This window comes from Acinetobacter chengduensis (assembly GCF_003664645.1).
Classification (GTDB): domain Bacteria; phylum Pseudomonadota; class Gammaproteobacteria; order Pseudomonadales; family Moraxellaceae; genus Acinetobacter; species Acinetobacter chengduensis.
This window is the reverse complement of record NZ_RCHC01000001.1, coordinates 172560-229179: the sequence shown is the minus strand read 5'-3', so window position 1 is coordinate 229179 and position 56620 is coordinate 172560. Positions and strand designations below refer to the sequence as shown.

Below are 56620 nucleotides of genomic sequence, written 5' to 3'. Positions count from 1 at the left end.
TTCGTTGGTGATATGGCAGCAAGCGATTGGCTAGTACGTGGTGAAATTAACGCAGAACAACGTGCTGAATCTTCTTTCGTATTGTTCGGTGTGACTGACGGTGTGATCGTTGGTGGTATTACAGTAAATGCTGCTAAAGAGATGCGTCATCTTAAAAAGCTGATTAGCAAAAATGCTGCTTTTGAAGCGGACAAATATTTAGATTTAAGTCAAGATTTACGTAAACTTGTAAAGTAAGCTGAAATTCTAAGCAGAGCAGACTTGCGGTAACGTGGGTCTGCTTTTTTATGGCTGTTGTTTAGTCATCAGGTATACCCGCAATTTGCATTGTGATTTTGATGAGATTGCGTTGGGATGTCTTACTTTTTAAAGTGTAAAGTAACCAAAATCTTCTTATAGTACCGAGGGTATATGCTTATACCCCAAACGATCTGGTGGCATCCATACCGATTCCAGTATCGTTGATTGTGGATTTGAACATAAATTTGGTTCGATTCTTTCTAATACATTTTTATTGAGCAGTTTATGAGTTCAAATTCATCATCTCCCATCATCGTCACGGCAAGTATTTATGCCGTGCTGGTCCTGATTTGGGCAGCGACGCCACTTGCAATTGTATGGAGCGTGGCAGAAGTACATCCCATGTGGGTGCTAATCATTCGTTATTTTGGCGCGTGTATTATTGCCTTAGCAATTTTGGCAGTTATGCGTAATCCACTGCCTTTTGACAAAGTGTCGATGCAGAGTTACGTGGCAGGCAGTCTAAATTTGATTGGCGCACAGCTCTTTATTTACCTCGCAGCCAATTATTTAACCTCGGGCCTTATGGCACTTATTTTTGGTTTTTCACCATTGGTGGCTGGCTTAATTGGGCATGTGATTTTAAAAACCCATAAACTGATTTGGCTACAGTGGCTGGGTATGGCAATCGCCATTGCGGGTTTAAGTTATGTATTTGTCGATTCCGCAGACAGTCAGGTCAACCCATGGGGTGTGGTACTCATGCTGATTTCGATGGTGTCTTATATAAGCTCAATTTTTTGGGTCAAGCAGATCAACGCACCGTTAAAACCAATGTCACAAGCAACGGGATCACTCATGGTATCTGCATTGGGTTCATTGTTGCTGATACCATTTATTTGGCAATATTTTCCAACGCAAATGCCAAGTACCAATGCCATCATTGGTTTCTTGTTTACCATGATTTTGTCTTCCATTGTGGCGATGCTGTGTTACTTCTGGCTCATCAAACGCTTAGCAGCATCTACAGTATCACTGAGTAATGTGATGACACCTGTGATTGCATTGGTTTTGGGTGCAACATTGAATCATGAACATATCAGTATGCATGCCATTTGGGGCATTGCTGTGGTGATGTGCGGCATCGTGTTGTATTTTTGGAAAGAATGGCACGAGCAATATTTTGCCAAGTAAGATGCAGTGCTCATTAAAAGGAGGCTCATGCTTCCTTTTTTATGCCACTTTTAATATTTGTATAAAAAATGTTCCATGTGGAACACCTCTCATTTGGGTTTAATTTCCAGCCTTGCTTAAACAACTTAAAAATTGATCATGTTGCAAACTCTAGACGCATAAATTCAACAGAATTTAAATAAAACTGTGGCACTCTTGATAGATGTGCAATGACAGTTTGTCGATTCAGCATAGACAAAGGTGCTGTAGGTGGTTGAAATTCGCTACTTTCAGTGTCACTGTAGGGTTAAACTCGACAGAGTTGGCATATTTAACATTGAAGAACTCGAAATATTCATGAAGCAAGATTTAGAACATAAAAATTTCCAGTTACCTGCAGCGCGCTGTTTGTCGCATACTTGGCAACAGCCTGTATTTGATTTTCTTGCATCGAATCATTTTAATGGCACGCATTTTTTAAATGCTCTGCGTCCGCCTGAAGCACATAAGCGCTCGAATTTTATTAAATGGATGCTAAAGCGACGTAGCTCAACATGGAAGGTTGATCGTAAGCGTGAATATGCCACATTTGAACAAGCTTCGCGCTCTTTACCGCAAAATCGTCCCAATGCACGTTTAGACGATTGGCAAGTATGGTTTGTTGGCCATGCCACAGTGCTGATTCAAATTGGCCCATATAACTTACTGACAGATCCCGTATGGGCTGAATATGCAGGTCCAAAGCAAGGTAGTGGGCCACGTCGTGTTTGTCCTGCGGGCATTGCTTTAGAAGAGCTTCCAGAAATTCATGCCGTGCTATTGAGTCATAATCATTATGACCACATGGATATTGCCAGCCTAGAGTGGTTGCATGAACGCTTTGCGATGCCAATTTATACTGGCTTGGGCAATGGCTATTACTTGCCTGCGCATTTTCAAGTATATGAATTGGATTGGTGGCAATCGGCGTTATTGGGGGATTTGAAATTGGTGTATACCCCAGCGCAACATGGTTCAGGGCGTGGTCTACGCGATCAGAATCGTGCGTTGTGGGGTGGCTTCTCTGTATTAAATGGTCAAGACCATTGTTTTTTTGCAGGTGACACGGGCTATTCACCACATTTTAAAGACATCTTTGTCAAATATGGCGCGCCACGTATTGCGCTATTGCCCATTGGTGCATACGAGCCACGTTTGCTGATGCGTTATTTACACATGAATCCAGACGAAGCTTTTCAAGCGCATAAAGACTTACATGCTAAATGTTCTTTGGCGATTCATTACCGTACTTTCCAGCTTACGGATGAAAGCCGAGAGCAACCTGAAGAGGATTTGCAAAAAGCACGTCAGAAATCATCTAAATTGATGAATCCATTTATTTGCATCCGTGAAGGAAAACGCTTAACGGTTTAAGTATGTATGTTTTGCATCTTGAATGAGTGCAATGGCAATCATCGAAAGTGTTGCCATTGCTAGCTAGGTTCATCACAAATGGATTGAAGGCCTGTAAAAAGTAAGTTGGGTCAAGCCATACAATTAATCCGCTGAGAAGAAACATCGCAAGCAAATTGAGTGCATGTAAGAATAGACTTTTTCTGAATATAAAGAACAATAGACCAAATACAATCTCAGCAGTGCCAGACATTTGCATGAATACGCGCGCATGATCTGCTGTCACCCCTTGGAGCGCCCAAATGCGTAGCTCATCCGAGGCTTGTACTAAAATTTTAGGCACTAAGCCTTGATAGATCCATAAAATACCCAGTACAGCATGAATGCCAAGCAAAATGTGTCGATCTGTTTTAGTCATGAAGGCAACGTTCTAAAAAATGCTGTTGGTTATCTGCCGATGGCAACATGCAATGGTCTGTTGTGCCAAACAGTTGATAGCGATTGAGCGCAACCCCACGATATAAAAAATCACGAATCGCTTGAGGCATAAGGTAGCCTGCACAAAGAAGTGAGAAAGGCATGCCCAAATGCTGCATAACTTTGAGCAATGCGGTGGATTCCAGATAGCGTTGCCCATCATAAATCACCACCATCGTGGTGTAGTTGTCAGTCGACATTTTATAATGTTTTAAAATGGCTTCCCCAAGAGGCGATTGTATAGAGGCTAATTTAAATTTTTTTTGCTGGTCATGTTGAATTAAAAATTTGGCCCAGCTATTACACAGTACGCAAATCGCATCAAATAACACAATATTATGTTGTTGGATAATCTCTTCAATATTGTATTGCATAGCTAAGCCTTGTCTTTTAATTCTTAGTTTGAGTATAGCGTTTGTTTAATGATCATTCATTCAAAAAATGAGGGGGATTACATAGGTTTGAATGCTGAATTTGTTAGAAAAAGCGTAGATATTCTATATAGCGTGATGCAAAAGACAAGCTGTGTAGTATGTTAAATAAAACCTAATCACATCAATATATGAAAAACAAAATGTCATTTATTTTTAATATTTTAAATTGAATAAATCGATTGTTTCCATTCGTAAAACTCACTTCATATTGTCACTTAAACAGGTTAAGTTAAAGGTCGATTTAAAGATTTATACGGTTCGAAACATTACTTCATAATTATTTGGAGCTTTAACATGACGCAAAATACGCAAGCATCTGGTTGCCCATTTCATAATAAACAAGAGGGTGGACAAACCAGTTTAGCCAGCACTAATAATGCAGACTGGTGGCCGAATGCGCTTAACCTCGACATTCTTTCGCAGCATGATACAAAAACCAATCCTCTTGATCCTGATTTTGATTATGCGGCGGCATTTAACTCATTAGATTTAGAAGCTGTAAAACAAGATTTACGTGATCTGATCAATAGTAGCCAAGAGTGGTGGCCATCGGATTATGGTAGTTATATTGGTATGTTTGTGCGTACTGCATGGCACTTGGCTGGTTCTTACCGTAAGCAAGATGGCCGCGGTGGTGCCAACACAGGTAACCAGCGTTTTGCACCGCTGAACAGCTGGCCAGATAACGTCAATACAGATAAAGGCCGTCGTTTACTTTGGCCAATTAAGAAAAAATACGGCAATAAATTGTCTTGGGGCGATTTGATCGTTTTGGCCGGTACGGTTGCATACGACGTTGCAGGCTTAAAAACCTTTGGTTATGGTGGCGGACGTTTAGACATTTGGGCACCAGAAAAAGATATTTACTGGGGTGAAGAGCGTGAATGGCTTGCACCAACCAAAGAACGTTATGCAAGTGATGCTGATCGTTCATCTTTAGAGAATCCATTGGCCGCTGTACAAATGGGTCTGATTTATGTGAACCCTGAAGGTGTAGATGGCGTTCAAGATCCACTTCGTACCGCACAAGACATGCGTGTAACCTTTGACCGTATGGGTATGGATGACGAAGAAACCGTAGCCTTAACTGTGGGTGGTCATACCGTAGGTAAAGCACATGGTAACGGTAAAGCAGAATTGCTTGGCAAAGACGTTGAGGGTGCAGATGTTGAATTCCAAGGTCTAGGTTGGCATAACCCAGAAGGTACAGGCAATGGTGCAAATACCATGGTCAGTGGTTTAGAAGGTGCTTGGACGACACATCCTGACAAATGGGATAACGAATTCCTTTATCTATTGTTTACATACGAGTGGGAAAAAACACTCAGCCCTGCAGGCGCGAAACAGTGGGAACCTGTGAACATTAAAGAGGAAGATAAACCTGTTGATGCACACAATCCAAATGTACGTCGTAATCCGATGATGACAGATGCCGATATGGCGCTGAAATTTGACCCAGCTTATCGTGCAATTGCAGAGCGTTTCTATCATAACCCAGCAGAATTAGACGATGCTTTTGCTCGTGCTTGGTTCAAGTTGACTCACCGTGACATGGGGCCAAAAACGCGTTACTTAGGTGCAGATGTACCGAGCGAAGATTTGATTTGGCAAGACCCAACACCTAAAGGCAATGTATTGTCTGATGCAGACGTTGCTGATTTAAAAGCGAAACTATTAAATAGCGGTTTAACGTCGGCTGAGTTAATTGCAACAGCATGGGACAGCGCACGCACTTACCGTGGTTCTGACTTCCGTGGTGGTGCAAATGGTGCACGTATTCGTTTAGCACCACAAAAAGATTGGGTGGGCAATGAGCCTGCACGCTTAGCTAAAGTATTAGCAAAATTGGAAGAAATTAAAGCCTCTTCTTCTGCTCAAGTGAGCATTGCAGACTTAATCGTGCTGGGTGGTACAGCTGCGGTAGAGCAAGCAGCCCATGCTGCGGGTGTGGATGTGAGTGTGCCATTCCTTTCAGGTCGTGGCGATGCATCGCAAGAACAAACAGATGTTTACTCATTTGAAGACTTTGAGCCAAAAGCAGATGGTTTCCGTAACTTTGTGAAACAAGACTTTGTGGTTCAACCAGAAGAAATTCTGCTCGATCGTGCGCAATTACTTGGTTTAACTGCACCTGAAATGACAGTGTTGGTGGGTGGTTTACGTGTATTGGGCGCGAACTATGCAGGGGATAAAGCTGGTGTATTTACTGAGAATGTAGGTACATTAAGTAATGACTTCTTTGTGACCTTGACTGATATGGCTTACAACTGGAAGCCAACGGGTAAAAACTCGTACAACATCGTAAGCCGTGCAACAGGTGAAACTAAATACACAGCAACTCGTGTAGACCTGGTATTTGGCTCTAACTCAATTCTGCGTTCGTATGCAGAAGTGTATGCGCAAGATGACAACAAAGCGAAGTTTGTAAAAGACTTTGTGGCTGCATGGACGAAAGTGATGAATGCAGACCGTTTTGATGTGAAGAAATAATTTGCATTGAGATGTAAAAAAACCGCCTTTAGAGGCGGTTTTTTAATGGGACAATGAGCTGTTTTTAATCCGTCAATTTTTATAGCAAAGCATTTATTCAGGACTATAACGCCAAACACTATGTAAAAAATTCTGTTTGGAATTCCACGGTGTAAGATGAATGGCATGCTCATGTTGCTGTAGCTGAAATGCTACACCTAAAGTATTTTGCAAGAGTTCAATGCTGTAACGCTGTACAGGCAAGCCACTGCACTTTTCAGGGCCATTTTCAGCGAAAGTAGACATGAGCAAGAGTGCATCATTCTTTAAACTGGCTTTTAATTGATGCAGATAACTCTGCTTTTGCAGGTCACTTTGCATAAAATGAAAGACAGCACGGTCATGCCAAACATCAAAATAGTTTTTAGGTAATGGTGCTTGGGCAATATCACCCACAATCCATTGAATATGGGAGCGATCCAGCTGTTTTTGCTCTAGACGGTTTTGAGTTTGTGCCAGTGCAGTCGCAGATAAATCTAAAACATGTAAATGTACATAACCCGCTTCAATCAGTTGATCGATTAATAGGGATGCACCGCTTCCGACATCAATAATTTGAGCATCTGCCACAATATTGTGAAATTTGAGATGCTCAATTGTTCTGTTATCTTGTGTTTGATACCAGCTGACTTGTTCTGAATCTTTATTTAGATATACATCTTCCCAATAATTGTTGCTCATTTACCGTTGTCCTATTTGACTGCATTCAAGCACAGCATGATGATTCTATATTATTTATTATGATTTTATAATATATTTATATATAAACTACTTTTTGTTTTTGATGTGTTGATTGTCACATCGTGATGTTATTTTTATGATGAACATCCTTATGAAATAGCCGTTGAAATTACATACACTAAAGGCAAAATATAAAGTAAGTAAAATGTATTTTTTTGATTGTATTAAAAGAAGAGTAGGTGGGTAGGATGAATAGAAAGAATCATGCTTTAAAAATAATGATGGCCACTTTTGCGCTCAGCGGTATTGCGCCCCTATCGCAAGCTGAAAACAATACAGCACCGTCCTCTTTGAGTGTTAAAGTCGCCAGTACCAAGCCTGGGACTATTTTATCAGTACAATCTCAAATGATTTCCTCTGATTTTCAGCATGCTGGACAGCGTTATTTGATGACTTACCGTAGCCGTGGTGTGAATGGCGAACCTATTGTGACATCTGGATTTATTTTATTGCCCAAAGGTCAAGCGCCAAAACAAGGCTGGCCAATATTGGCTTGGGCGCATGGTACAACAGGAGTGGCAGATACTTGTGCTCCATCAGCAGATTATCCCAATGGGCCTGTAAATGAAGCACAGCAAGTGGCTAATGTTGCATTAGATCATTGGTTAGAACAAGGTTATGCCATCGCAGCAACGGACTATCAAGGTTTAGGTACGCCCGGTATCCATCCGTATATGAATGTATCAAGCCAGTTGCATGCGGTTGTGGATGCTGTTCGGGCAACACATGCCATGTTCCCACGTCAGATGAGTAAAGAATGGATGGTGATGGGGCATAGTCAAGGCGGTGCAGCAACTTTAGCTGTGGCAGCGTATGGGCAAAAAGATGCGCCTGAATTTAAGTTGCGAGGAGCAATTGCCTTAGCGCCAGGTGGATATCAATATGAAGGTATTGCTGAATATGCCAAAGCCAACCCTCATCCAGATACCAGCGTTGCTGCATTTTTTCCAATCGTACTGCTTGGTGCACAAGCGGCAGATCAGACCTTGGTTCCAGACCAACTTGTTGGTGAGCAAATGAAGGATTTGCTGAATTTGGGACGTAAGCGTTGCCTGAGTGAATTACAGTCAGAACTGAAACAAGCGCCTGACTCGATCTTTAAGGCAGATGTAAATTTAGAGCCGTTATTAAGTTATTTAAAGCAACAGTCCATTGAGCGTATGACACCTTCAGTACCTTTGGCAATTGTACAGGGAACGGCTGATCATCTGGTCGATTACCGAGGTACCTATCAATATTATCAGCAGGTTTGCCAAGAAAATAAACCCGCTGTTTATTATACCATTCCAAACGGTGATCATCGGGATGCCGTCCGTCAAAGCGCAAAATTTTCAGCAGAGTTTATGGCGGTTTTAGATCAAGGGAAAATCCCAAGCTCTTGTTCAGCTCTGCAAAATGCAAATGCTAAATAAACTAGGGTGATAGACCTAAAAAATGCCGATGAAGATCGGCTTTTTTATATTGTGGAAAATGTTCAGTCTAAATACACATTGGATTGTGTATAAAGCATGAGAGCTGTCGCAATATCCGCTTCCAGCTTGTCCCATATTTGAAAATTTGGATGGATTAGAAGTGTTTGAGAAACAAAGCCATAACATATCCGTTGCATATTTAAAGCCATCTGCTTAAGCTGTTCATCTTCCGTTATACATGGCTGAAGAATGCTCTGCCACATCTGCACCATCATGGTATAACTCTTACGGTAACTTTCAATATCTGAAATCTGGCGTTCCAGTAAAAACACTTGTGACCATAAAAACTGCTGTGCTTGAATTTGCTCAATTTGGAAATGAATGACCTGCTGCAGATAATCAGGCAGACCTAAATTTGTGGATAACTGGATTAGGCTTTGTGCATAAGTTTTAAGGCTCTCAGCATTCTGCTTCACATGTAAATGAATGGTTAACGCAATCAAATCCTCCTTCTTAGAAAAATACTCATAAAATGTTCCCAAGCCCACACCAGCAAGATCAGTGATTTCCCGAATAGTAATTTGATTGGCAGGGCGCTCATGCAAAAGCCGAACAAAACTTTCTTGTAATGCTTCTTGAGTCAATTTGGCGCGTGATTGACGTGGTTTACGCCGTATTTGAATGGCTGGATTTTTCATATTTTTAAGCTTTAAAAGCCGAACGTGTACGCTTCAAATTTTCTCTATACTGAAATGAAAAGCCAACAAGAACAAGTGGAAAATTTAAACGATGAATACATTAGAACAAATATGGATGACCCATCAAATTACGAATCAATTTGATGAATTGGAAAACTACAATCTATTTTCCAGTGATGTAGTTTTACACGAAATATTAAAACGCTATGGTAGTCATGATCAGGCGACATTGTGCGAAATGGGCAAAGTTGCAGGTTCAAGTGAATATTATTTGCATGGTGCTTTAGCCAACAAACATACGCCTATATTGCATGCCTTTGATGCCCGTGGTCGCCGTACAGACTTTATCGAATTTCATCCCGCTTGGCATAAATGGATGGGCTTAAACCGCCAGTTTGATACCCATGCGCATCCTTTTAATCAGCCCAATTCAAACAGTAAATGGGTTGAATGGGCATCACGTTTTTATCTGGCGGGGCAGGTTGAGTGTGGCAACTTATGCCCAAACTCAATGACGCTCGGGAGTATTCCCCTCATTCAACGTGAACCAGAACTTTGGGTAAAAATAGGTGAGAAGCTTTTATCCACTGAATACGATGAGCGTGATGTGCCGATGACACAGAAAAAGTCGATTTGGTTGGGTATGGGCATGACCGAAAAACAGGGTGGATCGGATGTGCGTGCGAATGAAACCCTTGCTACACCGATTGCAGAAACAGGTCGAGGGCAAGCTTATTTACTCACGGGGCATAAATGGTTTTTTTCTGCACCGATGTGTGATGCACACTTGGTGGTGGCAAAAACTGAGCAAGATGGTTTAGCCTGCTTTTTTGTCCCCCGTTGGTTAGAAGATGGCACCAAGAACAATATTCAAGTGCAACGCTTAAAAGAAAAAGTGGGTAACCGCAGTAACTCAAGCTCAGAAGTCGAATTTAAAAATGCGTGGGGCATCATGATTGGCGAAGCAGGGCGTGGCATACCCACTATTATTGAAATGGCCAATTATACCCGTCTAACCTGTTCAGTCGGTTCGAGTGCCATGCTACGCCAAGCCTTAGTGCAGTGCATTGCATATACACGCCAGCGCAAAGCTTTTGGCAAGCATTTAGCCGAACAGCCTTTAATGCAGGCGGTGCTTGCAGACTTGGCTTTAGAAAGCGAAGCGGCCACCCAGCTCAGTTTCCATTTGGCGCAGTGTTATGAATCCGATGATGCTTTGTCTGTAGCATGGAAACGAATTATGACCCCAGCTGCCAAGTTCTGGATTTGTAAGCGTACAGTAGAGCTTACTGGTGAAATGATGGAAGTCTTTGGCGGTAATGGCTATGTAGATAACGGCATCATGGCACGGATTTTTAAAGAAGCACCCGTCAATACCATTTGGGAGGGTTCGGGTAATGTCATGTGCTTAGATGTACTGCGTGCCATTGGACGTGATCCTGAATCCATCGAAATGCTGTTTAAAGATTTAGCGAGTACAGCAGGAACAGATCAAATCCTGCAAACTGAATTACAGGACTTGTTTAGATTATTTCATCAATCGCCTGAAGATTTACAGTTTATGGGGCGCAGCTTGGTCAGTCGCTTAACGGTCTTGGCACAAGCGGTGCTATTAAAACGATATGCGCCTGATTTTGTGGCAGAGGGCTTTATTAAAAGCCGTTATAGCGCCAAACATGGTCAAGTGGTCGGCATGATCGAAGCGAAACACGTCGATGTTCCGCGCCTGTTAGAGCGGGCATTTCCGATTGCCAGCTAATTATATTGAGTTTGAATATGTATCCCAGGATGCATATTCTTACGCAAAGCCCACAGTATGAATTGAAATATCAGTGCTATAAGCATTTTTTATGATTTTGACTTGGATTAATTATGATGCATGTTGCACCTGCCAGACATTGGCAACATTCCTTGCAATTGCTAAGGGACGGCAATCAGCGTTTCCAGCAACAGAAGATGAATCATATTTTGCAGCATAATTTGCATGCGATGCTACAAGGCCAATCGCCACATGCAGCCATTGTGTCTTGTTCAGATTCTAGAGTATCCCCTGATATTATTTTTGACTGTAGTTTGGGAGATTTATTTATTATTCAAAATGCAGGTAATGTCTGCGATGCCTCTGTATTAGGTAGCATTCAGTATGCGGTGCAAAGCTTAGAAATTCCGTTGATTGTGGTGATGGGTCATACTGGATGTGGTGCAGTGAGCGCAGCCTATGAAGGTGCTACGCTGGAGGGGCCATTAAAGCAGTTGGTTGCTTGTATATCGCCACATTTATCTGAACATAGCCTGCAAGCGTCTATTGAGCAGCACGCATTACAAACTGCTGACACGATTGCGCAAGCACTTTTACCACATCAAGCGCAAATTATTCCTGAGCTCAAAATTGTTGCAGGGCTTTACCATCTAGACAGTGGTGCTGTGGAGTGGCTAGAACACACCTCAACAGAACAAGATCTTCAATCTTTTAATCGTACAGTATTGGACATTTAAGTGAGGCCACCCAGCCGTTTTAGTTTGACATAGGCTTTGTGTCGTACACATCGGCGCGGTCATTTGAGTTTTTTGTGCTGTCCAATGCTGTAGATATGGTGCAAAAAATGAAGGCTTTAGTCGAAAGTCAGCACACTTTTACCTCGAGTATGCCCATTCAAGATGTCATCATAAGCTTGAGTGGCCTGTTCAAAAGGATAACTACGGCTGACCTCCCATAAAAAGCTTCCATTTGCAACGCGGTCAACCACATACTGTAGATTGTGAAGATTACGCTTGACCCACACCGCATGAATAGATGCAGAAGACAATTTTCTGCCTGCAATTGTGCCCATAAAGCCTCCTTTTTTTACACTTGCTAAAGAGGCTTGTGTGGCATCTTCATTGCCTGACATATCAATTGAAGCATCAAAAGGGGTAGGGTGAATGGCTTTTAAACGCTCAGTTAATCCAGCGCCGTAGACCACAGGCGTTGCGCCGAGTTTGGCCAAATAGTTTTGGTTCTTTTCTGAGGCTGTTGCGACCACGTTAATGCCTCGTTCTTTGGCCAATTGCACCGTAATCGAACCTACACCACCCGAAGCACCATGAATGAGTAGCGATTGGGTAGGGCCAATTTCATCTAAAATGGTCATGGCGGTTTGTGCTGCACCCGCCAAGCTACCTGCTGTAAGCCAATCCAAGTTTTCGGGCTTATGTACAAGGTTGGCAATCGGAACATCAATTACTGTTGCGTGAGTAAAACCATACCCCGAACCTAAAACCGCATCACCAACTTTCCAATGTGGCTGAGTCGTATTGATCTCGACAATCACACCAGCATATTCAGTGCCAAAGCTTTGTGGTAAATCGGCATGTTTAAATTCACCTGTCATACGTCTTGCATCTATCGGGTTAATGCCTGCAGCTTTAACTTCAATACGTGCCATACCTTCTGCTAAAGCGGGCAGTGTACGCTCAATAAACTCAAGTACATGACTTTGCCCGTATTCGGATGCGACTAAAATTTTAGATTGCATGGTGGATGTCCTCATTTTAAATGATGGTTTTGTTTTGCTATGAATTGAATTGTAATTTGTACAAAAATATTGAGAAGCGCCATTTTTTGGCTTTATTATTCTAAAAATGATACAAATGAATAGAGCATCAGGATGATTGATTTAAATAGCCTACACGTGTTTTATGTGGTAGTCAGTGCGGGTGGGTACTCGGCAGCACATCGTAAAACTGGGCAATCACGTGCAACCCTTAGCCGACATATCATTGCATTAGAAGAGCATTTGGCAGTGCGCTTAATTGAGCGCAGTACCCGTAGTTTTCGCCTGACTGAACAGGGGCAGATTTTGTATGCGCATTGCCAAGAATTATTTGCGCAGCTGGATACCGCTTTAATGCAAGTGGAAACCTTGCAACATGAACCTCAAGGCTTGGTTCGTATTGCCATTCCACCTTCGCTGCTCAGCTTTCACCAGTTGGGACAAGAAATACTACGCTATATGGAGCGTTACCCACAGGTAAAGGTGCAAATCGAAGTATCGAATCGCGCGGTTGATGTACACCATGAAAATGTCGATTTTGTGATTCGCGCACGGACGTCTTTGGACTATCCATTGGATTATGTCCCTGTGCTGTTGGCACGCATGAATTTGGTGATGGTGGTACACCCCAAATGGCAAAACATGCTGAGCCCTTCAATCGACCAAACCATGACACAAGTCCCTTGTATTGCATGGCAGGCCAGTGGTGAATTTGCCTATTGGTCTTTGCGTCATCAGGACACAGGTGAAGTCGTACAGCACAAAATGCGCCCTCGTTTAATTGTGGACGATTTAGTGATGCTTAGAGAGGCCACTTTAAATGGGCTGGGCATGGTGATGATCCCGCATATTTATGTGCAAGATGACATTAGTTTGGGGCGCTTGGTTCAAGTTCAGTCCATAGAACAACCGATTGTGAGTATGGTACACGCCGTACATTTAGGGCATCGAGGTATGCGACCTGCTGTGCGACACCTTTTAGATTGGCTTAAAGAAATCACCATTAATTTACGCTAGATGCGCTATATACAATAAGTCGATGACAGCACTTATTTTTGGCTATGAATCGGATAACCCAAAAATGGTTTAATTTCTTTAAGCACGAAAATACTTTGCATTTCTTTAATCCCAGGCAAGCGCCGAATGGTCGACATTGAAAACTCAGCATAGGTGTCTAAATCAGGAGACACCACCTGAAGTAAAAAGTCAGCATCCCCGCCCACGCTATAGCAGGCCACCACATGCTCAAGCTCAGTCACGCGCTCTTCAAATTTTTTGGCTTCTTTTTCACTGTGACTATCAATAGATACGCGAATAAACACCATCACGCCTTGACCTATTTTTTTACGGTCCAGTAATACGCCATAGCCTTTAATGACTTGGGTGTCTTCAAGGTGTTTGACGCGACGCCAGCACGGCGAAGTCGACATACCAATTTGCTCTGCCAGTTCGGCATTGGTCATGCGTGAATCTTCTTGTAAATACTTTAAAATTTTGGCGTCAGTTTTATCTAAAAGGCTCATTGGTATAAATAACCCTAAAAATGAATATATCGGTTATTTATACCCTTTTATTGGGTTTTTATAAAATAAATAGATCAGTTTTACCTTTAAAATTATTCAAAAATAATGCCATTCATTGCTGATCATACCTTTGCAAAATGGAACATTTCACACAGCTTTCGACTTATATTTTTACTTTGTTTTTGGCGGCATTATTACCTGGGCCGGGCATGACAGGACTCATGTTTAAGACCTTATCACAAGGCTATCAGGCGGGTATTGTTATGCTCTTGGGCTTAATGACCGCAGATATGATTTATCTGTCTGCATCGATTTTTTTACTCAGTTATATCAGCCAACTCAGTCCAAATTTTTCATTTTATTTAATCGTATTTTCGAGCTGTTACTTATTGTATTTGGCTTATCAGTTTTGGACGTTTAAAGGCGACTTATTGGCCAGTAGTAATGAACTCAATTTAGGAAAAACGATTACTGCCTATAAAGAAGGCTTATTGATTACTTTAAGCAATCCGAAAACGATTTCTTTCTATCTAGCTTTGGTTCCTGCGATTTTTGGCTCAGTGTCTTTGCGTGAAAAAAGCCCCATGCTGATGGCAGTCACGTTGCTGACACTGGCGGTAATAGGTGGGCTTTATATTTTCTGCTCTATAAGTTTAAAGAAAGTGTTGAAGCCACTGCATATACAAAAAATGTTAGTGCGGAGTTTGGCCTGCATCATGGGCTTTTTGGCGCTAAGTTTGTTGTATAAAGAGCTGAATGTGATGGCGCCAGTCTATGCGAGTTTGTTTTAATCAGGCTGAAAAATGACTTGAAATTTGCCAAAAAATGCCCAATATATGCATTACACCGCAGGGGTGTTGCATGGGCATAAAAGGTGAATGCAAATGGCAAAGAAACAAGCCGTGCCAGAAGTTGAAACTCGCAACTTTGTGGCAAAACACATGAACGATTTTAACAAAAGCCAAACTTTTGTAGATCGTAAGAAAAATGCAAAACGTGGCTACAGCAAGCACAAAAAAGGGGGATATTCGAAAGATTATCTCCCTTTTTATTTTGGTCTATTTTCTAAACTTTTAGTCTGCTGAGCTATTCTGTTTAAATAAATTCTGAATCATATTCCATACGTTTCGCTGTTTGCTTCGCAATGTCTACGCCATGCAATTTGGCTACAATATAAAGTGATGCATTAATCCCCGAAGAAATTCCCGCAGCGGTAATAATCTGCCCTTCATCTATATACTTCACATCACTTAGCACTTCAATTTGAGGATACTCTTGCTTAAGTCGTGGAATGTCCATCCAATGCGTAGTGGCTTTTAAACCATTCAGCAAACCGGCTTCTGCCAAAATAAACGCACCTGTACAAATCGAAAATGTCAGTTGAGCTTGTGCATGACGTTGTAGCAGCCATTGCCTTAATGGTTCGTTATACATTTCGACTGTTTCAGCACCCAAACCACCAGGAATCACTAAAAGATCAATCTGTGGTGCTGTATCTAAGTGGTAATGGCTATGAACCATCAGGCCATTTCGAGCACAAATTTCAGTCTGTTCGCTTATGGTAAATACATTAAATAATTTCTGCTGATCTGCGTTGCTACAAATTGAAAAGACCTCAAAAGGCCCTGCAAAATCTAAAACTTCTACTTCGTTAAAGAGCAAAATACCGACATTCATAGTGTCACTTTATTGGTGTTTAAATAATTGAATCATATTGATTTTATAGCAGTTTATATGTTTGTTATGCAAGAGCTAAAGATACTTATCCTTGAGTCTCTTGCATTGCATACATTCAATTTAGCGTGGGCGTTGTTCAGAAAATAAATCATCAAACATTTTATGAAGCTGTTTGCTTAAGGTGGACGCAGTTGGGGCGGTCGAATGGCCACGCGATGGGGTGGTTTTAGTCGTTTGTTGTAGCTGTTGTTTAAGTTGCTCAAACAAAGAAGGTGTGTGACCTGAATCGCTCGAGTACTGTTTATTTAACTGCGCTGCAATGACCGAGGGATCATTTTTACCTAAGCGTCGGCACTGCGCAGCTGATATTTCGATGCCGTGCAATGGAGGCATGCGTGGTCGCACAGTCCCCTGCGTAGGAACAATGCTGTCGCGCGGTGGCAACGCAGGTTTGACAGATTGAGGTTGTAACACCTGCTGTGGTGCACGTTCGACCTCAACTTCAGTTGTTGTCTGTGCATTTTGGCGGGGCTTAATGTGGTTAAAATAAAACACCACACCCGCAAAAATTAAAAACAGAATAAAATCCATAGACACCTGCCATGAAAAATATGCTGAGCCCCTTAGGTTAAGGGCTCACAATACGTGTAGACGCTTTGACCATATCGCCAAGGCCATGCGTTCTAAAATAATATTCCATCCAACTTTTAACCATCAGTGGATTATTCATTTTTAACACATGCTCAAGTAAAGCTTGTGCATCGGTCATTGGCACATGGCAAATGGCTTTACGCACACGCAAAATGTTACTTGAACTCATCGACAGTGTATTAAAGCCCATTGCCATCAATAACACGGCAGAAATTGGATCACCTGCCATTTCACCGCAAATACTCACAGGCTTGTCGTATTTATGACACTCTTGAACCAAGCGGGTCAGTGCTTTTAATACAGCAGGGTGTAGGTGTGAGTAGACATTAGCCACACGCGGGTTATTTCGATCGACAGCCAGTAAATATTGGGTTAAGTCATTTGAGCCGACCGAGAAAAAGTCGACCAAAGGTGCGAATTCTTCAATTTGTAGAAGCACACTAGGTACTTCCACCATAATGCCAATTTTAGGCTTGGTAATTTTAACTTGTTCTTCTTCTTGAACAGCGTGCCAGTCACGGTCAAGTAAGTACAGTGCTTCTTCCACTTCACTGACACTGGTTACCATAGGCAACAAAATGTGTAAGTTATTGAGCCCAATACTCGCTTTGAGCATGGCGCGAATTTGTGAAGAGAAAATTTCAGGATGATCAAGAGTAAAGCGAATGCCACGCCAGCCGAGTGCTGAATTTTCTTCTTCAATTGAAAAGTAAGGTAAGTCTTTGTCTGCACCAATATCGAGGGTACGCATGACCACAGGTTTATTGGCAAAGTGACTCAATTGTTGACGGTAAATGGTGCGCTGTTCTTCTTCGCCAGGGAAACGGTCACGGAGCATAAACGGAATTTCAGAACGATACAGTCCCACACCTTTAGCACCACGTTGTACACCGCGTACCACATCAATCATCAGACCTGTATTAACAAATAAACGTACCGCGATGCCATCAGGGGTGATTGCATCTTTGGTTTCGTATTGTTTTAGATCTTTGGCGATCTGTTCTTCTTCTTTCTGAATTTCTTTATAACGTGTACGTAGGCGACGTGGTGGATTGATAAAGACACGGCCTTGATGCGCATCGACAATCATTTCCACATCATCAAGCGTATTGATGGGTAATTCAGTCACGCCAACCACGGTTGGAATACCTAGGGCACGTGCCACAATCACCATGTGCGAGTTCATTGCGCCTTCGGTGGTCACAATGGCTGCAATTTTATCCACGGGTAACTCGACCAGAGCTGCGGTCGAAATCTCGTCACCAATTAAAATACTTTCATCGGTAATTTCACGGTGGCTGGCATCTGCTTCTTGTAAAAAAGCTAAAATGCGTCGGCCCAAATCTTTTAAATCAGAGACTCGTTCACGTAGGTAGTCATCTTCCATTTGGGCAAACAGCGCAATGTGCTTATCAATGACATTACGCACGGCACCTTGTGCCCAATTACCGTCACGGATTTCATCTTTAATTTCGGCGGGCAGGGCATTTTCATCCAGCATGCGTAAAAACACACTGAACAGTGCGCGTTCTTCGGCCATGAGAGCATCTTGCATTTTGTCATCGAGTGACTGAATTTCTTGACGTACCGAATCAATGGCATGATCGAGTAGTTCAAGTTCTTCACTAATGTCATCAGCTTCGCGGTCAGGCACAGCAGCTAGGTCGGCTGGAGGATATAGAATCACTGCACGACCTAAAGCAATCCCTCCTGAACCTGAAACACCTTGGAAAGTTTTATAGGCTGGTAAGTTACTTGGCTTACGAAAAACATCAATATTGCCCACAGCATGTGCATGCGCGATCACTCCAGAAAGCTGTGCACATAAAGTCACGAGAAAGGATTCAGCCGCTTCTGAAAAGTCTTGTGATTCTTTATTTTGAACAACCAATACACCCATCACTTTACGGCGGTACATGACGGGTACGCCTAAAAATGAGTTGTAAATTTCTTCGCCAGTTTCTGGAAGATATAAAAAGCGCTCATGTTTGGGTGCATTGTCTAAGTTGACAATTTCTTCACGCTGTCCCACCAGTCCGACTAAACCCTCATTGGTGTCGAGCGATACATGGCCAACCGAGTCAGGATTGAGTCCCTTAGAGGCCATGAGTAGGTAACGATGATTACGTTCATCAAGTAAATAAATAGAGCAGACATCCACATGCATGGCCTCAGCCACTTGTTTAACCATAATGTCTAAAGATTCATGCAAACTGGTTGACGCATTAATCTCTTGGACGATGCGTCTGAGGGTATCCAGTTGCATATTCGACATCGGGCCTGCTCCTTTGTTATGACTTAATTGATATCAATAGTTCTCTGAAAAATCTGCAATTCATTTGCGATTTTTATATTTTTTGGGGTAACTGGTTGCATAGTTCCACCATCGCTTTGCGGTATACATCGCGCTTAAAATTGACCACTTGTCCCAATGGATACCAATAACTTACCCATTGCCATTGATCAAATTCCGGTGGATCAGACAAATCCAGTTGAATATTTTTGACAGAAGCCGTCAGCTTCAGCAAAAACCATTTCTGTTTTTGACCAATACATACTGGATCTGAGTCCATACGTATATAACGATTTGGCAAACGGTAGCGCAGCCACCCTTTAGTCTGCGCAATAATTTCGACGTGTTCGGGCAATAAGCCTACTTCTTCGCGGAGTTCACGAAAGAGTGCCTCTTCAGGGGTTTCACCATGCTGAATACCTCCTTGCGGAAATTGCCAAGCATTGTGACCAATGCGCTTTGCCCATAAAACCTGTCCAAACTCGTTTGCCAAAATGATCCCGACATTCGGTCGGAAACCTTCTGAGTCGATCATTTGGCTACCTAAATATTGTGTAATTTATTTCTTTGCCCTCGGGGATCGTGAATTTTTAATCCAGCTCGAAAAAAGCAAAGTGTAAAAATGTTAAAATTGCTATGATCTTAACGAATTTCTATCGACTAGCGGAGATAGATTTACAATTTTTTTCTTAAATTTCAGCTTTTACGAGTATTTTCATGAAATTGGCGCTCTTTGATCTAGATCACACCTTATTAAATACCGATTCCGACCATTCTTGGGGCGAATTTTTGGTGAATGAAGGCTTGGTAGATCCAATTCATCATCGTGCGATGAATGACAAATTTTATGAGGATTATAAAAAAGGTCAGCTTGATCCAATTGCCTATAATGAATTTGTTTTTGAGTTCTTAACGCAACATGACAATGACTATTTAACAGAATTACATCAGTTATTTATGCAAAAAGTGATTCGTCCTCAAATGCGTCCCGAAGGCTTTAAAGCTATTCAAAAGCATCAAGAAATGGGTCATCAACTGGTGGGCATTACGGCCACTTCAGATTTTATTACGGCGCCTATTTTTCATGAATTTGGTATTCAAGAGGTCATTGCGACCAATGCTGAAGTGAAAGATGGAAAATATACCGGCAAAGTGACCAATATCCCGTGTTATCAACAAGGTAAATTGGCACGATTAGATCAATGGCTAGCAGGGCGTAATGTCACTGAGTCTTGGGCTTATTCAGACTCCATTAACGACCGTTTCTTATTAGAATATGCGGATCATGCCGTAGCGGTAAATCCAGATGATCGCCTTGAAGCTTTGGCTAAAGAGCAAGCTTGGGAAATTCAAGATTGGTCAATTTAACTACGTATTCATTTCTTTAACGAGGTTGAGTAAATAAAGCATTAGGCGATACAAAGCTTATCATTCAGTCAAACTGGTATTTTATACATACGGTTTTGACTGAATTTTTGCCCATTTTGGCACATTATCACATGATCAAGAGTGACTTTTAAATTGACGCATCCGTCTGAATCCCATACATCGAGTGCAAGCTCTGTTTCTACAGCAACATTGTTTGAAATGTTTGTTGGACCTCGTGCAACTCACTATGCACAAGCATTGCAACATTCCACAGGTTTTAGTTGGGCAGGGCTGTTGTTCGGAGGCTATTGGCTACTTTATCGTAAAATGTATGCACAATTTTTTTTGTTGCTGGCTGTATTATTTTTTCTAGGCATGATTGGCGCCATTATTGGTTTGCCATGGCCAGTTTTGTTGTTGGTTTCTTTGCTACCGCATGTGGTGTATGGCTGTGTGGGTTCACATTTGTATACGCGTTTTGTACAAGATAAAGTCAGTGCGTATCAACGCTCTCCAAAGTATAGCCCGCAAGTATTTGCAGAATCAGGCGGTACATCATGGAGCCAGCCCATCTTATGGTTATTTATACAATTGATTACGGTATGGATGCTGACCACACCTTTTTTACGATATTAATTCTAGCACTTAGCCGAATATACAGTCAGTTGCAAATAAAGTATGTCAAGAGTGAGAAACAATCACGAGGCTTTGAATTGAGTGGTGGCGCATTCCGTGTTATATCCTTAATGACATCATAAAGAGCATTTTAACTGCGTATTAAACAAGGAGAACAAGATGAGTGTACGACCAAGAATGACCCACTTATTTGAACAGTTGGGCTTAGACGCGAGTGAAGAAGCCATTGCATTGTTTATTGCAACTCATCAGCTAAATGCGCACACGACAATTATTCAAGCTGATTATTGGAATGAGGGACAACGCCAGTTTTTGGCTGAGAAAATTGCGTCAGATGGTGAGTGGGCGATCATTGTTGATCAGTTAAATGAATCTTTACATGAGGATTCAGTTTAAGCACGAATATTATAAAATCTAAGACCTTAAAATTTGTATTTGCCTCTGTCGGGTTTTGCTTGTACAGAGGCTTTTTCTTTTTAATACTTTTGAGGTCGAACTGCACATGTAGCGTTTGCTCTAGTCGCTAGAACGATATAACAAAATATAAAAATAAGGAAAATGAGATGAACGAAGAAGCCAGTGTTTTACCTCCTCCCTTAAGCCAAGTCTCTGCATTGAGCCGAGATGATGATCAACTCACACAATACTTTGTAGGCACAGAAAAATATCAAAACTATTACCGAAAGGTATTTACTCAATTAACCCCAACCAAACATATCGCTGGGATGAATTGGGGTGCTTTGGTGTTTGGTGTAATTTGGCTTTTTTATCGCAAAATGTATGGCTATGGGGCGTTGGTCGTTGCGCTATTGCTAATATTGACTGTACTGGAAAATATCTTTCAGTTTGAGGCTAAAGGTGTTGGAATTGGCGTGTCCGTGAGTTTAGGTTTATTTGGAAATAGTCTGTATAAGAAATTTGTGCACGAAAAAATTACGCAACTACGCAGTCAGGTGCAAAGCAGTGATTTAAATCAGGCACTGGAACAAGCAGGCGGGACAAATTTAGGCCTTGCTTGGGCGCTATTGGCTTTTATTTTTGTTGCTATTTTTATTGGACATTTCGCTTAAGAAAATGATGAATTTAAGCTGAAATTATAGAGAGCTGAACTCAACTTGGGTTCCGATGTTCTCATCGTCATAAAAAACGGCCTAGGCCGTTTTTTATATGTAAAAATCTGCTTGCCTTGCCATATAGCTGAGGCTAGCGAATGATTTATGCCAAATGCTGCTTCATCAGAGATACCAACGCTGCAGCTGCCTTGGACTGTGTACGACCAGGGTGCCAGACCATGCCTAATTGGCGGTGCATGACTAAATCAATGTCTAATTGTTTTAAGTCTTGGTTAATCATGGTTTTTGGAAGTACAGACCAGCCTAAACCAATGGATGCCAACATGCGAATGGATTCTAGCGGATTGTTGCTCATGGTAATTTTAGGTTTGATCCCTTGCTTTTCAAACTCAGCCAATGTGATTTGAGTGGTATAGGTTTGAGCAGCAGGGAGTAAGCTTGGGTATTGGATTAAATCTTCAAGCGTTAAATTGCTTTGCTGTGCAAGCGGATGAAATGGTGCTGCCACAAAAACCAAAGGGTCTTGCCAAATGTTGACATATTTTAGACGCTCATCCCCTTGTGGCGGTAAGGTTAAAAAGGCCAGTTCTAAATCACCTGCCAGTACTTTTTCATGTGCCTGTTCTGAATCGACAAAATGCACATCTAAAGTAACGTCTGGGTAGGCTTGTACGTAGTTACGCAAATGATTGGGTAAATGATGTAAGCCTATATGATGACTGGTGCCAATTTTAAGCTTGCCCTGAATTTGGCCTTGTTCATGGCTAAGTGTGTGGTGAATATCACCCAATTCATTGAGCCAATTTTTAACTTTAGGTAATAGTGAATGTGCTGCATGCGTTGCCTGTACACCTCGACCAGCTGACTCAAATAGCTTCACGCCAAAGTATTCTTCTAAGCTATGAATTCGCTTGGTCACCGCAGGTTGGGTGATAAAAAGCTGATCCGCCGCCAAAGAAATTGATCCCGTTTCCATGACTTTCACGAAGGCTTCGAAGGCTGCAAGATTCATCTGAAATAACCTATAAATATTTTTTATGGTAATTTTATTATTTAGAATTTTTAAGAATTAATCAAAGAAAAAGTTGTATCTTTTGATGTAAAATTATCCATTCATTCAAAAGATAAGTGAAAAATGTCAAAAGCTTTGATGCAAATCGAGGGGAAAATACATCAGATACAGCCGCAGGCACAAGGAAAAATCCACTGGTACAATAACCGCATGAAACGTATCCGTTCGATTCCTGTCACGGATTATTCTGCCCAGCTAGGTGATTACCCTGTCAGTTTTGTATTGACTGCATGCTTCATTCCATCTGATTCAGAGGTAAAAGCCGTAGCATTTTCAGAAGCTGAAGATGGTAGCTTCGTAGTTTCAGCTATTCAGCATAATGAGTTGCTATATTTGAATCCTTTTCTGCATGACCGCGCGATTGATCTGCCGAGCGCGTTTCCGCTGTATTGGTGGCATTGGGTGGCAGGTGCAGGATGGGGATTGGTCCATCTGCTAGATATGGGGAGCACATTGTTGGGGACCTTATTGGGCAGTTTTGTGATTATTGGAGTCCTGTGTATTTGTTCGGGCTATATTGAGCTGAAAGCTGCCTTTGATGAACGCAAAATGTGGCGCAGGCACATTTTGAATATTTACGACTTACCTGAGTACTTGGAAGACCGGATTTTTCAACGTAAATGGCGCCATCAAGGGATGGTGGGGGGTGTAGATTTACTTAAGCTTAAGGAAAATCTGAATCAGAGCTCTTCATGGAAAGATCGGATAGGTCTTAAGCGAAAATAAAAATATATGCTGGATTGTGTATTGATCAGAAGGCTACGAGATTTATCTTCATTACGAATAAATAAAAATTTATGCTTTTGTTTTTTATTTATCAATCTTAGGAATAGATAAACGGAAATGTTGAATTGTTTGTTGTAAACTTCACTAATTAAAAAAGTTTAATGAAATCAAAATGAAAGGTAAAACAAAAAAACTCATTGTACTCGAAGGGACAGTTACTCAAGTTCGATTGCTCAAGGAAGTTGTTGTGGCATATCCTCTTGGAAATAGAAGATATATAAAATTAAAGGTACAAAATTATCAAATTGATATTGCTGGACACATGCTTGAGGCAACACTAAACATGCCACAAGTACAGGTTGGGGATAAACTGTCAGTATTCATGGCAGATAAAAAAGATCATTTGAACCATGTTGTGCTGGCCATAAAAAAAGATCAACTGTTGTATCTCAATCCCAATTTGCACTACAAAAGCAAAAGTATACTAGGGATGGCAAATCTCAAAACATGGCATTGGCTAACAGGATTTATATTCGGGGGCATTATTGCTATGGCGATGAATATATTATTTGGGTTGATTATCGCGTTTTGTTGGATTGCAATCACGGCAGCTTTGCCTGCTCTTAAAGCATATTTAAAATTTGTATATGCTGTAGAGGAATATTTAGATCACATCATCTTGGCTTTAGCCTTACCTAAAAATGTGAATCTGTTTCACCAAGGATATCGTCATAAAGATCAGTTTGCAGTAGTTAATCTTAAGCATCTTCAATAAAAAAACCACCCGAAGGCGGTTAGAGAAACAGCAGAAAACTTAAACTGACATTTTTTTACTCTCTGGTATGTTATTGCGTTCCCAGAATTTTTCGTGGAAGAAGAAAGCAAATGCTTGAACAGTGGGTTCGAGTAGACTCAAAGCAATTGCCATAGTTAAACTACCAGTAACAAAATAGCCAACAAGCATAGCCACCGTAATGTGCATAATGTAGTAACTCAAGGTTTTTTTGAACATGCGTCGATTACTAGCGACGAAGTTTTGAATGTGTGCCATGGTGCTGTTCCTCTAAAAATAAATCGGTTTAGGTCTCTATTTGTAAATAATAACTATTATCATTTGAAAAGTCTAAGCGAATTTATGAATAATAACCATTGAATAAATCTTAAGCTGTCAATTAAGACTCAAATAGCAGTTATTGATCGAAGGCAGTGGATAACTGGCGATATGAAAACGTTCAGACTATGACGGCGTCATATATTCGTTGCTCCCGAGAATTTATTTCAGCGCGATCTAATCCTTCCTTTTTTCGGGAATTTTTTTATGCTGTAAAGGCGGGAATCATGGCTTCGGAATATTCTTATTTTTAGTCAATACTGGATGGTGAGTGACTGATATTCGCACTAAAGTTCGGTTTCATTTGACCTATAATCCAGTGTGTGAAAATAAGCGTGATATGCACAGTATTGGTATCTATGAAAATTAAATAGAAATAGTGATTAATTCACCATTTTAAGATTGGATCAGAAAGAAACAATGCTAGTGAAAACTCTTGCTAGGCTTGAATCTACGTCTCAATTTGCTGAAAAAATCGACTAGATTTGATGAGAGATTAGACAAGGTATTTCAGAGTTGAAATAGTTATAAATTAATTCCGAAAAGTTTTTAAACTAATAAAAATGATAAATTAGATTTATGTGATTACGTGGTTATAATCGAAGTTAATGAAAGAATTTACCCAGTCCAGTGGAGCACATCGACATGGCAGGCGAAACCCAAAAAGCAGAAACCCAAACAAAAAAAACTTTGTATGACAAATTATGGGATGACCATTTAGTAAAACAACGTGATGATGGCTCTTCATTACTGTATATCGATCGTCATTTATTGCACGAAGTAACATCTCCACAAGCTTTTGAAGGTTTACAACTTGCGGGTCGTAGTCCTTGGCGTTTAAGTGCAAATATTGCAACACCGGACCATAACGTTCCAACATCAAGTAAAGAACGTTCTGAAGGTATTGCAGGTATTGAAGATGATACTTCACGTATTCAAGTACAAACTTTAGATGACAATTGTAAAACCTTTAATGTTGCGCAATTCGACATTAATGACGTGCGTCAAGGGATTGCCCATGTGGTCGGGCCTGAGCAAGGTTTAACTTTGCCTGGTATGACGGTGGTGTGTGGTGACTCACATACAGCAACGCATGGTGCTTTTGGTTGTTTAGCACATGGTATTGGTACGTCTGAAGTTGAACATGTATTGGCAACCCAGTGCTTAGTTCAAAAGAAAATGAAAAACATGTTGGTGCGCGTTGATGGAAAATTAGGTCAAGGCGTAACACCTAAAGATGTCGTTTTAGCGATTATTGGTAAAATTGGTACTGCTGGCGGTACGGGTCACGCGATTGAATTCGGTGGTCAAGTATTCCGTGATATGTCGATTGAAGGCCGTATGACAGTATGTAATATGGCGATTGAAGGCGGTGCTCGTGTGGGTATGGTCGCTGTCGATGACAAAACTATTGCATACGTCAAAGATCGTCCATACGCACCAAAAGGCGAGCAGTGGGATGTAGCTGTTGAGTATTGGAATACCTTAGTTTCTGATGAAGGCGCACATTTCGATACAGTGGTTGTATTACAAGGTGAAGAGATTGAGCCACAAGTATCTTGGGGAACTTCTCCTGAGATGGTGATTCCAGTCTCTCAAGCGGTACCAACCTTAGAACAAGCCAAAGATGACGTTCAGCGTAACGACTGGACACGTGCTTATAGCTACATGGGGTTAAATGCAGGTCAAGCATTGTCTGATATTCAATTAGACCGCGTATTCATTGGCTCTTGCACTAACTCACGTATTGAAGATATTCGTGCAGCAGCTGAAGTGGCTAAAGGTAAAAAAGTTGCTTCAAGTATTAAGCAAGCGATGGTTGTTCCGGGTTCTGGTTTAGTGAAAGCACAAGCAGAGGCCGAAGGTTTAGACAAAATCTTAATCGAGGCGGGCTTTGAATGGCGTGAGCCGGGTTGTTCAATGTGCTTAGCTATGAATGCTGATAAGTTACAACCTGGCGAGCATTGTGCTTCAACGTCGAACCGTAACTTTGAAGGCCGTCAAGGTAATGGCGGTCGTACACATTTGGTGAGTCCAGCAATGGCGGCGGCTGCTGCAATTGCAGGTCATTTTGTTGACGTACGTTCGTTCTAAGTTTAAGCCCTCATCCCGATCTTCTCCCTGATGGAGAAGGAGTTCCCTCTCATTTTAGGAGAGGGTTAGGGAGAGGTTACGGATTCAGTGAGAAAGAAACATGAAAAAATATACCGTTGAACAAGGTATCGTTGCACCCTTAGACCGTGCCAATGTTGATACAGACTTAATCATTCCAAAACAGTTTTTAAAATCGATTAAGCGTACTGGCTTTGGTGCAAACTTATTTGATGAATTGCGCTATTTGGATGAAGGTTATTTGGGTCAAGACATTTCAAAGCGTCCACTTAACCCTGATTTTGAATTGAACAAACCACGTTATCAAGGTGCTTCAATCTTAATCTCACGTGCGAACTTTGGTTGTGGTTCGAGCCGTGAGCATGCACCTTGGGCATTAGAAGAATATGGTTTTCGTACTGTAATTGCACCAAGCTATGCAGACATCTTCTTTAACAACAGCTTTAAAAATGGCATGTTGCCAGTGATCTTATCTGAAGAGATTGTTGATCAATTATTTAAAGAATGTGCCGCTTCTGAAGGTTATCAGTTAACCATTGATTTAGAAGCACAAGAAGTACGTACACCATCAGGTGAAGCATTTGCATTTGAGGTAGATCCATTCCGCAAACACTGTTTATTGAATGGTTTGGATGACATTGGTTTAACTTTACAAGTGTCGGATGATATCAAAGCTTATGAAGCGAAAACTCAAGCATCGCGCCCATGGGTATTTGCAGAAGTAAAAGCTTAAAATTGATGTGATTAAGACATAGTCACTCTGCTGAACTCTTGCTAATATCTAGGCATAACAATATGACAATGCCAGATTAGACCGAGTTCAGACATGGGAAAATTGCTTAAAAAAATGGCAGTAGGGCTCACGATGATTGGATCGTTGAGCGCTTGCCAAAGCGTTAAGGTCATACAGATTCAAAATATAAAAGAATCTGAAAGTACGCAAAAAAATGCACATATTTATTGTGCAGGTACAGAAAGCTGTCAGTTTGAGCGTTTAGATCAGACCTTCATTATGAAAGAACATAATGAACTCGAACGTGAGGCGCTAAAGGCGGGGATTGTGCGTATACAAGGGAAGTCATTGAAAGAGCCAAATGCGCTGTATCTTTCGGTGACTCCTGTACAGCATGAGGTGGTTGTTCGGTTTTATCCGATCTCGCCTGATAAAGCTGAACGTTTACACGTGATTCATACGTTTAAACCCAAAACAGCTTATACCTTAACGATGTTCCGTGATCGAACCAAACACAAAGTGAGTTTGTTAGATGCCTCTGCACCAGATCCTTTGTGTGTAGATTTAAAAATGGAACAAAAAACTATTCGACGTTTTTGCAAACCCTACAACGTTTTAACGGGCCTAGGCGAGTTTGTAGAAAAAAAATTGTAATCACTTGCCAAGTTTAATTGGCACATAAAATGGAAAAACTCATGTCAAAACATATCTTGATTTTACCGGGTGACGGCATTGGTCCTGAAATTGTAAAAGCTGCAGAACAAGTGCTTACACGAGTGAATGAAAAATTCAATTTAGGTTTGACTTGGGAAGAAGGTCTATTAGGTGGTGCAGCAATTGATGCGCATGGTTCACCTTATCCAGATGTAACCTCAGAACAAGCGAAAAAAGCAGATGCTTTACTTCTTGGTGCGGTGGGTGGTCCTAAATGGGATACGATTGAGCGTTCAATCCGTCCTGAGCGTGGTTTATTAAAACTACGTAGCGAACTGAACTTATTTGCAAACTTGCGCCCAGCGATCTTGTATCCGCAATTGGCAGATGCTTCTAGCCTTAAGCCTGAAATTGTTGCCGGTTTAGATATTCTAATTGTTCGTGAATTAACAGGTGGTATTTATTTCGGTCAACCACGTGGTATTCGTGAGCTTGAAAATGGCGAAAAACAAGGTTTTAACACCGACGTTTATGCTGAATCTGAAATTAAGCGTATTGCGAAAGTTGCGTTTGAATTGGCGGGCTTACGTGGTGGTAAAGTATGTTCAGTAGATAAAGCAAACGTACTTGAAGTGACTGAACTTTGGAAACAAACAGTTACAGCATTAAAAGAAGAGCAATACCCAGAAATCAACTTGTCACACATGTATGTAGACAATGCAGCAATGCAATTGGTACGTGCGCCGAAGCAGTTTGACGTGATTGTAACGTCTAACTTATTTGGTGACATTTTGTCTGACGAAGCGGCAATGTTAACGGGTTCTATTGGCATGTTACCATCTGCATCTTTAGATGAAAGCGGTAAAGGCATGTACGAACCTTGTCACGGTTCTGCACCAGACATCGCAGGTCAAAACATTGCAAACCCATTGGCAACCATTTTGTCTGTGGCAATGTTACTTCGTTATACATTCCGTGAAGAAGCTGCTGCAAAAGCAATTGAAAATGCAGTGGGTAACGTACTTGATCAAGGCCTACGTACAGCAGATATTATGTCTGAAGGTATGAATAAAGTGGGTACGGTAGAAATGGGTCAAGCTGTTGTTGCCGCATTGAACTAAGTTCAAATGATCTTCAAAAACCGAGTCTATGGACTCGGTTTTTTTATGGTTCTGATTTAGCGGTAAAGAGTATTAAATGCCAATTAGCAGGTGCGTCCGCTAAGTTGTACAGCAGTTGCAATCTGGTTTTGCAGTTGAAAACGAATCTCACACTGTAGCGAGGCATCATAGCTTTGCGTTGGCAGAGGAACTGCTGTACCCGCACCTGCGCCTAAGGCTGGGTTCTGTGCCATCGGGATTGGAATACTAATAGGCCGAATCACGGTATAACTTAAAGTATTTTGCTGTACGACTGGGGCGGTGGCATTTTGATAGCCCAGTTTAGCTAAATCTAAATGGCTTTGAATATAGCTACTGCTTTGACCAACAAATTGCGCTAAGTATTTTTCTCGTTCCAAGGCATTCATGGTAGGGGTGCTGGCACAGCCAAATAACGTAGAGGCTAGCGCATATATGCCCAAGCTTGTTTTAAAGTTCATAAGCATATCTCATGCTGAGTGATTACAAACCAGTGTATGGATTTGCACACAATAACTATGTAGTGATTTGATAAACGGTTAACTTTTAATGAGCAAAGATGCTTGAAGTTGAATGAAGATACAATTTTTTGCTTACGCTGTATTGTGGGCTTGTTTTAAGATTAACAAGTGCCTCACAAGTGATTTTAAATGGTGTGTAGGTGAATTTTAATAAGATAAAAACAATGATTTTGGATGAATAAAATGAAAAAAATCTTATGGCTTGGTGTATTTCTTTTGAGTAGCTATGCCAATGCAGACAATTGTAACAGCGCGCGTAATACTTACGATGATATCTATTGCACCAATAAAGTCTATGCCAGTGCAGATGCTGACTTAAATAAGAACTATCAAGCTTTACGGGCGAAGCTATCAGAGAAGCAAAAAACTACGCTAAAGCATTCTCAACTGCAATGGATTCGTGAGCGTGATGCAAGCTGTACCACGGATACAGGCGTCAATGTGAATTGTCGCCTAGAAACGACACAGGAGCGCAATCACTGGCTACTGGAGCGCTTACGGGAGTGCAAGACAGTTGGCTGTAAAAGCAGTGCCTTAAATTAAGCCTGCTTTAGTCGTTGCTCTTCTGTCCCTTGTATAAAAAAAGCCACATGACAATGTGGCTTTTTCTGCTTCGCTAAAACTTAGCGTGCACGATAAGTGATACGACCCTTAGTCAAATCATAAGGTGTCATTTCTACTTTAACACTGTCGCCAGTCAAAATACGAATATAGTGTTTACGCATTTTACCAGAGATGTGAGCAATCACTTCATGACCGTTTTCTAAACGTACACGGAACATAGTATTAGGAAGCGTCTCGGTGACAACGCCTTCGAACTCGATGAGTTCCTCTTTATTGGCCATAGCCTACCTGAATGAATAAATTAGCAAGGCGCAAATTATAGTCAATTTTTTTGCATAAAACAAGATGAAACGGCCGTCAGAATAATCAGATGCAAGTAAAATAAGCGAACAGTGCGGTTAAACTTTTTCAACAAAAATGTTCGTAGAATAGTTGTCAGTTCGGTCAATCACAGTTAATCTAAATTTAAGCATTTGAGTATAAATGAAGTACATACAAGGAAGGTTCTTGAGTGGGTCAGCTAACTGATGCATCCGTAGTATTGCGGTTGGGCTACCAAGCGATTCGTCGTGCTGGTTTGCCGACGGAAGATATTTTAACCAAAGCCGGTGTTGCACTGAAGCAGGTTGAAGCCAATGATCGTACGCCATTAAATGCGCAGTACGCGTTTTGGGTGGCCGCTGAAGAGGTCAGCAAAGATCCAGATATTGGTCTACATTTGGGTGAACACCTCCCTTTATACCGTGGACAGGTGATTGAACACTTGTTTATTTCATCAGAAAACTTTGGTGAAGGTTTAAAGCGCGCATTGGCATATCAACGTTTAATTAGTGATGCTTTTCATGCTCAATTGGTGATTGAAGATGATCGTTGCTACTTAACCAATGGTCATCAGCCTTGGGCTGAAAATATTGTCAATCGACATTTTTCTGAATGTGCAATGTCGGGTGTATTACGCTTTTTTAAATTTATTACCGAAGGGCGTTTCCAGCCTATTTATATCGATTTTAATTTTAGTCAGGGCGCGCCAGATGATGAATATTTCCGTGTGTATGAATGTCCAGTAAGCCTTGGGCAAAAAGAAACACGCTTATATTTTGACCCTGCAATTTTAGATTATCAATTATGGCAAGCAGAACCTGAACTTTTACAGTTACATGAACAACTTGCGATAGAAAAACTACAAGAACTTGCACGCTATGATTTAGTGGGTGAGGTACGTCGCGCCATTGGTTCAACTTTAGAAAGTGGTGAAACTACCTTAGAAACCGTAGCGGCACAGCTAAATATTACACCGCGTCGTTTACGGACTCAGCTGAGCGAGGCCAATACCAGCTTTCAACAAATCTTGTCGGATTACCGTTGTCGCTTGGCTAAAAAGTTACTGGCCAATACCAATGAAAGCGTTGAGCGAATTGTATATTTAACAGGTTTTTCTGAGCCAAGTACGTTTTATCGGGCGTTTAAACGCTGGACCAATGAAACGCCAGTGGAATATCGTAAGCGTAAGCAACGTTAACAGATTGACGCAAACCCTCTTTGTGTATCAAGGAGGGTAGAGTTTCTCTCATTGATCAATGAGAGTAAGCAGAGCGTATCTAAACTTACTCAGGCATATTTAACCAATGTGGTCCTAAAGGTATTTTGGGTAGTTGAAACTGCTCAGGATAGTCTGCATGAATAAAATATAGGCCATCTGGTGGAGCCGTCACACCTGCAGCTGAACGATCTTCAGCAGCAAAAATCGTATCGATATGCTCTAGGCTGTACATGCCTTGGCCGACTTCTAATAAACAGCCCATAATGTTGCGCACCATGTGATGCAAGAAGCCATCGGCTTGAATATCTAAAACTAAATAGCAACCATGCTGAATTAAACGGCAATGGCTAACTGTGCGTACTGGCTGATTCGATTGGCAGGCAGCTGCGCGAAAGCTTTCAAAATTATGTGTGCCTTCAAACTTGCTGGCGGCTTGTATCATCGCTTCAACATTCAGTGGTGCGTGTATATGTGTGACCAATTTATGCAATAGAGCAGGGCGCACAGAGTGGTTATAGACTACATAGCGATAACGCCGCGCTTGTGCTTTGAAACGGGCATGGAAATCCATGTCCATTTCTTGAATCCACTGAATTGAAATATCTTTGGGTAACTGACTGTTACAGCCACGAATCCAACCATGAATGCTACGTACAGCATTGGTATCAAAATGAGCCACCATGTTGGTTGCATGTACACCTGCATCGGTACGGCCTGCGCCATGTAGTAAAATAGGTTCATTGGCCACTGTGCTGAGTACTTTTTCAATGGTTTCTTGCAGGCTAATCACACCTGCCTGTTGAGTTTGCCAGCCACGATATAGTGAACCATTAAACTCAATTCCCACTGCAAAACGTTGCATACTCACCTCAGTCTCTATCAATGTTACCAATGGGCATGCCATTGTTCTATGGCGTCGTATTGTAAATACATTTGTAAGACTTTTGCATATAGATCTGCATGCCCCGCACAATTGCTCACAAGAATATGTGCATCTTGCACCCACTGACTCACTGCATAACGCTGATCGATTTCTCCAAAAGGTACTTGCGTGGTCAGAATCACTGCACAGCCTTGCTGTTGAAGGTACTGAATTTGAGCAACTACTTGCTCATTCACAGCAATATTTCCTGTACCAAAACCTTGCAGAATCAGCACTTGGGGTGCCTGAGCAGATAGCGCCTTTAAGTTATCTTCGAGCTGTGCGATGCCAATAGGTTGTAGCATGAGGCTGATGCAGTTAAAAGCACGGGCTTTTTCAATATGCTCTGTTTGTACAATCGTGGCACTAGAAAGCATGGATTGGCTGGCATGTGGCACTAATGACCCACTAAAGGCATCGAGTTCTGTGGTATGGGTTTTAAGGGCTGAGGAAGCATGAATAAGCTTGTGATGAAATGCTAAATAGACCCCAGTTTCAACCTGCATGACATGCTCTAGAGCAAAATTTAAGTTTGACATCGCATCGCTAAATTCGCGTGTATCATTACCATGGACGTTTAGAAGTGGGTATTGGCTACCAGTTAAAATCACATGGGCTGATTGGGCTATAAATCGAGCCAAGACTGCACTGGCATAGCTGAGCGTATCTGTGCCATGAATAATAACGAAATGTTGATAATGCTGCAGTTGTAAGTTTTGAATCTGCTGGATCAGCAACAGCCAGTCAGATGCGGTGCATGCACTACTATCACGGATGACAGGTGCGACAAAACAATCGACCTGCAAATGAAGTGGCAAGACATGCTGTAATTGTGGCAAAAATTCTGTTGCTGGCATTGGGCTAAGTGGTTCACCAACACAGCCAAAGGTGCCACCCATATAGATTAAGGCTATTTTTTTCATCATAAAAAAAGCAGTCATGGAGACTGCTTTAGTTTAAATCGATTTCTATTAAGAAGCGATTTGATTACGTAACACTTTTACTTGTTCAATTTGTTCAGCAGAATATTCGCTTTCTTTTTCTTCTAAAATTTCACGAGCGGCATCAAATGCACCTAATTGGATATATTGTGCTGCCAATTCTAGATTAAGCGTAATTTCGTTGCTGTCCAAAAGCTCTGGGAATGACTGCACCAATGGATCACTTTGATCTGTGCTCGATGCAGGTGTGCTCACTTGACTGATGTCAAAGCTCACGCCTGTAGAGGCTGGTGCAGTTGGTTCTACTTCTGGTTGCGCACCAATTGAACTTAAATCAAAGCTAAGCGGTTCTGCTTTTGGTGCTTCTGTAGTCGGTTCTTCTGTCGTAAACGAAAAGTCTAAAGGTGCAGGTTCAGCTGTAGGTTGTGGCTGTGCAACTTCCGGACTGGTTTGCGGTGCAAAGTCTAAAGAGAAGTCGAGCGGTTTGATTTCAGTAGTTGGAGCAACTTCGGTAACTTTTTCTACAGGTGTAACTTCTGGTACTGCAAAATCAAGAGACTGTGTTTCTTCAGCAACTTTTGGCTTACTAACTTCAGTAGGTTTTTCGGCAACAGAATCAAACGATAAATTGAAATCTAACGGTTTGATTTCCTCTACAGCTGGTGTCGCAACAACGGGTGCAGGAGGTACTTCTTTTTTTGGCTCAGGTGTAGTTGATGGGCTGCCCATTAAGGCATCAAAATCAGCATTATTCTGTGCTTGTGGTTTTGCAACACTGACCGGTTGTTCTGTCGGGCTAGTAAATGCAATGGTATCAATAGTTTTGTTTTGGGCATTTTCGAAATTTGCTTGTTTTGCTTCAGCCTGTGCAATGATGTCCGCAAGTTCAAGTGAGCGAACATGACTGATCAATTGGCTAATTGCAAATTCATCTTTTTGTAAAATATGAATGTCGAGCAAATACAAATAAAGTTCGTGTTGCGTATTGTCTTTCTTCAGTGCCTGATTAATTTGAGCTTCTGCTGAAAAGAAATTACGTTCATCAATTAAACTTTGGATTTTTTTACGTGTGTCATCGCTTAAAGCAGTTGTGGACGGCTTTGCAACTGGCTCTACAGCTTGTGTGCGATTTGGGGCAATTTTAGCGGATGAACTTGCTTTTTTTGCCTTAGCTTTTTGTGCATTCGCTTTATCTGATTCTTGTGCACTTTGACGTTTTTTTAAAAATACCAAAGCAATCACGACAATCACTAATGGAATCACATAAATCAGCATATTTTAACCCCTTGTGGATAGAGCTTTGGTTCAGTGAACTCACCCATTTAAAATCTTCATGTTGCAATTTTTAGTGTATTGGCTTCTTCGCGGCGCGTTGTGCTTTCAGTTTTTCTTCCAGCTGTGCTAAGCGAGTATTTAATAATTGAATTCTTTGATCCTTCTGATTTAGCGCCAATTCTAATTGCGTTACGTTTCTCTGTAATTTAACGGTTTTTTCACGCGATGTCATAATTTTTAATGACAACTTGTCCGAAGTTTGGTTTTTTTCTGTGTTTTTGTTGGCGGTTGTATGGGCTGAATCGCGTTCATTCTCGGAAATTAAGCTCATTTCAGCTTCATTTAGGCGATATTTGGCTTTACCTGACTGCGCTGACGGAATTTTTGCCAGCATGGCTGCATTTACTTTCGGTTGTTCTTTACTTGGTGCGGTATTGCTTAAGTTCAGTGCAATACCACGGCGTAAGCGGTTTGAATCGCCTTGAATAAATGCATGCACATTGCTGGCTTTAATTTGCTTCATCACTTCGCCAATTGGACGATTTTCTGCAGTGGCTACACGAGAGGCAATGCCCCAAAGTGTTTCATTCGATTGCACCACATATTCAGCCTTGGCTGGAGGTGGCGGTGTTTGAACCGATACGGGGTTTTTACTTACTGGCGCTGGGCGTGCAGGTGATTCGGTCGGTTGCGCTGGCTTTTGCACAGCTTTGGCTTCGGCAAATTGTTTAACCAACGGATCTTGCGACACTTGGCCCATGGCTGGCGGTGCTACTATGCTTGTTGTTGTCTGTTCAGATATATTGTTATGTTTGGCTAGGGTTGGTGCAGGGGCTTGCGCTGATGCAACAGCTTGCTTTTGTACTGGTGCGGGTGACGAAACTTGTGCGATTGGCGCAACTGGAGCTACCGCTTTGACCATAGGTGCAGGGACAGCATAAGCTTGAGGTACAGGGCTAACGGAAGCTAAAGCTTGTGCATTGCTATTATTTAAACTTGGTGGTGCACTACGGCTAATGCTTAGCGGTGCTTCATTCTTATGGGCTGGATTGGCAATTTTGGCTGCTGTTGCTGTATACGCGGTACTGACAGGTAAATTGAGCCCAATTTCATTTTCATTGCGAATGATCAGCGGGGCCAACGGTCGTTCATTGCGACTTAAATTAGCCAAAGTGTTATGAGCTGATGAACTGCGTTTTAAAGGGGTTTTAATGTGTTGTAAGCGAATGGCATTACCTTCAGTAATTTTCACCACAATGTTGAGTTCGGCATCGGTCATTGGGCGTGATGAGGTAATGGTAATCACTCCATTGCCAGAGCTGTCTCGACGGGTAAAAAAGTTTAAATGGCCTGGTGGTTGATGGCCTACACCCATACGCATTAAGTCATCAGCATTGGCTAAGCTGGCTTGTAAAGTCTGTTTTGAATCGGATTGACGAAAGTTGATTTCGGCATATAACAGCTCGCCAGGCGCAGATTGAATTTGGACAGGATCAATCGTAATGGCATGTAAAGGCTGTGATGCAAGTATAGCTAAAATGGCGATTTTTAATTTGTTATAGACGGTCATCTTAATTTTTAGCTCAATTCAAATTGCGCGGTGTTTAAAGTGAATAGATTAACGGGATGTTTAAGGATTGTAAAACATTAACAAGATTAGTACAGAAAAAAAGCCGATCAAATGTGATCGGCTTTTTCAGTTTAAAAACAATGATATTGATTAAGCGTTTTTATAATCAATCAAGATGCGAAGCATACGGCGTAAAGGCTCAGCAGCGCCCCAAAGCAACTGGTCACCCACTGTGAATGCGCCAAGGTACTCTTTACCCATGTTGAGTTTACGTAAACGACCTACAGGAACAGACAAGGTACCTGTTACTGCAACAGGTGTCAGGTCAGTCATTGAAGCTTCACGTGTATTTGGTACAACTTTCGCCCAAGGATTGGCATTGCGTAACATATCTTCAATTTCATCAAGCGGTACGTCTTTTTTCAATTTCAACGTTAATGCTTGTGAGTGACAACGCATTGCACCAATACGTACACAATGACCATCAATTGGAACAATTTGTTGGTTGCCCAAAATTTTGTTGGTTTCAACTTGGCCTTTCCATTCTTCCTTCGATTGACCGCTTTCAAGTTGCTTGTCGATATAAGGAATTAAAGAACCTGCTAAAGGCACGCCAAAGTTTGCAGATGGGAAACCTTCGCCACGTTGTAATTGTGCAATTTTAGAGTCAATGTCTAAAATTGGAGAACGTGGATCATCTAACAAATCTTTAGTGTTGTTATACAAGTAGCCCATACCTGTAATCAGTTCACGCATATTTTGCGCGCCTGCACCAGAAGCCGCTTGATAAGTCATTGATGTTGCCCATTCCACAAGATTGTTTTGGAATAGACCGCCTAAGCCCATCAGCATTAAAGAAACAGTACAGTTACCGCCCACGAAAGTTTTCGTGCCTTTCACTAAGCTGTCTTGAATGACATTTAGGTTGACTGGATCAAGTACGATGATTGCTTCATCATCCATACGTAGCGTAGATGCGGCATCAATCCAATAGCCACCCCAGTTTTCAGCTTTTAACTTAGGGAAAACTTCAGTTGTATAGTCACCACCTTGACAGGTAATAATGACATCCATTTGCTTCAGACTATTAATGTCCGTTGCATCCATAAGTGCTGGGGCAGTTTTACCACCAAACGCAGGGGCTTCACCACCTGCATTACTGGTAGAGAAGTAAAACGGCTCAAAATGAGCAAAATCATTCTCTTCAACCATACGTTGCATCAGGACAGAACCAACCATCCCGCGCCAACCGACCAGACCTACTTTCATGTCACTTTGCCTCGGTGCGTTAAAAATTTTAAAGGGGGGTTGAGTGTACCAAAAGGGGGCTCAACTGCAATAGCTGCATAATCAAAACAGCAATTATATTGTGCAATATATCTTGTTTGTGTTACATGAAAAATTGATATTAATTTATGAATTAGACAAAAAATTAGAATATAACAGCGAGGTTTTATGATTTGGATCGAGATTATTGCAATTTTGGTAATTTGGCTTAGTTTTTGGTCATTAATTCCTCGAGATGAATGGTGGTTCCGTGGCGCTGATTTTCCACGCCTACAAATTTTAATTCTAGGCTTCATTGCATTGGCTTTTTTGTTGTTTTGGGATGAACCATGGACGGTCTATCGACAAATTATTTTTGTTGGTTTAATTGCCGCTTTAGCTTATCAACTCAAAATGGTTTTACCGTATACCTTTATATGGAAAAAACAAGTGCAACAGGTGAGTGATGATCAACTTGATCCGAATAAACAAATTTCGTTACTGGTGTCAAACGTGCTTACACCCAATGAAAAATATCACTTACTGCTTGAGCAAGTACAAAAATACCAGCCTGACATTTTACTGACTTTAGAAACAGACCAGACTTGGCAAAATGAGTTGTCTGTGATTGAAAAAGATTATCCATATCGTGTGCCTGTACCACTGGATAATTTATATGGTATGCATTTGTATAGCCGTCTGCCTTTGCATGAGACCGAAGTTAAATTCATTTTGAGCGATGAAATTCCATCAATTCATACCACGGTGCAACTGCGTTCGGGCAATTTGGTACAACTGTATTGCTTGCATCCAAAACCACCGAGCCCAACCGAAGCCAAAGACTCTACTTTGCGCGATGCCGAATTGTTAATTGTGGGTGATCAAATTAAAGATTTAGATGAGAGCTGTATTGTGATGGGGGACTTAAACGATGTGGCATGGTCGCGAACAACACGGTTATTTCAGCGTATAAGTGGTTTGCTTGACCCTCGTGTCGGGCGTAAATATATCAATACCTTTCACGCGGACTATAAATTTTTACGCTGGTCTTTAGATCATATTTTTCATAGTACTGATTTTGCATTGGTACACATGGAACGTGTGGCGCATGTAGGATCAGATCATTTTCCTGTGTTTGTGGTACTCCAAACGGGACGAGCTTTTGAGCAAGCACAAGAGTCCTTGGAACAAACTGATGCCGACGAAGAAGAAGCGCAAGAAGCAATTCAAGAGGGGATTGAAAAAGCCGAGCGTGAGGAAAAGCCAGTCACAGATGAAATTGCACAAGACTATAAATAATCACGAGATATTTAAACTATTTCGGTGACATGCAAAATATAGCAACAGAAGGAAGTACTTTGATCCTCTCTATACACGATGTAGGAAATAGCTTACAAGTCTTTAGGACTCTGACGAATGGTCAGTTTAAACGTATTGACATATTCTAATTTCATCGGCAGAAGGAATCGGGAACGGATTATCCCAGCTATGGAAGACAGCGCCGATTGGATAAAGTCATCATGGATATGATGCAGGAAAGGAAAGCCACTGAAAAGAACAATAATAAAACTTGTGAAAGCACGACCTCATCAGCCCGAGTTATGCAGGATGCAAAACTCGGGCTTTGCTTTATCTGGATGTTTTCAAGCAGTGAAGCTTTGAGTGGCTGTATCAATCGATAATCTGTATTTCTTATGTCATGTCTGTGCCTTAAAATAGCCTGCAAAAAAGTGCATGATACAAAAATAAGAGTCTCGATTATGGCAATGCAGAGCCTGAGTACAGGGTTAATATCCTTTCAACAATGGACGCATTTATCGACCGATGCAGGTCGTATTTATGTGGGCTTAATCATTTTTTTTGTGGTGGCTGTATGTCATCAACGCCAACTGAAATCGCATTATGCAATTTGGGCCGTATTCGGATTGGCATTCGCCATTGAACTATATGGTGCGCGCTACGATATTTTAGAACATGGTTATTGGCGTGTAACTGAGAGTTTAAGGAATATCTTAAATATGAGCCTGATGCCATTTTTACTGTGGTTAAGTGCATATTATCGACTTTGGCGGGGCTAAAAATTAATGACTATGAATCGCTACGTGCCTAATTTTAGAGAGCGAATCACTAGTTTTACTTGAGTAAACGATCAAAAACCGGCAATGAAAGCCGGCTTTTGAAACGATTGTACTGGTGTGAGTGTTAAGCTTTGACCACTGTTTTATACAGCGCTAAGGTCTGATCACACATTTCTTTTAAGCTAAAGCTGGTGACTTCTTCCACGTGTTGTGGCTGGTCAATATGCTGCTGAACAGCACGTTGTAAGGCCACTTGGTCATCCACATTAATTAAACCTTGTGGGTATAAGCGCGTTAGGATTTCTGCTACACCGCCACGCTTCCAACCCACAACAGGCGTGCCTAAAGACAATGCTTCAAGTGCAGTACGGCCAAAGGTTTCTGCTTGATTTGATAAAGACAAAACTACATCACTTAGCGCTAACCATTCACGAATATCGGAACGGTGCCCAACAAAGGTGATGTGTTCTGTCAGGCCTTTGCTGGCAATGGTTTTTTGCATTTCTTCTAAATAGGCGGCTTTTTTAGCATCAGCACCGCCGACTACTACTGCATGTAACTGCGGATATTGCGTATGCAGTTGTTGCATCAACTCAATCAGCGTTTCATGCCCTTTAAGACGTGTAATCCGACCTGGTAGACAAATGAGAAATTTATTTTCTAATTGTGGGAAGTCTTTAAAAGTCTGAATAATCCATTGTGCTGAGGGTTGGTAGCCATGTGGGAAGGCAACAGGATCAATGCCTCGGAAAATTCTGACAATATCTTGGGGCGGGCAGTTCTTATAATTGTCCTGAATGTATTGCACGACGCTGTCAGATACCGCAATAACTTTTTCGGCTTGGGTCATAATTTGGCTATAGCGATTAATGGAGTAAAAGCCATGCACTGTACTGATGAGATGTGGACGTTTATGTGCAGGAATACCCTTGAGCGCAAAATGAGTCAGCCAAGCAGGTACACGCGAGCGTACATGCAGAATGTCTGGTTGTTCAGCTTTAATTAGCTGACGTAATGGACGAATTTGCCACAGACTAGAGAGCGCTTTTTTATGAATGGCCAAAGTGAAATGTTGAGAACCTTCGGTTTCTAATTGATTGACTAAACGACCACCATGAGACACCACCAAAGATTCATGACCGTCTGCAACTAAGGCACGCGCGATTTCTAAGGTACCACGTTCTACGCCACCACTATTTAATTCGGGTAAAAGTTGCATGACTTTCATGAAGATTCTCTACTGATCAAGGTAAGTATTTTAGTAAATTTCGTCGTAGCCTTCTGGACGACTTTTAAAGCGACGGTGAAACCACATATATTGAGTGGGTGCAATACGAAGCTGATTCTCAATAATTTTATTGACGCGAATAGCATCTTCTACTTCATCTTCACTTGGTAAATTGTCCACAATAGGCTCTATTAACACATGATAGCGTGGGTCTTTAATATCGCCTGTACGGTAAAAATACAGCGGAATAGCGACTGATTTTGAAATTTTGATTAAGCGACGGTGCGCTGTTACAGTGGCTGCAGGCACGCCAAAGAAAGGTGCCATCACGCCTTGTTTTAGTCCAAAATCTTGGTCTGGGCTATACCAAATCGCATGGCCATTTTTTAGGTTGCGAATGAGGCCACGCATATCGTCATGGTCAATTTGGTTGGCATAAATGGTGCTACGGCAACGGTAAATCAGCATGTCGAGCAGGGGATTATTTTGAGGGCGATACACCACATCGGGTTCAAAATATTGTGAGCATAAATAGCCACCTGCATCCAGCAAAGTCGAGTGCGTGCCTAAGAGTAAGACGCCTTTTCCTTCAGCTTGGGCTTGTTGAATATGTTCTAGGCCTTCAATGCTGACCCGATTTTTAAACCATTGTGGGCAGTACCATGCATTGAGGGTTTCAAATATGCCAATCATTTGATCGACAAAAACCTGACGTGCATTGATTTGTACTTCGGCCACAGACCATTCTGGGAAACACACTTCGAGGTTACGTACAGTTGTTTTACGGCGTGACTTCAAATGTTTAAATGCCGTATTTCCCAGAACGTTGGCCAAACGATGCTGAATGGCCCAAGGCAAAATCGCCAAGATCATCAGGAATACAATGCCAATCCAAATGCCCCAATATTGGGGTAATAAAAATGACCACTGAAATTCACCGGGTTGATAATCTGGCTTTTGGCTCATAAACAAAGGGTATGCAGGCTAAATAGAGCTTTCAGTTTAACATGAAGCTGAATTGAAAGAGAAAGTTCAAGCTACAGACCCGACTGAAAACAGCCACTGGCTTTAACCTTTGACTAAGCCACCATCAACAATCAGGTTTTGACCTGTTACCGCACGTGAATAAGGCGACAAGAACATCATAATGGCTGCAGCAAATTCTTCAGGCGTGGTCACACGGCGTAGTGGCGTAGATGTTGCAATCAAGTCAAACACAAAGTCGGGTGTTGCTTTGCTGGCGTCCGTACTTTGTAATAAACCACCAGAGAGCATGTTTACGTTAATGCCATATTGGCCTAAGTCATGTGCTAGGGTACGGGTAAATGCCAATAGTGCTGCTTTGGCTGTGGTGTAGTCATGATAAGGAACCACAGGGTTTTGGACTAAATTGGTTCCAATATTCACAATACGACCAAAGCCTGCTTGTTTCATATCGGCGAGGCCCGCTTGGGTGGTATGAAGTGTGGCCAATACTGCGCCATCAAATTGGCGTGTCATGGTTTCAGCGCTCAACTCTTCAACCTTCGGACGAGCATCGCCATTAAACTCAAAATGCACCAAGGCGTTGTTCACAATTGAATTAATAGCTGTACCAAAATGTACTTTTGCCTCTGCAAACATACGTTCTACTTGGGCTTTATTGGTTATATCAGCTTGAACGGCGAACACTTGATTGGGGTGCTGTGTCATGAGCTGATCGGCTGCATGCTGGCTTGAATGATAGTTCACCACCACCTTTGCGCCTTCTGCAATGAGCATTTGTGTAATGGCTAAACCTAATCCACGTGCGCCGCCAGTGACTAACACAACTTGATCATGAATTTGCATGTTTTCATCCTTTTTCAGCATTTTGCACTGCACCATAGCAAGCTTTGGGAGTAAAGCCAAAAATGATTTAAACAGGTGAAATCAGTTCGGTGTTTTTAAATATGTGTTTAACTCAGATGTGACGTTTTGCTTAAAATTGCTAAGTAAATTTTTTCAATTAAAAAAGCAACGAGACAGCCAATTAGGCAATAGACAATTCTTAATAATGCGCCATCAATGGTGTGGTGACCAACGTCATAGACCGTCACGATAAGAAAGCTGGATAAGGCAATGCCAGTAAATTGGCTAGCCTTACAGCTCACGCAAATAATGGTGGTGAGGGTAATGCCAATCACCAAAAACAAGTATTCCAAATTAACCGAATAGAGATGTAAAAAGCTGGCTTTGGACATCGCAATCCAAATGATAATCCCAACGACAGAGCCAATAAAATTACCCGTCACTTGATTAAAGTTAATTTTTTGTCTGAAGTCATATTGCAGGGTAAAAAAAGCAGTTAATGATCCCCATAAAAAGAAATTCGTATCTTTGTCTTTATCAAAAATTAATGCCAATAGCACCATTATGATGGCACAACATAAAATTTTGACCACATAAATGGTATTGGCAAGGTCTTTTGAGTGCATAAGAGTCCTGGGTTGAGCTCGCTCGAGTGATCAGTTAAAGCTGAAGTCATGCTCTATATTCATGAGAATCGCTCGATCTATTTTGAAGCAAAATGTGTGGTATAGAATAGCTTTTTTAATGCCAAAAAAACGCCACATGAAGTGGCGTTTTTTTTGTGAGCAAAGAATTATTTGGTCATATTTTCCAATTCTTCTAAGCGTTCCATTTTTTCCAACATCAGATCATCAATTTCAGCCAAGCGCTGCGATGCTTTTGTCGCGGCATCAGCATCTTTCATAAACCAAGAGCCATCTGCAAGTTGTTTAGAAAGACCTGCTTGCTCTTGCTCTAGGGCTTCAATTTCAGCGGGTAATTGGTCAAGTTCACGTTGATCTTTATAACTGAGCTTCACTTTTTTTGCAGGAGCAGTTGCAGCAGCTTCAGCTTTGGCTACGGCTTTTTTCACTGCACTTTTTTGATCAACTACAGTTTGGTCTGGGCGTTGCTCTAAATAATCTTGATAGCCGCCCACGTATTCATCAATGGTACCTTTACCATCAAAGACCCAAGTTGAAGTCACAACGTTGTCCATAAATGCACGGTCATGCGAAATTAGCAGTAGGGTGCCTTTGTAGTTGCCGAGCATTTCTTCAAGAAGCTCCAGCGTTACCATATCCAAGTCGTTGGTTGGCTCATCCATCACAATTAAGTTTGATGGTTTAAGGAGTAGCTTAGCCAATAAAATACGGTTACGTTCACCACCAGACAATGCTTTAACCGGCGTACGTGCACGTTCTGGAGAGAATAAAAAGTCTTGTAAGTAGCTATAAATATGACGACGGCTACCATTAACATCAACGTGATCTGAACCTTCAGACACGTTATCTTTCACTGATTTTTCAAGATCGAGTGCATTACGTAACTGGTCGAAGTACGCAACTTCAAGTTGCGTACCTGTTTTCACTTTGCCCGTGTGTTCTTGCTCGCCTAAAATAGCTTTAATCAGTGTGGTTTTACCTACACCATTATCACCGACTAAGCCAATGCGGTCGCCACGCAATACCAAAGCAGAGAAATCTTTGATGATTGGTGCACTGTCACCAAAGCTTACGCTTAAGTTTTCAATTTCAAATACTACTTTGCCTGAGCGACTCGCTTCTTGCGTCGCCATCGCCACTTTACCTTGTTGCGAACGACGTGCTTTTGATTGCTCACGAAGTTCTTTTAAAGCGCGAACACGGCCTTCATTACGCGTACGACGCGCTTTAATCCCCTGACGAATCCAGACTTCTTCTTCAGCTAGGCGTTTGTCGAACAGCGCATTTTGCTTTTCTTCAGCTTCCATTTGCTGTGCTTTTAGGTCTAAGTAACGTGAATAGTTACCTTCATAGCTACGTAGTACACCGCGATCAAGCTCTACAATACGTGTTGCAATGTTGTCTACAAATGAACGGTCATGCGAAATGAATAGCAAAGTTAAGTTATTTTGATCGAGTAGGAATTTTTCTAACCATTCAATACTTTCAACGTCCAAATGGTTTGTTGGTTCGTCCAGTAAAAGTACATCTGGTTGCATGAGTAGTGCACGTGCCAGCAATACACGACGCTTACGACCACCTGATAAATCGGCAAGATCGGCTTCAGGGTCTAAGCCCATTTTGCTTAAAATTGAATTGACTTTGGTCTCAAGTGTCCAACCATCTAGCTGATCCATTTGGTGTTGTAGATTACCCATGCGTTCACAGGCATCCATATCACCTAACACACAAGCATCACTGGCAGCATGATAGTCACGTAGCACTTGTGCTACTTCACCGACACCGTCAGCCACAATATCGGCCACTTTGCCAGAATCCATTGGCACATCTTGGGCAAGCATGGAAATGGTAATGCCATTTTGAAGTGACACTTCACCATTATCGGGTAACAAGCTTCCGTCAATCAGTTTAAGTAAGGTAGACTTACCTTCACCATTACGGCCGATCAAACACACTCGTTCGCCACGTTCTAAACTGAAATTTGCGCCGTCGAGCAAGGCAGGTCCACCAAACGCAAGTTGGACATCCCTTAGGGTAATATAGGCCATAATGTTTCCTGAAATCCCAAATGAGGACTTTAAATGACTAAACAACAAAATTTAAATGATCAGGCGTCATTTTCCGCACCCATTGAAGATTTGCAAGTCCGAATTGCATTTTTAGATGATTTAGTTGATCAATTAAATGATCAAGTGGCGAAACAAAACTTGGAAATTGCTGATTTGCAAAAACAAATGAAGCTTTTATATAGCCGTATTGAATCGGCAGATTTATCGGAAGGAATTGCAGCCTTCGATCCAATGACCAACCGCCCACCGCATTATTAATGCCTTAATGCACATTGTTAAATATCAAATCTATGTTGTTTAACGGTACTGGCATTGCCTAAATTCATGATGATTTACAATTCCTAAGTAAGATTGCTTGACCTTTGCCGTGTGTCCCGCTGTAATGCGCATCTGAATAAAATTCCTGCACGATTTTTCTGATTATGAGTTCCAAAGCCGTACTGCTTGATTTAGAAAATAATATGCCAACGGCTAGCCTGTTGCGCGATATTATTGAACACTACCCTGTTTTATATCTATTGAATTGCACAGGATATTTTGAATATTCATTGGAAGATTTAACAGAATTTTCAAGTTGGGTGAGCAGTGGGAAGATTATCATTCTGGATACGCCAAATTCGACAGAAAAAGAATTTGAGTATGCCGTTGTGGTCGGTCAACTGATGGCTTTACTTGAGTCAGACAGTCATATCGAAATTATCTCTGCCATGGACAGTAGCGAAATGCTCTTAGATATGCTGAGTAATGCAGATATTTCATGTAGCCTAATTCAAATTCAAGAAGAAGCACCGACCGATAACAGCCAACAGCATCATTTGCCTAGTGTGAGCACCATTAAGGCGAAGCCACATTTGCAATTGGTGAAAAAGTATTGCGATGCTTTAGGTAAAATGACTGGTAAGCCGAATACAGTTGAAGCACTACGTAATTCTGTAGAAAACATCCTGCAAGTCGTACCTGAAAAAGCGCAACATTTGGTGGGCATGTTAATTAACCTAAAAATTGTCAAGCGCTATGATACGCAGGTGAATTTCCGTAAAAAGATTTTGAAACAATGGCTCAAACTGGATTTAGAGCAAACTGAATCTGCTACACCTGTCGCCAATTTAACTGAGGCTATGGCCCAGTTGAATAAATCTGCTGGTGAAGAACAATCTATAGGTGATTCTAATACGCAAGTATTCGATTTATATCGTAACTTCGCGCAAGTTGATCCTGTGCAGTTGGAAGTGATCAAAAAGCTTCATCTTTTAAATGCACAAAAACCTAAAGATATTTATGAACTTCGTGATGTATTAAGTGAAATGTTTCCGCAGTCTGATATTCGTTTATTGCTCAAAGAATTATTAGATAAAGGCTATATTTATTGGAATGGTCATGAAGTGATTTATAGCCATGAAATGTTCTTAAATTAACAGTCATTTATGCCAAAGGCGGTTTTTTCAAATCGCCTTTTTTTGTGCCTGAACTTTAAGGTGCTGTTTGAGCTGCTGAATAAATCATCGGTGCTTTACGCGATTGTCACAGAAAGGCGATAAAAGCTTGTTTTAACATAGGCCAGCTTTGTAGAGTACAGACCCTTTTTAGAGCGCTTGGTCTTATAGAAAAGGTTAAATGGCACAAAAGCCGTGCAAATCAAAGGATTCATTTTATCGAAAATGAACAAATATGCTGAGCATTAATTATTTTGATCTTGCCTTTTATATTGTGCTTGTGCAACTCTAATAAAGGAACGTAAAGGTTGTGCTATGGAAAATACTGGTATTTGGATTACAGTCTTCATTGTTGTGTTTGTGTTAGGGTCTATTTTTGGACTTCGGGTCAATCCTCGTGAAAAGGCTTTGGGCATTATGCGTGACAAGGCGCGAAAAATGTCTTTGCACCCGCGTTTGGTGGCTGCACCAGAATGGACAAAAATCCCAATGGCATCTGAAAAGCGTGCCAGCATGGTGGCGTACTACAGTGTTTTAATTCCAGATGCACGTTTGCCCCTCATGCGTGCCCGTGTAGTCGATCAAAAGCTAGAATTGGTGTATGGCGACGACAAGTTTAAGGATTTACCCGTTGCATTAAAGGGCATTTATGCTATTGATATGCAGGCAAACTGTGTGGGTATATTCTGGGATGAAGAATCAGACCTCAGAGCAACACAGCTTGAAGATATGAAAGCATATCTACATTCTTTGGCTGAACTTTAATTATTTAAATAAAACAGGATTAATGGTTAATTATGGCGAACGCTCCTCGGTCCACATCAAAAAGCAGCACAGCGCAATCTCCCGAAGCTGGTAAGAAGCGTGCCTTGGTGATTGTGGAGTCGCCTGCAAAAGCGAAAACAATCAATAAATATTTAGGTTCGGATTACATTGTTAAATCATCTGTGGGTCACGTGCGTGACTTACCTACAGGTGGTTCGGCCAAAACTGCAGAAAAAAAACCTGCAACTCGTACCAAATTAACCGATGAACAGAAGGCTGAAAAAGCTCAAAATGCTTTGGTTAATCGTATGGGGGTTGACCCAGAACATGATTGGAAAGCACATTACGAAGTGCTTCCAGGTAAAGAAAATGTCGTTTCAGAACTGAAAAAGCTTGCTTCGCAGGTTGACGAGGTTTATCTCGCAACGGACTTGGACCGTGAAGGGGAAGCGATTGCTTGGCATTTAAAAGAAGTGATTGGTGGTGATGACTCACGTTATCAACGTGTAGTATTTAACGAAATTACCAAAAATGCCATCCAAGAAGCCTTTAAGCATCCATCGCGCTTAGATACGAATAAAGTCAATGCACAGCAAGCACGTCGCTTTTTAGACCGTGTTGTTGGCTTTATGATTTCGCCATTACTGTGGGAAAAAATTGCCCGTGGTTTATCGGCAGGTCGTGTACAGTCTGTGGCTGTAAAGCTTGTGGTGGAGCGTGAACGAGATATCCGTGCGTTTATTCCAGAAGAATATTGGCAAGTTTTTGCAGATACTAAATCTGCTAAAGATGACATTCGCTTAGAAGCTGTAAAGCAAAATGGCAAAACCTTAAAACTACAGAACAAAGCGCAAACAGATGCTTTATTAAGTCTGATTAAAGATGCCAACTATACAGTTTCTGCACGTGAAGATAAGCCAACCAAGGTTAATCCAAGTGCGCCGTATATCACATCGACCTTGCAACAAGCGGCCAGTACACGTTTAGGTTTTTCTGTAAAGAAAACCATGATGCTTGCACAGCGTTTGTATGAGGCAGGTTTTATTACCTACATGCGTACAGACTCAACGTTCTTGAGTGATGATGCGGTCAATATGGTCCGTGGTCATATTGAGTCTGAGTTTGGTGAAAAGTATTTACCTGCGAAGCCAAACCGTTATGGCAACAAAGCGGGTGCGCAAGAAGCCCATGAAGCGATTCGTCCTTCAACTGTCGGTTTAAAAGGCGATAGCTTGGTGGGCGTAGAACGCGATGCACAGCGTTTATATGACCTAATTTGGCGTCAGTTTGTGGCTTGCCAAATGACACCTGCTGAATATTTGTCATCGACTATTTTAGTGGATGCCAATGGTGTAGAACTCAAGGCTAAAGGTCGTACCTTAGTGTTTGATGGTTTCACCAAAGTACGTGGTCAAAACAAGTCTGATGATGATGTGTTATTGCCTGCTGTGAAAGTGGGTGAAGTGCTGAAATTGGAAAAATTAGATCCATCACAGCACTTTACTAAGCCACCAGCACGCTTTACCGAAGCCTCATTGGTGAAAGAATTAGAGAAAAAAGGCATTGGTCGTCCATCGACTTATGCGGCAATTATTTCAACTATTCAAGATCGTGGTTATGTGAAACTTGAAAACCGTCGTCTCTTTGCAGAGAAGATGGGTGAGATCGTGACAGATCGTTTGGATGAAAGTTTTAATAACCTGATGAACTATGACTTTACCGCAGACTTAGAAGGTCAGCTGGATAAAGTTGCTGATGGTGAGCGTAATTGGAAAGAGTTACTGAATAGCTTTTATGGCGATTTCAAAACACGTTTGACCAATGCGCAAGGTGAGAACGGTATGCGCCGTAATCTTCCTGTAGAAGTTGAAGCTGTTCACTGTAAAGAATGTGAACGCCCAATGCAGATTCGTACAGGAACAACAGGCGTATTTTTAGGATGTTCAGGTTATAACTTGCCACCGAAAGAGCGTTGCAAGGGCACATTAAACCTAACACCTGTCGAATCTTTAGCAGCATTATCTGATGATGATGCGGCGGAAACTGCAGATTTAATGTCGAAAAAGCGTTGTCCAATCTGTGAAACTGCGATGGACAGCTATGTGATTGACGGCGGTCGTAAGTTACATATTTGTGGTAATAACCCAGACTGTAATGGTTTTGAGCTTGAAGAAGGTGAGTTCAAAATTAAGGGTTATGATGGCCCAACCATTCCATGTGACAAATGTGATGGCGAGATGCAACTGAAAACAGGTCGTTTTGGCCCTTATTTCGCGTGTACGAGCTGTGACAACACCCGTAAAGTACTAAAGAGTGGCCAACCTGCACCACCGCGCGTAGATCCAATTAAGATGGAACATCTTCGTTCTGTAAAACACGATGACTTCTTTGTACTTCGTGATGGTGCAGCAGGTTTGTTCTTGGCAGCAAGCAAGTTTCCGAAAATTCGTGAAACACGTGCGCCGAAAGTATCTGAACTACGAAGTGTGGCAGACCAGCTTGATCCAAAATATCAATTTATTTTGCAAGCACCAGATGTTGACCCTGAGGGTAACCCGACATTGGTGAAATTTAGCCGTAAGAACCAAGCACAATATGTGGGTTCGGAAACTGCTGAAGGTAAACAAACCAAATGGTCATTGGTTTACCAAGATGGTAAGTGGACAGAAGCGTAAATTTTAAGATGTAAAAAATGCTGGCGATAGCCGGCATTTTTTATACTATGAACATCTTGATGATATGAAAGGCACTAGCCTAATGATTCCAATTCGATCCGTGATTGTGTCTGCTGTCTTGCTTTCAAAACAGGACGGACAAGTAAAAATATTGCTGATGAAGCGTGTGAAAGAACTGTTTTGGAGTCATGTGGCAGGCAAAATCGAACAGGGCGAAACAGCCATTCAGGCTATTGTACGCGAGGTGCGTGAAGAAACAGGCGTTCAGGTACAGATTTTATATAGTGCAGACTATTTGGAACAATTTTATGAAGCCAGTTCAAATGTGATTGAGATGATTCCTGCCTTTGTGGTGTATTGTGAGCCACAGCAAGAGATTATTTTAAATCATGAACATACAGAATATGGCTGGTACAGTTTAGCAGAGGCGCTCGAGATGGCTGAATTTGGTGGTCAACGTTTGCTTTATCAATATTTGTGGGACAACTTTATTTATAGAAAACCCTCGGATTTGCTAAAAATCAAAATACATTGAGCCTCTGCTATGTGGAAAAAAATAAGAATTCTGTGCTTGCTTGTCGTGCTCCTGATTGTGGCTATAAATGCATGGAAAGATAAAAACCAAGATTGGAATCAACCTGTTTTTGTGTTGCTTCATCCGATTAATGCTGATGGTCTAGCGAATACCCAAAATTATATACAACAACTTTCACAGCGAGATTTTGATGGCGCACAGCAGTATTTACAAAATTATGCGCAGCAATTTCGTGGAAAACCGACCTATTTCTATTATCGCGTAGGTCGTCAAATACAACAACTTCCACCCAAAGTACCAGATCAAGCCAATATTTGGAATGTGATGTTGTGGAGTTTAAAATTTCGTTTTTATGCATGGCAACAGCAACAAAAGAGCGATGGCCCAACCAGTTTAACGTTGTATTTAAATTATTATGATCCTGCCAAAACACGGGAATTGAAGCACTCTACGGCACTGGAAAATGGACGTATTGGTTCAGTCAATCTATTTGCATCTAAAAAGCAAAGTGAGCAAAACAAGGTGGTATTGGTGCATGAGCTTTTACATGCCTTTGGCGCGACGGATAAATATGATTTAACTACAGGTCAACCGATTTATCCTGATGGTTATGCTGATCCAGATCAATTGCCCCTCTATCCGCAGGCAAAGGCTGAATTAATGGCAGGCCATATTCCTGTTTCTGCGACACAAAGTAAAATGCCAGAGCGCCTAACGCAAACACGCATTAATGCACAAACGGCAAAAGAAGTCGGTTGGCTTAAACCTTAGTTATGGATAACTCAAAATTTATCCACAGTTATTGGCTACAAATAGGTTAAAGCTGTGTATAGCTTTTAGTCTTTAGCTTGTGATCAGAACGTGCTACAACTAAGTAAAACCATCTGACTTGAGAAGAATATGAGAACAGTAGGAAATGATTTAGTTCGCCATCAACTACATGAAAATCGTAAATGGTACTTAGGTTTGGGTATTTTACTGACCCTTTTTGGTGTTGTTTTATTGGCTTCTTTACCCTTTGCGACACTGTCTGTCGTGTTCATTTTTGGGGTACTCATGATGATTGGCGGTCTGCTTCATTTTGTAGCCGCTTTTAAAATTTTTGAGGGTGGCTTTCGCTGGCTTTGGGCACTATTTGGGGTGTTATACGTGGTCGCAGGTTATTATGCATTTAGCACGCCTGTAAAAACCGCCATCATATTGACCAATCTTCTGGCTATAGTGTTAATTGTTGCAGGCGTGATTCGTGTCTTTAATGCTGTATTATTTCGTGCCTTTCAAGGTTGGGGATGGACTTTATTCTCAGGCCTACTCACTTTAGTGACTGGTATTATTATTTTGATGTCTCCTGATGCGCCATTTTGGGTATTGGGATTATTTTTAGCTGTGGATATTTTATTCCAAGGCATTAACTACCTGACTTTAGCCTCTTATATCCGCCGTGAAGTTCCCAAGAGCTCGGCTGATGGACAATAAGTGGACCCTAATCTTAGGGCTAAATGATGAGAAGGCCAATGATGAACCGAATTGAAAAAATTGCTTTTTTAGTCTTATCGCTTGGTAGCATTCTCTATTTTCTGCTACAGGAGCTGAAAGAAAAAGGCATTGCTTTAGATGCTGGTATGAGTGTGATCTTAGGGAGTATTGCTTTGTTTTGCTGGGGGTATCTTCGTTCGCAAGATGCGAAGGAGAAAAAGAATCCAGCATCGGATATGGAATATAAATAAGCTGATATTGCCATGGTTATGCCATGTGCATATCCAATGAAAAGAGCGCTTTAGCGCTCTTTTTTGTTTAGCTTAAAATTAAGGTTTGACCTGATAGCGACTACTGATTGCAATTCGATTCCATGTATTAATCACGATTGCTAACCATTCAATGGCACTAATTTGTGCATCAGTGAGAAAAGGTAAGGCATCTTCATACACAGCATCGGGCACCTGATCAGCAGAGATTTGGGTGATTGCCTCTATTAAGCTTAAGGCTGCTTGCTCTGCTTGATCATAATATTCAGTCTCGCGCCATGCATTGAGCAAAGTAATACGCTCAAGACTTTCTCCACTTTTGAGCGCATCTTGACTATGCAGGCGAATACAAAACGCACATTGGTTAATTTGCGAGGCACGTAGCTTGAGTAAATGTGCAAAGCCTTCATTCAGCTGTGCTTCTTGGATTTTTTGCATGACCAACGCATCGAGTTCAGCAACTTTTTTATACAGTTCAGGCGCAGACTGACCTAAGTTAATTCGAGACATTTCTAGCCTTTTTGATATTTAGATATACCTATTATTTTAAAACGGTTATGGTTTAGGACAAGGTATATTTTGAGCATGTAGATGACCACTTTTGTTCTTGCTCCTGATTCATTTAAAGAAAGTATGAGTGCACAGCAAGCGTGTGATGCGATGCAACGTGCCATCTTAAACGTCATGCCACATGTGCATGTTATCGCTGTTCCAATGGCCGATGGTGGTGAAGGTACTGTGGATGCATTACTTAGTGTTTGCCAGGGGAAAAAATTTGCAATAGCCGTGAGAGGCCCTTTGCCCAATCAATGTATTCATACGTATTTAGGCCTTATCGATGGTGGGAAAACAGCAGTCATTGAAATGGCAAAAGCCAATGGTATTCATCTTTTGACACCGACTGCTCGAAATCCTTTACTGACATCGACCTATGGTACGGGAGAAATGATTAAGGTAGCTTTAGACTTAGGCGTAAATAAAATGATCATTGGCTTAGGCGGGAGTGTAACCAATGATGGTGGTGCAGGTATGGCACAGGCACTCGGGGTTCGATTTTCAAATCATCAAGGTGAAGAAATTGATGTCTGTGGCGGAAATCTACATCAAATTGTACAGGTCAATGTTACCCAACTCGATCCGCGTTTAGCACAGGCTGAAATCATTATTGCCAGTGATGTCAATAACCCGCTGTGTGGTGCAAATGGCGCATCCTATATCTTTGCTCCTCAAAAAGGTGCGACACAGGAGATGGTACAACAGCTAGACCAGAACCTCAGCCACTATGCTGATGTTGTTGAAGCGACATTAGGTTGTACTTTAAGTGATGTTAAAGGTGCAGGCGCTGCAGGTGGACTCGGTTTTGGTCTTATGGCTTTTGCAGGTGCATCTATTCAATCTGGTGTAGAGCTGATGATTGAGCAGACTCAACTGGTGCAAAAAATTGCTCAGGCAGATTATGTACTGACAGGTGAAGGTAAAATTGATCATCAAACCAAGTTAGGTAAAACGCCGTATGGTGTGGCACAGGTGGCGAAGCATTTCAATAAGCCTGTAATTGCTTTTGCTGGTGTGCTGGGTGAGGGAATTGCTGAACTTTACGATTTAGGGTTTACGCAAATTGTTGGGATTAATCCTCCCAATTTTTCCTTGGAAGATGCTTTGGGCAATGCTGAAAAAAACTTAGAGGAATCTGTTGCTCTATTCACTTTACTTTTGAAAGATCAAAAGTAACAAAAATCTTTAATTGCGCTGAAGGTATATCCATATACCTCAGCGCAAAAAGCGACATCCATGTCGCTATCGTGTATCTATTTTTTGGAAAATCATAAAAAGTGGTAGATATTTAAATGATTGACATATTATCGAGCTTAGTCACAGGGGTTGTATCTGGGATTATTTCGGGACTTTATACAGCGATAATTGGTGCTAAATATACAGCTTTCCAAGAAAGTAAAAGAGAAATTTTGAAAGTTTTAAGAAGTATTCACTGGGACGAAAAATATATACAGGGGCATGAGGAAAAAGAATTAAATCGAATATGGCTAGTAACTAGAGATTTGTTAACCATGAAGCAAAAAGAGGCTGCTAGATTAGTAATAAATCAATACGATATTTTGCTCAAAGATATTCAGGAAAAGTCTGACAAAAATATTAGAAGTCTACAGATAATTTCTGATTTCCAAGATATGGTTGGAAAGCTCAAAATGAATAAATTTGAATTATTCAAGTTTTGGTAGGTGCCTCTGTTAAACTATATCTTCAATATGTACGATGAGACACCATGAGTTTAGCCAACCTGATTGATGAATTAAACCTTCAACAAAAACAAGCCGCAACTACAGCAACCCAGCATAGTTTGGTTTTGGCAGGTGCAGGTTGTGGTAAGACCAAAACTATCGTAGCGCGAGCAGCATACTTAATCGATCAAGGCGTACCTGCCAATCAAATTCAAATTTTGACCTTTACCCGCCGTGCAGCCAGTGAAATTGTGGCACGCGTTGAATTGGCATTGGGGGATCAAGCACAGGGTTTACGTGCTTCAACGTTTCATACCTTTTGTATGTATTTACTGCGCCGTATTCCTAAAGCATTTGGTTTAGAGCAGTTTTCAATTATTGATCGTGACGATCAGAACATGATGTTCCGCCTGATTCGTGGACGTGATGATAAAAAGAATCCTAACTTTTTACCCAAGCCAGCTGAACTATGCGATTTATATTCTTATGCGTGTAATACCCGCCAAAAACTCAGTGATGCTTTAGAAAAACAAATGCCTGAGCACATGGCACTTAAAGACCAAATTGCAGACATTATGAAAGAATATGAAGTCCGCAAACGTGCACGCGCATTTTTAGATTACGACGATATTTTAGCAATCGTTGCGAAAGCTTTGGCTGAGTCTGATGGTTTGGTGGATTATGTAGCATCAATCTGCCGTTATATGTTGGTTGATGAAATGCAGGACACCAATCCATTGCAATGGGCGCTGTTAGAGCCATTGAAAGAGCGCGTAGGGCTATTTTGTGTGGGAGATGATGCACAATCAATTTATGGTTTTCGTGGTGCGGACTTTGAAAATATTCATCATTTTAAAGAGCGAGTACCCAATGCAGAAATATTTAAACTCGAAAAAAACTATCGTTCTACCCAAGAGATTTTAGATTTATCCAATTGGTTATTAGATGAATCAGAAATTAAATACGACAAGCGACTCGATGCACATCGTGGGGAAGGCATTAAACCCAAAATGCATATTTTCCCGAATGAGTTTGATGAAGCCAAATGGATTGCCATTGATATTAAAGAGCGACATTATTTGCAAGGCAATAAATGGTCAGATCACATGGTTTTGGTTCGTTCGAGCTTTGCGGCCCGCAGTATTGAAGCGGCCTGTATTGCAGCCAATGTTCCATACCGTTTTATTGGGGGCATGAAACTGCTAGAAACAGCACATGTCAAAGATCTGATGAGCTTACTGCGCCTCATGTCGAATCCATTAGATGATATTGCTTGGATGCGCTTTTTAACTTTGTGGAATGGTGTAGGCGATGTCGGAGCAAGTAAGCTTTCACAGCAATTATTACTTGAGCATGATATGGATGGTATCGCCAAGCAATTAGAG

The 56620-nt window shown here is 41.5% G+C and carries 61 protein-coding genes (2 of these 61 only partly in view); 36 read left to right on the top strand and 25 right to left on the bottom strand.

From position 1 onward, the window contains the following. The 3 genes from hcaD to D9K81_RS01080 form a co-directional block, all read left to right on the top strand. Positions 1 to 237: the 3' end of a 3-phenylpropionate/cinnamic acid dioxygenase ferredoxin--NAD(+) reductase subunit gene (gene hcaD, locus D9K81_RS01090; RefSeq protein WP_120374671.1), read on the top strand. Its footprint begins 993 nt before the window's first position; the window shows 237 of its 1230 coding nt (coding positions 994-1230); its start codon lies beyond the left edge, outside the window; its stop codon occupies positions 235 to 237. Between the two features lie 288 nt (positions 238 to 525). Beyond that, on the top strand, positions 526 to 1434 hold the full coding sequence (locus D9K81_RS01085; protein ID WP_120374672.1) for a DMT family transporter: 909 nt from the start codon (positions 526 to 528) through the stop codon (positions 1432 to 1434). 336 nt (positions 1435 to 1770) lie between these two features. After that, positions 1771 to 2826: an MBL fold metallo-hydrolase gene (locus D9K81_RS01080; RefSeq protein ID WP_120374673.1), complete on the top strand. Its 1056-nt coding sequence runs from the start codon at positions 1771 to 1773 to the stop codon at positions 2824 to 2826. Here D9K81_RS01080 and D9K81_RS01075 read toward each other — a convergent pair. Next, positions 2789 to 3223 (bottom strand): DoxX-like family protein, encoded by a 435-nt coding sequence (locus tag D9K81_RS01075; RefSeq protein ID WP_228199830.1) that lies wholly within the window; start codon positions 3221 to 3223, stop codon positions 2789 to 2791. The genes D9K81_RS01080 and D9K81_RS01075 overlap by 38 nt on opposite strands. Further along, on the bottom strand, positions 3216 to 3656 hold the full coding sequence (locus D9K81_RS01070) for a thiol-disulfide oxidoreductase DCC family protein (protein ID WP_120374674.1): 441 nt from the start codon (positions 3654 to 3656) through the stop codon (positions 3216 to 3218). Before D9K81_RS01070 ends, D9K81_RS01075 begins: the two co-directional genes overlap by 8 nt. Positions 3657 to 4010: 354 nt before the next feature. On the opposite strand from D9K81_RS01070, the gene katG reads away from it, so the two are divergent. Next, positions 4011 to 6206 carry a catalase/peroxidase HPI gene (gene katG / locus D9K81_RS01065; protein WP_120374675.1) on the top strand — a complete coding sequence of 732 codons (2196 nt, stop codon included), beginning with the start codon at positions 4011 to 4013 and terminating at the stop codon, positions 6204 to 6206. Positions 6207 to 6299: 93 nt separating this feature from the next. Here katG and D9K81_RS01060 read toward each other — a convergent pair whose 3' ends face one another. Continuing rightward, positions 6300 to 6926, bottom strand: coding sequence for a class I SAM-dependent methyltransferase (locus D9K81_RS01060; protein ID WP_120374676.1), 627 nt, complete (start codon positions 6924 to 6926; stop codon positions 6300 to 6302). A gap of 248 nt (positions 6927 to 7174) precedes the next feature. On the opposite strand from D9K81_RS01060, the gene D9K81_RS01055 reads away from it, so the two are divergent. Next, positions 7175 to 8398, top strand: a complete 1224-nt coding sequence (locus D9K81_RS01055) for an alpha/beta hydrolase family protein (protein WP_120374677.1) — start codon at positions 7175 to 7177, stop codon at positions 8396 to 8398. A gap of 62 nt (positions 8399 to 8460) precedes the next feature. On the opposite strand, the gene D9K81_RS01050 is transcribed toward D9K81_RS01055, so the two are convergent. Continuing rightward, on the bottom strand, positions 8461 to 9096 hold the full coding sequence (locus D9K81_RS01050; protein ID WP_120374678.1) for a TetR/AcrR family transcriptional regulator: 636 nt from the start codon (positions 9094 to 9096) through the stop codon (positions 8461 to 8463). 91 nt (positions 9097 to 9187) lie between these two features. On the opposite strand from D9K81_RS01050, the gene D9K81_RS01045 reads away from it, so the two are divergent. Continuing rightward, complete coding sequence (locus D9K81_RS01045; protein ID WP_121523085.1) at positions 9188 to 10855, top strand: acyl-CoA dehydrogenase family protein; 1668 nt, start codon at positions 9188 to 9190, stop codon at positions 10853 to 10855. A 113-nt stretch (positions 10856 to 10968) separates the two neighbouring features. Beyond that, positions 10969 to 11592: a carbonic anhydrase gene (locus D9K81_RS01040; RefSeq protein WP_120374679.1), complete on the top strand. Its 624-nt coding sequence runs from the start codon at positions 10969 to 10971 to the stop codon at positions 11590 to 11592. A gap of 116 nt (positions 11593 to 11708) precedes the next feature. On the opposite strand, the gene D9K81_RS01035 is transcribed toward D9K81_RS01040, so the two are convergent. Next, positions 11709 to 12611, bottom strand: a complete 903-nt coding sequence (locus tag D9K81_RS01035; protein WP_171406843.1) for an NADP-dependent oxidoreductase — start codon at positions 12609 to 12611, stop codon at positions 11709 to 11711. A 132-nt stretch (positions 12612 to 12743) separates the two neighbouring features. On the opposite strand from D9K81_RS01035, the gene D9K81_RS01030 reads away from it, so the two are divergent. Continuing rightward, the gene (locus D9K81_RS01030) at positions 12744 to 13646 is read left to right on the top strand and encodes a LysR substrate-binding domain-containing protein (protein WP_120374681.1); all 903 of its coding nucleotides are present in this window, start codon (positions 12744 to 12746) and stop codon (positions 13644 to 13646) included. A 32-nt stretch (positions 13647 to 13678) separates the two neighbouring features. Here the strand turns inward: D9K81_RS01030 and D9K81_RS01025 are convergent, their stop codons facing one another. Next, positions 13679 to 14152 (bottom strand): Lrp/AsnC family transcriptional regulator, encoded by a 474-nt coding sequence (locus tag D9K81_RS01025; RefSeq protein ID WP_120374682.1) that lies wholly within the window; start codon positions 14150 to 14152, stop codon positions 13679 to 13681. Between the two features lie 137 nt (positions 14153 to 14289). Here D9K81_RS01025 and D9K81_RS01020 point away from each other — a divergent pair, with 137 nt between their 5' ends. Next, positions 14290 to 14943, top strand: coding sequence for a LysE family translocator (locus D9K81_RS01020; protein WP_120374683.1), 654 nt, complete (start codon positions 14290 to 14292; stop codon positions 14941 to 14943). A 93-nt stretch (positions 14944 to 15036) separates the two neighbouring features. Further along, a complete protein-coding gene (locus D9K81_RS01015) occupies positions 15037 to 15237 on the top strand; it encodes a DUF7230 family protein (protein WP_120374706.1) in 201 nt (66 codons plus the stop codon). Between the two features lie 10 nt (positions 15238 to 15247). On the opposite strand, the gene D9K81_RS01010 is transcribed toward D9K81_RS01015, so the two are convergent. The 4 genes from D9K81_RS01010 to D9K81_RS00995 all read right to left on the bottom strand — a co-directional run bounded on the left by D9K81_RS01010 (position 15248) and on the right by D9K81_RS00995 (position 19308). Then, a complete protein-coding gene (locus D9K81_RS01010) occupies positions 15248 to 15829 on the bottom strand; it encodes a DJ-1/PfpI family protein (RefSeq protein ID WP_120374684.1) in 582 nt (193 codons plus the stop codon). Between the two features lie 120 nt (positions 15830 to 15949). After that, positions 15950 to 16420, bottom strand: a complete 471-nt coding sequence (locus D9K81_RS01005) for a hypothetical protein (protein ID WP_120374685.1) — start codon at positions 16418 to 16420, stop codon at positions 15950 to 15952. A 37-nt stretch (positions 16421 to 16457) separates the two neighbouring features. Next, on the bottom strand, positions 16458 to 18755 hold the full coding sequence (ptsP, locus tag D9K81_RS01000; protein WP_120374686.1) for a phosphoenolpyruvate--protein phosphotransferase: 2298 nt from the start codon (positions 18753 to 18755) through the stop codon (positions 16458 to 16460). Positions 18756 to 18828: 73 nt separating this feature from the next. Next, positions 18829 to 19308 carry an RNA pyrophosphohydrolase gene (locus D9K81_RS00995; RefSeq protein WP_120374687.1) on the bottom strand — a complete coding sequence of 160 codons (480 nt, stop codon included), beginning with the start codon at positions 19306 to 19308 and terminating at the stop codon, positions 18829 to 18831. Between the two features lie 182 nt (positions 19309 to 19490). On the opposite strand from D9K81_RS00995, the gene D9K81_RS00990 reads away from it, so the two are divergent. The 4 genes from D9K81_RS00990 (at position 19491) to D9K81_RS00975 (ending at position 21847) form a co-directional block, all read left to right on the top strand. Next, positions 19491 to 20141 (top strand): HAD family hydrolase, encoded by a 651-nt coding sequence (locus tag D9K81_RS00990; RefSeq protein ID WP_120374688.1) that lies wholly within the window; start codon positions 19491 to 19493, stop codon positions 20139 to 20141. A 141-nt stretch (positions 20142 to 20282) separates the two neighbouring features. Next, positions 20283 to 20777, top strand: a complete 495-nt coding sequence (locus D9K81_RS00985; RefSeq protein ID WP_228199831.1) for a DUF2628 domain-containing protein — start codon at positions 20283 to 20285, stop codon at positions 20775 to 20777. A 159-nt stretch (positions 20778 to 20936) separates the two neighbouring features. Continuing rightward, positions 20937 to 21173: a DUF2789 family protein gene (locus tag D9K81_RS00980; RefSeq protein WP_120374690.1), complete on the top strand. Its 237-nt coding sequence runs from the start codon at positions 20937 to 20939 to the stop codon at positions 21171 to 21173. Positions 21174 to 21340: 167 nt separating this feature from the next. After that, positions 21341 to 21847 carry a DUF2628 domain-containing protein gene (locus D9K81_RS00975; protein WP_120374691.1) on the top strand — a complete coding sequence of 169 codons (507 nt, stop codon included), beginning with the start codon at positions 21341 to 21343 and terminating at the stop codon, positions 21845 to 21847. Between the two features lie 145 nt (positions 21848 to 21992). Here the strand turns inward: D9K81_RS00975 and D9K81_RS00970 are convergent, their stop codons facing one another. Beyond that, entirely contained in the window at positions 21993 to 22862 is an 870-nt protein-coding gene (locus D9K81_RS00970; RefSeq protein ID WP_120374692.1) for a LysR family transcriptional regulator, read from the bottom strand. Positions 22863 to 23072: 210 nt separating this feature from the next. Between D9K81_RS00970 and D9K81_RS00965 the strand changes: the two genes are divergently transcribed. Together D9K81_RS00965 and D9K81_RS00960 are read left to right on the top strand one after the other, a co-directional pair. After that, on the top strand, positions 23073 to 23648 hold the full coding sequence (locus D9K81_RS00965) for a hypothetical protein (RefSeq protein ID WP_120374693.1): 576 nt from the start codon (positions 23073 to 23075) through the stop codon (positions 23646 to 23648). Positions 23649 to 23820: 172 nt separating this feature from the next. After that, positions 23821 to 24423 (top strand): hypothetical protein, encoded by a 603-nt coding sequence (locus D9K81_RS00960; RefSeq protein ID WP_120374694.1) that lies wholly within the window; start codon positions 23821 to 23823, stop codon positions 24421 to 24423. Positions 24424 to 24462: 39 nt separating this feature from the next. Here D9K81_RS00960 and D9K81_RS00955 read toward each other — a convergent pair whose 3' ends face one another. Beyond that, positions 24463 to 24699, bottom strand: a complete 237-nt coding sequence (locus D9K81_RS00955) for a DUF2061 domain-containing protein (RefSeq protein ID WP_120374695.1) — start codon at positions 24697 to 24699, stop codon at positions 24463 to 24465. 705 nt (positions 24700 to 25404) lie between these two features. Between D9K81_RS00955 and leuC the strand changes: the two genes are divergently transcribed. The 4 genes from leuC to leuB all read left to right on the top strand — a co-directional run bounded on the left by leuC (position 25405) and on the right by leuB (position 29379). Continuing rightward, a complete protein-coding gene (gene leuC, locus D9K81_RS00950) occupies positions 25405 to 26853 on the top strand; it encodes a 3-isopropylmalate dehydratase large subunit (protein ID WP_120374696.1) in 1449 nt (482 codons plus the stop codon). A 100-nt stretch (positions 26854 to 26953) separates the two neighbouring features. Further along, complete coding sequence (leuD, locus tag D9K81_RS00945) at positions 26954 to 27604, top strand: 3-isopropylmalate dehydratase small subunit (RefSeq protein ID WP_120374697.1); 651 nt, start codon at positions 26954 to 26956, stop codon at positions 27602 to 27604. Between the two features lie 93 nt (positions 27605 to 27697). Then, a complete protein-coding gene (locus D9K81_RS00940; RefSeq protein ID WP_120374698.1) occupies positions 27698 to 28258 on the top strand; it encodes a hypothetical protein in 561 nt (186 codons plus the stop codon). A gap of 41 nt (positions 28259 to 28299) precedes the next feature. Next, positions 28300 to 29379, top strand: coding sequence for a 3-isopropylmalate dehydrogenase (gene leuB, locus D9K81_RS00935; RefSeq protein WP_120374707.1), 1080 nt, complete (start codon positions 28300 to 28302; stop codon positions 29377 to 29379). A gap of 83 nt (positions 29380 to 29462) precedes the next feature. Here the strand turns inward: leuB and D9K81_RS00930 are convergent, their stop codons facing one another. After that, positions 29463 to 29858, bottom strand: a complete 396-nt coding sequence (locus tag D9K81_RS00930) for a hypothetical protein (RefSeq protein ID WP_120374708.1) — start codon at positions 29856 to 29858, stop codon at positions 29463 to 29465. A gap of 243 nt (positions 29859 to 30101) precedes the next feature. Here D9K81_RS00930 and D9K81_RS00925 point away from each other — a divergent pair, with 243 nt between their 5' ends. Then, positions 30102 to 30461, top strand: coding sequence for a lysozyme inhibitor LprI family protein (locus tag D9K81_RS00925; protein ID WP_121523080.1), 360 nt, complete (start codon positions 30102 to 30104; stop codon positions 30459 to 30461). A gap of 80 nt (positions 30462 to 30541) precedes the next feature. On the opposite strand, the gene infA is transcribed toward D9K81_RS00925, so the two are convergent. Further along, positions 30542 to 30763 (bottom strand): translation initiation factor IF-1, encoded by a 222-nt coding sequence (gene infA / locus D9K81_RS00920; RefSeq protein WP_001284370.1) that lies wholly within the window; start codon positions 30761 to 30763, stop codon positions 30542 to 30544. A gap of 230 nt (positions 30764 to 30993) precedes the next feature. Between infA and D9K81_RS00915 the strand changes: the two genes are divergently transcribed. Beyond that, positions 30994 to 32001 (top strand): AraC family transcriptional regulator, encoded by a 1008-nt coding sequence (locus D9K81_RS00915; RefSeq protein ID WP_120375988.1) that lies wholly within the window; start codon positions 30994 to 30996, stop codon positions 31999 to 32001. Between the two features lie 85 nt (positions 32002 to 32086). Here the strand turns inward: D9K81_RS00915 and truA are convergent, their stop codons facing one another. The 5 genes from truA to asd all read right to left on the bottom strand — a co-directional run bounded on the left by truA (position 32087) and on the right by asd (position 37999). Further along, entirely contained in the window at positions 32087 to 32884 is a 798-nt protein-coding gene (gene truA / locus D9K81_RS00910; RefSeq protein WP_120375987.1) for a tRNA pseudouridine(38-40) synthase TruA, read from the bottom strand. Positions 32885 to 32907: 23 nt separating this feature from the next. Then, the gene (locus tag D9K81_RS00905) at positions 32908 to 33870 is read right to left on the bottom strand and encodes an asparaginase domain-containing protein (RefSeq protein WP_198488288.1); all 963 of its coding nucleotides are present in this window, start codon (positions 33868 to 33870) and stop codon (positions 32908 to 32910) included. Positions 33871 to 33915: 45 nt separating this feature from the next. Then, positions 33916 to 35160 (bottom strand): fimbrial protein FimV, encoded by a 1245-nt coding sequence (locus tag D9K81_RS00900; protein WP_120375986.1) that lies wholly within the window; start codon positions 35158 to 35160, stop codon positions 33916 to 33918. Positions 35161 to 35230: 70 nt separating this feature from the next. After that, on the bottom strand, positions 35231 to 36730 hold the full coding sequence (locus D9K81_RS00895) for a FimV/HubP-related protein (protein WP_120375985.1): 1500 nt from the start codon (positions 36728 to 36730) through the stop codon (positions 35231 to 35233). Positions 36731 to 36880: 150 nt separating this feature from the next. Next, positions 36881 to 37999 carry an aspartate-semialdehyde dehydrogenase gene (gene asd / locus D9K81_RS00890; protein ID WP_120375984.1) on the bottom strand — a complete coding sequence of 373 codons (1119 nt, stop codon included), beginning with the start codon at positions 37997 to 37999 and terminating at the stop codon, positions 36881 to 36883. 186 nt (positions 38000 to 38185) lie between these two features. Here asd and D9K81_RS00885 point away from each other — a divergent pair, with 186 nt between their 5' ends. The 3 genes from D9K81_RS00885 to D9K81_RS00875 all read left to right on the top strand — a co-directional run bounded on the left by D9K81_RS00885 (position 38186) and on the right by D9K81_RS00875 (position 40074). Beyond that, positions 38186 to 39295, top strand: coding sequence for an endonuclease/exonuclease/phosphatase family protein (locus D9K81_RS00885; RefSeq protein WP_120375983.1), 1110 nt, complete (start codon positions 38186 to 38188; stop codon positions 39293 to 39295). A gap of 221 nt (positions 39296 to 39516) precedes the next feature. Then, positions 39517 to 39678: a hypothetical protein gene (locus D9K81_RS00880; RefSeq protein ID WP_171406842.1), complete on the top strand. Its 162-nt coding sequence runs from the start codon at positions 39517 to 39519 to the stop codon at positions 39676 to 39678. Positions 39679 to 39756: 78 nt separating this feature from the next. Then, positions 39757 to 40074 carry a hypothetical protein gene (locus D9K81_RS00875; protein WP_120375982.1) on the top strand — a complete coding sequence of 106 codons (318 nt, stop codon included), beginning with the start codon at positions 39757 to 39759 and terminating at the stop codon, positions 40072 to 40074. A 124-nt stretch (positions 40075 to 40198) separates the two neighbouring features. Here the strand turns inward: D9K81_RS00875 and D9K81_RS00870 are convergent, their stop codons facing one another. The 5 genes from D9K81_RS00870 to D9K81_RS00850 all read right to left on the bottom strand — a co-directional run bounded on the left by D9K81_RS00870 (position 40199) and on the right by D9K81_RS00850 (position 45824). Next, positions 40199 to 41302 carry a glycosyltransferase family 4 protein gene (locus tag D9K81_RS00870; RefSeq protein ID WP_120375981.1) on the bottom strand — a complete coding sequence of 368 codons (1104 nt, stop codon included), beginning with the start codon at positions 41300 to 41302 and terminating at the stop codon, positions 40199 to 40201. Between the two features lie 30 nt (positions 41303 to 41332). Beyond that, positions 41333 to 42268 carry an LpxL/LpxP family acyltransferase gene (locus D9K81_RS00865; protein ID WP_120375980.1) on the bottom strand — a complete coding sequence of 312 codons (936 nt, stop codon included), beginning with the start codon at positions 42266 to 42268 and terminating at the stop codon, positions 41333 to 41335. Positions 42269 to 42370: 102 nt separating this feature from the next. After that, positions 42371 to 43132: a 3-oxoacyl-ACP reductase gene (locus D9K81_RS00860; protein WP_120375990.1), complete on the bottom strand. Its 762-nt coding sequence runs from the start codon at positions 43130 to 43132 to the stop codon at positions 42371 to 42373. 107 nt (positions 43133 to 43239) lie between these two features. Next, positions 43240 to 43758: an FUSC family protein gene (locus tag D9K81_RS00855; RefSeq protein ID WP_120375979.1), complete on the bottom strand. Its 519-nt coding sequence runs from the start codon at positions 43756 to 43758 to the stop codon at positions 43240 to 43242. A 167-nt stretch (positions 43759 to 43925) separates the two neighbouring features. Continuing rightward, complete coding sequence (locus D9K81_RS00850) at positions 43926 to 45824, bottom strand: ATP-binding cassette domain-containing protein (protein WP_120375978.1); 1899 nt, start codon at positions 45822 to 45824, stop codon at positions 43926 to 43928. Positions 45825 to 45857: 33 nt separating this feature from the next. On the opposite strand from D9K81_RS00850, the gene D9K81_RS00845 reads away from it, so the two are divergent. From D9K81_RS00845 to D9K81_RS00810, 8 genes are all read left to right on the top strand, one after another. After that, on the top strand, positions 45858 to 46103 hold the full coding sequence (locus tag D9K81_RS00845) for a SlyX family protein (RefSeq protein ID WP_120375977.1): 246 nt from the start codon (positions 45858 to 45860) through the stop codon (positions 46101 to 46103). Positions 46104 to 46267: 164 nt separating this feature from the next. Continuing rightward, positions 46268 to 47260: a hypothetical protein gene (locus tag D9K81_RS00840; protein WP_120375976.1), complete on the top strand. Its 993-nt coding sequence runs from the start codon at positions 46268 to 46270 to the stop codon at positions 47258 to 47260. Between the two features lie 333 nt (positions 47261 to 47593). Then, complete coding sequence (locus tag D9K81_RS00835) at positions 47594 to 48043, top strand: hypothetical protein (RefSeq protein WP_106985398.1); 450 nt, start codon at positions 47594 to 47596, stop codon at positions 48041 to 48043. Between the two features lie 32 nt (positions 48044 to 48075). Beyond that, complete coding sequence (gene topA, locus D9K81_RS00830) at positions 48076 to 50718, top strand: type I DNA topoisomerase (protein WP_120375975.1); 2643 nt, start codon at positions 48076 to 48078, stop codon at positions 50716 to 50718. Between the two features lie 82 nt (positions 50719 to 50800). Continuing rightward, positions 50801 to 51253, top strand: a complete 453-nt coding sequence (locus D9K81_RS00825) for an NUDIX hydrolase (protein ID WP_120375974.1) — start codon at positions 50801 to 50803, stop codon at positions 51251 to 51253. A gap of 9 nt (positions 51254 to 51262) precedes the next feature. Next, positions 51263 to 52024, top strand: a complete 762-nt coding sequence (locus D9K81_RS00820) for a hypothetical protein (RefSeq protein WP_120375973.1) — start codon at positions 51263 to 51265, stop codon at positions 52022 to 52024. Positions 52025 to 52153: 129 nt separating this feature from the next. Then, a complete protein-coding gene (locus D9K81_RS00815) occupies positions 52154 to 52729 on the top strand; it encodes an HdeD family acid-resistance protein (RefSeq protein ID WP_120375972.1) in 576 nt (191 codons plus the stop codon). A gap of 38 nt (positions 52730 to 52767) precedes the next feature. After that, a complete protein-coding gene (locus tag D9K81_RS00810) occupies positions 52768 to 52980 on the top strand; it encodes a hypothetical protein (protein ID WP_147395927.1) in 213 nt (70 codons plus the stop codon). 78 nt (positions 52981 to 53058) lie between these two features. Here D9K81_RS00810 and D9K81_RS00805 read toward each other — a convergent pair whose 3' ends face one another. Continuing rightward, positions 53059 to 53508, bottom strand: coding sequence for a carboxymuconolactone decarboxylase family protein (locus tag D9K81_RS00805; protein WP_120375970.1), 450 nt, complete (start codon positions 53506 to 53508; stop codon positions 53059 to 53061). 81 nt (positions 53509 to 53589) lie between these two features. Between D9K81_RS00805 and D9K81_RS00800 the strand changes: the two genes are divergently transcribed. The 3 genes from D9K81_RS00800 to D9K81_RS00790 all read left to right on the top strand — a co-directional run. Continuing rightward, the gene (locus tag D9K81_RS00800; protein WP_120375969.1) at positions 53590 to 54729 is read left to right on the top strand and encodes a glycerate kinase; all 1140 of its coding nucleotides are present in this window, start codon (positions 53590 to 53592) and stop codon (positions 54727 to 54729) included. Positions 54730 to 54845: 116 nt separating this feature from the next. After that, positions 54846 to 55235: a hypothetical protein gene (locus D9K81_RS00795; protein WP_120374317.1), complete on the top strand. Its 390-nt coding sequence runs from the start codon at positions 54846 to 54848 to the stop codon at positions 55233 to 55235. A 44-nt stretch (positions 55236 to 55279) separates the two neighbouring features. Next, positions 55280 to 56620, top strand: the 5' portion of a protein-coding gene (locus tag D9K81_RS00790) for an ATP-dependent helicase (RefSeq protein WP_120374316.1). Its footprint extends 648 nt past the window's final position; 1341 of the gene's 1989 nt are visible here — the first part of the coding sequence; its start codon is at positions 55280 to 55282; the stop codon falls past the right edge of the window.

Bases quoted from the DNA above. Each gene is read 5' to 3' on its own strand.
- D9K81_RS01085 (WP_120374672.1), top strand. From the start codon at position 526: ATGAGTTCAAATTCATCATCTCCCATCATCGTCACGGCAAGTATTTAT.
- D9K81_RS01080 (WP_120374673.1), top strand. From the start codon at position 1,771: ATGAAGCAAGATTTAGAACATAAAAATTTCCAGTTACCTGCAGCGCGC.
- D9K81_RS01075 (WP_228199830.1), bottom strand. From the start codon at position 3,223: ATGACTAAAACAGATCGACACATTTTGCTTGGCATTCATGCTGTACTG.
- D9K81_RS01070 (WP_120374674.1), bottom strand. From the start codon at position 3,656: ATGCAATACAATATTGAAGAGATTATCCAACAACATAATATTGTGTTA.
- katG (WP_120374675.1), top strand. From the start codon at position 4,011: ATGACGCAAAATACGCAAGCATCTGGTTGCCCATTTCATAATAAACAA.
- D9K81_RS01060 (WP_120374676.1), bottom strand. From the start codon at position 6,926: ATGAGCAACAATTATTGGGAAGATGTATATCTAAATAAAGATTCAGAA.
- D9K81_RS01055 (WP_120374677.1), top strand. From the start codon at position 7,175: ATGAATAGAAAGAATCATGCTTTAAAAATAATGATGGCCACTTTTGCG.
- D9K81_RS01050 (WP_120374678.1), bottom strand. From the start codon at position 9,096: ATGAAAAATCCAGCCATTCAAATACGGCGTAAACCACGTCAATCACGC.
- D9K81_RS01045 (WP_121523085.1), top strand. From the start codon at position 9,188: ATGAATACATTAGAACAAATATGGATGACCCATCAAATTACGAATCAA.
- D9K81_RS01040 (WP_120374679.1), top strand. From the start codon at position 10,969: ATGATGCATGTTGCACCTGCCAGACATTGGCAACATTCCTTGCAATTG.
- D9K81_RS01035 (WP_171406843.1), bottom strand. From the start codon at position 12,611: ATGCAATCTAAAATTTTAGTCGCATCCGAATACGGGCAAAGTCATGTA.
- D9K81_RS01030 (WP_120374681.1), top strand. From the start codon at position 12,744: ATGATTGATTTAAATAGCCTACACGTGTTTTATGTGGTAGTCAGTGCG.
- D9K81_RS01025 (WP_120374682.1), bottom strand. From the start codon at position 14,152: ATGAGCCTTTTAGATAAAACTGACGCCAAAATTTTAAAGTATTTACAA.
- D9K81_RS01020 (WP_120374683.1), top strand. From the start codon at position 14,290: ATGGAACATTTCACACAGCTTTCGACTTATATTTTTACTTTGTTTTTG.
- D9K81_RS01015 (WP_120374706.1), top strand. From the start codon at position 15,037: ATGGCAAAGAAACAAGCCGTGCCAGAAGTTGAAACTCGCAACTTTGTG.
- D9K81_RS01010 (WP_120374684.1), bottom strand. From the start codon at position 15,829: ATGAATGTCGGTATTTTGCTCTTTAACGAAGTAGAAGTTTTAGATTTT.
- D9K81_RS01005 (WP_120374685.1), bottom strand. From the start codon at position 16,420: ATGGATTTTATTCTGTTTTTAATTTTTGCGGGTGTGGTGTTTTATTTT.
- ptsP (WP_120374686.1), bottom strand. From the start codon at position 18,755: ATGTCGAATATGCAACTGGATACCCTCAGACGCATCGTCCAAGAGATT.
- D9K81_RS00995 (WP_120374687.1), bottom strand. From the start codon at position 19,308: ATGATCGACTCAGAAGGTTTCCGACCGAATGTCGGGATCATTTTGGCA.
- D9K81_RS00990 (WP_120374688.1), top strand. From the start codon at position 19,491: ATGAAATTGGCGCTCTTTGATCTAGATCACACCTTATTAAATACCGAT.
- D9K81_RS00980 (WP_120374690.1), top strand. From the start codon at position 20,937: ATGAGTGTACGACCAAGAATGACCCACTTATTTGAACAGTTGGGCTTA.
- D9K81_RS00975 (WP_120374691.1), top strand. From the start codon at position 21,341: ATGAACGAAGAAGCCAGTGTTTTACCTCCTCCCTTAAGCCAAGTCTCT.
- D9K81_RS00970 (WP_120374692.1), bottom strand. From the start codon at position 22,862: ATGAATCTTGCAGCCTTCGAAGCCTTCGTGAAAGTCATGGAAACGGGA.
- D9K81_RS00965 (WP_120374693.1), top strand. From the start codon at position 23,073: ATGAAACGTATCCGTTCGATTCCTGTCACGGATTATTCTGCCCAGCTA.
- D9K81_RS00960 (WP_120374694.1), top strand. From the start codon at position 23,821: ATGAAAGGTAAAACAAAAAAACTCATTGTACTCGAAGGGACAGTTACT.
- D9K81_RS00955 (WP_120374695.1), bottom strand. From the start codon at position 24,699: ATGGCACACATTCAAAACTTCGTCGCTAGTAATCGACGCATGTTCAAA.
- leuC (WP_120374696.1), top strand. From the start codon at position 25,405: ATGGCAGGCGAAACCCAAAAAGCAGAAACCCAAACAAAAAAAACTTTG.
- leuD (WP_120374697.1), top strand. From the start codon at position 26,954: ATGAAAAAATATACCGTTGAACAAGGTATCGTTGCACCCTTAGACCGT.
- D9K81_RS00940 (WP_120374698.1), top strand. From the start codon at position 27,698: ATGGGAAAATTGCTTAAAAAAATGGCAGTAGGGCTCACGATGATTGGA.
- leuB (WP_120374707.1), top strand. From the start codon at position 28,300: ATGTCAAAACATATCTTGATTTTACCGGGTGACGGCATTGGTCCTGAA.
- D9K81_RS00930 (WP_120374708.1), bottom strand. From the start codon at position 29,858: ATGAACTTTAAAACAAGCTTGGGCATATATGCGCTAGCCTCTACGTTA.
- D9K81_RS00925 (WP_121523080.1), top strand. From the start codon at position 30,102: ATGAAAAAAATCTTATGGCTTGGTGTATTTCTTTTGAGTAGCTATGCC.
- infA (WP_001284370.1), bottom strand. From the start codon at position 30,763: ATGGCCAATAAAGAGGAACTCATCGAGTTCGAAGGCGTTGTCACCGAG.
- truA (WP_120375987.1), bottom strand. From the start codon at position 32,884: ATGCAACGTTTTGCAGTGGGAATTGAGTTTAATGGTTCACTATATCGT.
- D9K81_RS00905 (WP_198488288.1), bottom strand. From the start codon at position 33,870: ATGATGAAAAAAATAGCCTTAATCTATATGGGTGGCACCTTTGGCTGT.
- D9K81_RS00900 (WP_120375986.1), bottom strand. From the start codon at position 35,160: ATGCTGATTTATGTGATTCCATTAGTGATTGTCGTGATTGCTTTGGTA.
- D9K81_RS00895 (WP_120375985.1), bottom strand. From the start codon at position 36,730: ATGACCGTCTATAACAAATTAAAAATCGCCATTTTAGCTATACTTGCA.
- asd (WP_120375984.1), bottom strand. From the start codon at position 37,999: ATGAAAGTAGGTCTGGTCGGTTGGCGCGGGATGGTTGGTTCTGTCCTG.
- D9K81_RS00885 (WP_120375983.1), top strand. From the start codon at position 38,186: ATGATTTGGATCGAGATTATTGCAATTTTGGTAATTTGGCTTAGTTTT.
- D9K81_RS00880 (WP_171406842.1), top strand. From the start codon at position 39,517: ATGGATATGATGCAGGAAAGGAAAGCCACTGAAAAGAACAATAATAAA.
- D9K81_RS00875 (WP_120375982.1), top strand. From the start codon at position 39,757: ATGGCAATGCAGAGCCTGAGTACAGGGTTAATATCCTTTCAACAATGG.
- D9K81_RS00870 (WP_120375981.1), bottom strand. From the start codon at position 41,302: ATGAAAGTCATGCAACTTTTACCCGAATTAAATAGTGGTGGCGTAGAA.
- D9K81_RS00865 (WP_120375980.1), bottom strand. From the start codon at position 42,268: ATGAGCCAAAAGCCAGATTATCAACCCGGTGAATTTCAGTGGTCATTT.
- D9K81_RS00860 (WP_120375990.1), bottom strand. From the start codon at position 43,132: ATGCAAATTCATGATCAAGTTGTGTTAGTCACTGGCGGCGCACGTGGA.
- D9K81_RS00855 (WP_120375979.1), bottom strand. From the start codon at position 43,758: ATGCACTCAAAAGACCTTGCCAATACCATTTATGTGGTCAAAATTTTA.
- D9K81_RS00850 (WP_120375978.1), bottom strand. From the start codon at position 45,824: ATGGCCTATATTACCCTAAGGGATGTCCAACTTGCGTTTGGTGGACCT.
- D9K81_RS00845 (WP_120375977.1), top strand. From the start codon at position 45,858: ATGACTAAACAACAAAATTTAAATGATCAGGCGTCATTTTCCGCACCC.
- D9K81_RS00840 (WP_120375976.1), top strand. From the start codon at position 46,268: ATGAGTTCCAAAGCCGTACTGCTTGATTTAGAAAATAATATGCCAACG.
- D9K81_RS00835 (WP_106985398.1), top strand. From the start codon at position 47,594: ATGGAAAATACTGGTATTTGGATTACAGTCTTCATTGTTGTGTTTGTG.
- topA (WP_120375975.1), top strand. From the start codon at position 48,076: ATGGCGAACGCTCCTCGGTCCACATCAAAAAGCAGCACAGCGCAATCT.
- D9K81_RS00825 (WP_120375974.1), top strand. From the start codon at position 50,801: ATGATTCCAATTCGATCCGTGATTGTGTCTGCTGTCTTGCTTTCAAAA.
- D9K81_RS00820 (WP_120375973.1), top strand. From the start codon at position 51,263: ATGTGGAAAAAAATAAGAATTCTGTGCTTGCTTGTCGTGCTCCTGATT.
- D9K81_RS00815 (WP_120375972.1), top strand. From the start codon at position 52,154: ATGAGAACAGTAGGAAATGATTTAGTTCGCCATCAACTACATGAAAAT.
- D9K81_RS00810 (WP_147395927.1), top strand. From the start codon at position 52,768: ATGATGAACCGAATTGAAAAAATTGCTTTTTTAGTCTTATCGCTTGGT.
- D9K81_RS00805 (WP_120375970.1), bottom strand. From the start codon at position 53,508: ATGTCTCGAATTAACTTAGGTCAGTCTGCGCCTGAACTGTATAAAAAA.
- D9K81_RS00800 (WP_120375969.1), top strand. From the start codon at position 53,590: ATGACCACTTTTGTTCTTGCTCCTGATTCATTTAAAGAAAGTATGAGT.
- D9K81_RS00795 (WP_120374317.1), top strand. From the start codon at position 54,846: ATGATTGACATATTATCGAGCTTAGTCACAGGGGTTGTATCTGGGATT.